51 protein-coding genes and 2 pseudogenes (1 of these 53 only partly in view) are annotated in these 55,638 nt (G+C 71.4%); 23 read left to right on the top strand and 30 right to left on the bottom strand.

All coding sequences use genetic code 11. The features are described from left to right. Window positions 1-1,200, top strand: partial view of a KGGVGR-motif variant AAA ATPase gene (locus ACIQZO_RS35410; protein ID WP_403634680.1) — the 3' portion only. 471 nt of this gene lie to the left of the window's left edge; only the last 1,200 of its 1,671 coding nucleotides appear in the window; its start codon lies off the left edge, out of view; its stop codon occupies window positions 1,198-1,200. A 167-nt stretch (window positions 1,201-1,367) separates the two neighbouring features. Here the strand turns inward: ACIQZO_RS35410 and ACIQZO_RS35405 are convergent, their stop codons facing one another. Further along, window positions 1,368-1,577, bottom strand: coding sequence for a hypothetical protein (locus ACIQZO_RS35405; protein ID WP_403634574.1), 210 nt, complete (start codon window positions 1,575-1,577; stop codon window positions 1,368-1,370). Window positions 1,578-1,774: 197 nt separating this feature from the next. On the opposite strand from ACIQZO_RS35405, the gene ACIQZO_RS35400 reads away from it, so the two are divergent. Further along, a complete protein-coding gene (locus tag ACIQZO_RS35400; RefSeq protein WP_403634571.1) occupies window positions 1,775-2,902 on the top strand; it encodes a DUF5937 family protein in 1,128 nt (375 codons plus the stop codon). A gap of 242 nt (window positions 2,903-3,144) precedes the next feature. Next, window positions 3,145-4,695, top strand: a complete 1,551-nt coding sequence (locus ACIQZO_RS35395; RefSeq protein ID WP_403634568.1) for a M28 family metallopeptidase — start codon at window positions 3,145-3,147, stop codon at window positions 4,693-4,695. A 68-nt stretch (window positions 4,696-4,763) separates the two neighbouring features. Here ACIQZO_RS35395 and ACIQZO_RS35390 read toward each other — a convergent pair whose 3' ends face one another. Beyond that, window positions 4,764-5,708 (bottom strand): SAM-dependent methyltransferase, encoded by a 945-nt coding sequence (locus ACIQZO_RS35390; protein ID WP_403634677.1) that lies wholly within the window; start codon window positions 5,706-5,708, stop codon window positions 4,764-4,766. Between the two features lie 154 nt (window positions 5,709-5,862). On the opposite strand from ACIQZO_RS35390, the gene ACIQZO_RS35385 reads away from it, so the two are divergent. Together ACIQZO_RS35385 and ACIQZO_RS35380 are read left to right on the top strand one after the other, a co-directional pair. Next, window positions 5,863-7,065, top strand: coding sequence for a sensor histidine kinase (locus ACIQZO_RS35385; RefSeq protein ID WP_403634566.1), 1,203 nt, complete (start codon window positions 5,863-5,865; stop codon window positions 7,063-7,065). Between the two features lie 17 nt (window positions 7,066-7,082). Next, window positions 7,083-7,757: a response regulator gene (locus ACIQZO_RS35380; RefSeq protein ID WP_403634563.1), complete on the top strand. Its 675-nt coding sequence runs from the start codon at window positions 7,083-7,085 to the stop codon at window positions 7,755-7,757. On the opposite strand, the gene ACIQZO_RS35375 is transcribed toward ACIQZO_RS35380, so the two are convergent. Both ACIQZO_RS35375 and ACIQZO_RS35370 read right to left on the bottom strand, forming a co-directional pair. Further along, window positions 7,754-9,157 (bottom strand): PH domain-containing protein, encoded by a 1,404-nt coding sequence (locus tag ACIQZO_RS35375; RefSeq protein WP_403634560.1) that lies wholly within the window; start codon window positions 9,155-9,157, stop codon window positions 7,754-7,756. The genes ACIQZO_RS35380 and ACIQZO_RS35375 overlap by 4 nt on opposite strands. Beyond that, window positions 9,154-9,645, bottom strand: coding sequence for a PH domain-containing protein (locus ACIQZO_RS35370; protein ID WP_403634558.1), 492 nt, complete (start codon window positions 9,643-9,645; stop codon window positions 9,154-9,156). The genes ACIQZO_RS35375 and ACIQZO_RS35370 overlap by 4 nt, the downstream gene beginning before the upstream one ends. A 31-nt stretch (window positions 9,646-9,676) precedes the next feature. Between ACIQZO_RS35370 and ACIQZO_RS35365 the strand changes: the two genes are divergently transcribed. The 4 genes from ACIQZO_RS35365 (at window position 9,677) to ACIQZO_RS35350 (ending at window position 12,689) form a co-directional block, all read left to right on the top strand. Further along, window positions 9,677-10,819: an NADH-quinone oxidoreductase subunit D gene (locus ACIQZO_RS35365; RefSeq protein ID WP_403634556.1), complete on the top strand. Its 1,143-nt coding sequence runs from the start codon at window positions 9,677-9,679 to the stop codon at window positions 10,817-10,819. Between the two features lie 25 nt (window positions 10,820-10,844). Continuing rightward, a complete protein-coding gene (locus ACIQZO_RS35360) occupies window positions 10,845-11,015 on the top strand; it encodes a hypothetical protein (protein ID WP_403634553.1) in 171 nt (56 codons plus the stop codon). A 106-nt stretch (window positions 11,016-11,121) separates the two neighbouring features. Continuing rightward, entirely contained in the window at window positions 11,122-11,337 is a 216-nt protein-coding gene (locus tag ACIQZO_RS35355; protein ID WP_403634550.1) for a hypothetical protein, read from the top strand. A gap of 89 nt (window positions 11,338-11,426) precedes the next feature. Beyond that, window positions 11,427-12,689, top strand: coding sequence for an alpha/beta hydrolase family protein (locus ACIQZO_RS35350; RefSeq protein WP_403634547.1), 1,263 nt, complete (start codon window positions 11,427-11,429; stop codon window positions 12,687-12,689). 25 nt (window positions 12,690-12,714) lie between these two features. Here ACIQZO_RS35350 and ACIQZO_RS35345 read toward each other — a convergent pair whose 3' ends face one another. The 4 genes from ACIQZO_RS35345 to ACIQZO_RS35330 form a co-directional block, all read right to left on the bottom strand. Beyond that, window positions 12,715-13,737 (bottom strand): hypothetical protein, encoded by a 1,023-nt coding sequence (locus tag ACIQZO_RS35345; protein ID WP_403634544.1) that lies wholly within the window; start codon window positions 13,735-13,737, stop codon window positions 12,715-12,717. 98 nt (window positions 13,738-13,835) lie between these two features. Next, window positions 13,836-14,828, bottom strand: a complete 993-nt coding sequence (locus tag ACIQZO_RS35340) for an ABC transporter substrate-binding protein (protein ID WP_403634541.1) — start codon at window positions 14,826-14,828, stop codon at window positions 13,836-13,838. A gap of 32 nt (window positions 14,829-14,860) precedes the next feature. After that, window positions 14,861-15,532, bottom strand: a complete 672-nt coding sequence (locus ACIQZO_RS35335) for an ABC transporter permease (RefSeq protein ID WP_403634539.1) — start codon at window positions 15,530-15,532, stop codon at window positions 14,861-14,863. Between the two features lie 4 nt (window positions 15,533-15,536). Further along, the gene (locus ACIQZO_RS35330; protein ID WP_403634536.1) at window positions 15,537-16,259 is read right to left on the bottom strand and encodes an ABC transporter permease; all 723 of its coding nucleotides are present in this window, start codon (window positions 16,257-16,259) and stop codon (window positions 15,537-15,539) included. Between the two features lie 149 nt (window positions 16,260-16,408). Between ACIQZO_RS35330 and ACIQZO_RS35325 the strand changes: the two genes are divergently transcribed. Continuing rightward, complete coding sequence (locus ACIQZO_RS35325) at window positions 16,409-17,371, top strand: ABC transporter ATP-binding protein (RefSeq protein ID WP_403634534.1); 963 nt, start codon at window positions 16,409-16,411, stop codon at window positions 17,369-17,371. A 62-nt stretch (window positions 17,372-17,433) separates the two neighbouring features. Here the strand turns inward: ACIQZO_RS35325 and ACIQZO_RS35320 are convergent, their stop codons facing one another. Continuing rightward, window positions 17,434-18,543: an alpha/beta hydrolase gene (locus ACIQZO_RS35320; RefSeq protein ID WP_403634532.1), complete on the bottom strand. Its 1,110-nt coding sequence runs from the start codon at window positions 18,541-18,543 to the stop codon at window positions 17,434-17,436. A gap of 152 nt (window positions 18,544-18,695) precedes the next feature. On the opposite strand from ACIQZO_RS35320, the gene ACIQZO_RS35315 reads away from it, so the two are divergent. The 6 genes from ACIQZO_RS35315 to ACIQZO_RS35290 all read left to right on the top strand — a co-directional run bounded on the left by ACIQZO_RS35315 (window position 18,696) and on the right by ACIQZO_RS35290 (window position 23,615). Then, complete coding sequence (locus tag ACIQZO_RS35315; protein ID WP_403634531.1) at window positions 18,696-20,543, top strand: phosphatidylglycerol lysyltransferase domain-containing protein; 1,848 nt, start codon at window positions 18,696-18,698, stop codon at window positions 20,541-20,543. Window positions 20,544-20,649: 106 nt separating this feature from the next. Next, window positions 20,650-21,513: a dihydropteroate synthase gene (gene folP, locus ACIQZO_RS35310; protein WP_403634674.1), complete on the top strand. Its 864-nt coding sequence runs from the start codon at window positions 20,650-20,652 to the stop codon at window positions 21,511-21,513. A 25-nt stretch (window positions 21,514-21,538) separates the two neighbouring features. Next, on the top strand, window positions 21,539-21,982 hold the full coding sequence (locus ACIQZO_RS35305) for a nuclear transport factor 2 family protein (protein WP_403634529.1): 444 nt from the start codon (window positions 21,539-21,541) through the stop codon (window positions 21,980-21,982). 131 nt (window positions 21,983-22,113) lie between these two features. Then, window positions 22,114-22,473, top strand: a complete 360-nt coding sequence (folB, locus tag ACIQZO_RS35300; RefSeq protein ID WP_403634527.1) for a dihydroneopterin aldolase — start codon at window positions 22,114-22,116, stop codon at window positions 22,471-22,473. Further along, entirely contained in the window at window positions 22,470-23,078 is a 609-nt protein-coding gene (gene folK / locus ACIQZO_RS35295) for a 2-amino-4-hydroxy-6-hydroxymethyldihydropteridine diphosphokinase (RefSeq protein ID WP_403634524.1), read from the top strand. Before folB ends, folK begins: the two co-directional genes overlap by 4 nt. 48 nt (window positions 23,079-23,126) lie before the next feature. After that, window positions 23,127-23,615 (top strand): DUF3180 domain-containing protein, encoded by a 489-nt coding sequence (locus ACIQZO_RS35290; RefSeq protein ID WP_403634522.1) that lies wholly within the window; start codon window positions 23,127-23,129, stop codon window positions 23,613-23,615. A 147-nt stretch (window positions 23,616-23,762) separates the two neighbouring features. On the opposite strand, the gene folE is transcribed toward ACIQZO_RS35290, so the two are convergent. From folE to dacB, 6 genes are all read right to left on the bottom strand, one after another. Continuing rightward, complete coding sequence (gene folE, locus ACIQZO_RS35285; RefSeq protein ID WP_403634520.1) at window positions 23,763-24,371, bottom strand: GTP cyclohydrolase I FolE; 609 nt, start codon at window positions 24,369-24,371, stop codon at window positions 23,763-23,765. Between the two features lie 123 nt (window positions 24,372-24,494). Then, a complete protein-coding gene (gene ftsH / locus ACIQZO_RS35280) occupies window positions 24,495-26,510 on the bottom strand; it encodes an ATP-dependent zinc metalloprotease FtsH (RefSeq protein WP_403634518.1) in 2,016 nt (671 codons plus the stop codon). A gap of 204 nt (window positions 26,511-26,714) precedes the next feature. Further along, window positions 26,715-27,275: a hypoxanthine phosphoribosyltransferase gene (gene hpt / locus ACIQZO_RS35275; RefSeq protein ID WP_030228417.1), complete on the bottom strand. Its 561-nt coding sequence runs from the start codon at window positions 27,273-27,275 to the stop codon at window positions 26,715-26,717. A 66-nt stretch (window positions 27,276-27,341) separates the two neighbouring features. Then, complete coding sequence (gene tilS / locus ACIQZO_RS35270) at window positions 27,342-28,394, bottom strand: tRNA lysidine(34) synthetase TilS (RefSeq protein WP_403634515.1); 1,053 nt, start codon at window positions 28,392-28,394, stop codon at window positions 27,342-27,344. Window positions 28,395-28,615: 221 nt separating this feature from the next. Continuing rightward, the gene (locus tag ACIQZO_RS35265; RefSeq protein WP_403634512.1) at window positions 28,616-29,758 is read right to left on the bottom strand and encodes a zinc-dependent metalloprotease; all 1,143 of its coding nucleotides are present in this window, start codon (window positions 29,756-29,758) and stop codon (window positions 28,616-28,618) included. A 38-nt stretch (window positions 29,759-29,796) separates the two neighbouring features. Next, window positions 29,797-31,275 carry a D-alanyl-D-alanine carboxypeptidase/D-alanyl-D-alanine-endopeptidase gene (gene dacB / locus ACIQZO_RS35260; protein ID WP_403634509.1) on the bottom strand — a complete coding sequence of 493 codons (1,479 nt, stop codon included), beginning with the start codon at window positions 31,273-31,275 and terminating at the stop codon, window positions 29,797-29,799. A 135-nt stretch (window positions 31,276-31,410) separates the two neighbouring features. On the opposite strand from dacB, the gene ACIQZO_RS35255 reads away from it, so the two are divergent. Both ACIQZO_RS35255 and ACIQZO_RS35250 read left to right on the top strand, forming a co-directional pair. Then, window positions 31,411-31,905 carry an inorganic diphosphatase gene (locus ACIQZO_RS35255; protein WP_214947725.1) on the top strand — a complete coding sequence of 165 codons (495 nt, stop codon included), beginning with the start codon at window positions 31,411-31,413 and terminating at the stop codon, window positions 31,903-31,905. Window positions 31,906-32,090: 185 nt separating this feature from the next. Beyond that, window positions 32,091-33,731: a threonine/serine exporter ThrE family protein gene (locus ACIQZO_RS35250; protein ID WP_403634506.1), complete on the top strand. Its 1,641-nt coding sequence runs from the start codon at window positions 32,091-32,093 to the stop codon at window positions 33,729-33,731. A 139-nt stretch (window positions 33,732-33,870) separates the two neighbouring features. Here ACIQZO_RS35250 and ACIQZO_RS35245 read toward each other — a convergent pair. The 9 genes and pseudogenes from ACIQZO_RS35245 to ACIQZO_RS35205 form a co-directional block, all read right to left on the bottom strand. Beyond that, window positions 33,871-34,551: pseudogene (locus ACIQZO_RS35245) on the bottom strand (DedA family protein); the annotation flags it as partial. A gap of 120 nt (window positions 34,552-34,671) precedes the next feature. Further along, window positions 34,672-35,430 carry a MerR family transcriptional regulator gene (locus tag ACIQZO_RS35240; RefSeq protein WP_403634503.1) on the bottom strand — a complete coding sequence of 253 codons (759 nt, stop codon included), beginning with the start codon at window positions 35,428-35,430 and terminating at the stop codon, window positions 34,672-34,674. A 111-nt stretch (window positions 35,431-35,541) separates the two neighbouring features. After that, window positions 35,542-36,387 carry an ABC transporter permease gene (locus ACIQZO_RS35235; protein WP_403634500.1) on the bottom strand — a complete coding sequence of 282 codons (846 nt, stop codon included), beginning with the start codon at window positions 36,385-36,387 and terminating at the stop codon, window positions 35,542-35,544. Then, on the bottom strand, window positions 36,384-37,319 hold the full coding sequence (locus ACIQZO_RS35230; RefSeq protein WP_403634497.1) for an ATP-binding cassette domain-containing protein: 936 nt from the start codon (window positions 37,317-37,319) through the stop codon (window positions 36,384-36,386). The genes ACIQZO_RS35235 and ACIQZO_RS35230 overlap by 4 nt, the downstream gene beginning before the upstream one ends. Before the next feature lie 77 nt (window positions 37,320-37,396). Next, window positions 37,397-38,026, bottom strand: a complete 630-nt coding sequence (locus tag ACIQZO_RS35225) for a PadR family transcriptional regulator (RefSeq protein ID WP_403634495.1) — start codon at window positions 38,024-38,026, stop codon at window positions 37,397-37,399. Window positions 38,027-38,049: 23 nt separating this feature from the next. Further along, window positions 38,050-38,589, bottom strand: a complete 540-nt coding sequence (locus ACIQZO_RS35220) for a DinB family protein (protein WP_403634492.1) — start codon at window positions 38,587-38,589, stop codon at window positions 38,050-38,052. Between the two features lie 121 nt (window positions 38,590-38,710). Next, window positions 38,711-40,789: pseudogene (gene mrdA, locus ACIQZO_RS35215) on the bottom strand (penicillin-binding protein 2); the annotation flags it as partial. Window positions 40,790-40,850: 61 nt separating this feature from the next. After that, complete coding sequence (locus ACIQZO_RS35210) at window positions 40,851-42,308, bottom strand: aldehyde dehydrogenase family protein (RefSeq protein WP_403634489.1); 1,458 nt, start codon at window positions 42,306-42,308, stop codon at window positions 40,851-40,853. An 89-nt stretch (window positions 42,309-42,397) separates the two neighbouring features. Continuing rightward, window positions 42,398-43,276, bottom strand: coding sequence for a helix-turn-helix domain-containing protein (locus ACIQZO_RS35205; protein ID WP_403634486.1), 879 nt, complete (start codon window positions 43,274-43,276; stop codon window positions 42,398-42,400). Between the two features lie 341 nt (window positions 43,277-43,617). On the opposite strand from ACIQZO_RS35205, the gene ACIQZO_RS35200 reads away from it, so the two are divergent. Beyond that, a complete protein-coding gene (locus ACIQZO_RS35200) occupies window positions 43,618-44,127 on the top strand; it encodes an ATP-binding protein (RefSeq protein ID WP_403634483.1) in 510 nt (169 codons plus the stop codon). 110 nt (window positions 44,128-44,237) lie between these two features. On the opposite strand, the gene ACIQZO_RS35195 is transcribed toward ACIQZO_RS35200, so the two are convergent. Together ACIQZO_RS35195 and ACIQZO_RS35190 are read right to left on the bottom strand one after the other, a co-directional pair. Further along, window positions 44,238-44,483, bottom strand: coding sequence for a DUF397 domain-containing protein (locus ACIQZO_RS35195; protein ID WP_403634481.1), 246 nt, complete (start codon window positions 44,481-44,483; stop codon window positions 44,238-44,240). 217 nt (window positions 44,484-44,700) lie between these two features. Further along, window positions 44,701-45,879: a DUF2786 domain-containing protein gene (locus ACIQZO_RS35190; RefSeq protein ID WP_403634478.1), complete on the bottom strand. Its 1,179-nt coding sequence runs from the start codon at window positions 45,877-45,879 to the stop codon at window positions 44,701-44,703. Between the two features lie 261 nt (window positions 45,880-46,140). On the opposite strand from ACIQZO_RS35190, the gene ACIQZO_RS35185 reads away from it, so the two are divergent. Then, window positions 46,141-47,856 (top strand): bifunctional 3'-5' exonuclease/DNA polymerase, encoded by a 1,716-nt coding sequence (locus tag ACIQZO_RS35185; RefSeq protein ID WP_403634476.1) that lies wholly within the window; start codon window positions 46,141-46,143, stop codon window positions 47,854-47,856. 22 nt (window positions 47,857-47,878) lie between these two features. Here ACIQZO_RS35185 and ACIQZO_RS35180 read toward each other — a convergent pair whose 3' ends face one another. The 4 genes from ACIQZO_RS35180 to ACIQZO_RS35165 form a co-directional block, all read right to left on the bottom strand. After that, a complete protein-coding gene (locus ACIQZO_RS35180) occupies window positions 47,879-49,129 on the bottom strand; it encodes a hypothetical protein (protein WP_403634473.1) in 1,251 nt (416 codons plus the stop codon). A gap of 67 nt (window positions 49,130-49,196) precedes the next feature. Then, a complete protein-coding gene (locus tag ACIQZO_RS35175; protein ID WP_403634470.1) occupies window positions 49,197-49,712 on the bottom strand; it encodes a SigE family RNA polymerase sigma factor in 516 nt (171 codons plus the stop codon). A 124-nt stretch (window positions 49,713-49,836) separates the two neighbouring features. Beyond that, window positions 49,837-50,400 (bottom strand): GNAT family N-acetyltransferase, encoded by a 564-nt coding sequence (locus ACIQZO_RS35170; RefSeq protein ID WP_403634467.1) that lies wholly within the window; start codon window positions 50,398-50,400, stop codon window positions 49,837-49,839. 196 nt (window positions 50,401-50,596) lie between these two features. Beyond that, the gene (locus ACIQZO_RS35165) at window positions 50,597-51,844 is read right to left on the bottom strand and encodes a serine hydrolase domain-containing protein (protein ID WP_403634465.1); all 1,248 of its coding nucleotides are present in this window, start codon (window positions 51,842-51,844) and stop codon (window positions 50,597-50,599) included. Between the two features lie 165 nt (window positions 51,845-52,009). On the opposite strand from ACIQZO_RS35165, the gene ACIQZO_RS35160 reads away from it, so the two are divergent. The 3 genes from ACIQZO_RS35160 (at window position 52,010) to ACIQZO_RS35150 (ending at window position 55,505) form a co-directional block, all read left to right on the top strand. After that, window positions 52,010-53,680, top strand: coding sequence for a PQQ-binding-like beta-propeller repeat protein (locus ACIQZO_RS35160; protein ID WP_403634462.1), 1,671 nt, complete (start codon window positions 52,010-52,012; stop codon window positions 53,678-53,680). Window positions 53,681-53,706: 26 nt separating this feature from the next. Next, window positions 53,707-54,582, top strand: a complete 876-nt coding sequence (locus ACIQZO_RS35155; RefSeq protein ID WP_403634460.1) for a hypothetical protein — start codon at window positions 53,707-53,709, stop codon at window positions 54,580-54,582. A gap of 560 nt (window positions 54,583-55,142) precedes the next feature. Then, window positions 55,143-55,505: a hypothetical protein gene (locus ACIQZO_RS35150; RefSeq protein WP_403634457.1), complete on the top strand. Its 363-nt coding sequence runs from the start codon at window positions 55,143-55,145 to the stop codon at window positions 55,503-55,505. Window positions 55,506-55,638 lie beyond the last annotated feature (133 nt).

Raw genomic sequence — 55,638 nt, 5'->3', positions numbered from 1 at the left:
TCCCAAGGTCAGCACGTCCTCCTCGTCGACGCCGACCTGGAGGCGCCCGGCATCACCTGGATGTATCAGGCACAAGGCGGGCGCTGCGACATCGCCTACGAGGACCTCCTCGCGCTCCTGCACGCTTCGAAGCAGGGCGATCCCGCACCGGCGGTGGAGATCGCCGCCGCCTACCTTCCCAACCAGCGGGTGTCCCGGTACCCAGGGACGGGCCGCGTGACGGTCCTTCCGGCCAGCCGGCGCATGCGGCTCGGGCCGCCCCGGATCGGGCCCGCCGACCTGCTGACCGAGGACCGCTCGCCGTACTTCCTCAGCGAGTCCCTGGCGGCTCTCGCCGTGGCCGCCGAGGCCGACACCGTCGTACTGGACCTCCGGGCCGGCGCTTCGGAGCTGGCGGCGCCCATCCTGTTGGACCCTCGGGTGATGCGGGTATTCGTCACCACGATCAGCAGCCAGTCCCTCCAAGGCACCGAGACCATGATCGAGCAGCTGGGGGCGCAGTCCCCCGCGGTGGCAGGGGTGGATCCCACTCCCGGCGCGATCGTGACGCAGTACAGGCTCGACACCCATGACGCCCACGCCGAGGATGCGCGCAGAGGGCTCTCGGCAGCACTGTCGTCCATGATCGCCTTGTCGGGAACGACCGCTGCCGAGTACACACTGGACGATCTGGCAGTGGACGAGCAGGTCCTGACCGAACCCGTGCTGAGTCAGTTCCGCGAGGAGTTGTTGGCGCTTCCACGAAGCTGGGACGCAGTGGTGGACGTCATCCGCCGTTGTGGTCTCCCCGGCCTGCTCGTCGAATTCGCCCCAAGCGTGCCACCGATCGTCCCGACACGCCCCGAGGAGTCGGCGACTCTGGACGGCCGTCGCCGGGCCCTGGAGAGCACCGCACGCCGACTGATCTTCGCTGAGCAGCGCGGTATGGACTCCGGTCACGGGTTCCTCACCACCGAGCCGGTGCGCCGACTGATCGCGGATCACAGCACCGACCTTCCCGTGGCGGTCGTCGTCGGGGCGAAGGGCGCAGGTAAGACGTTCACCTTCGCCAGAATGTGCGCCTCAAGGTCCTGGGAATCGTTCGCCCGGGAGAACGGTCAGAGCGTCGAGCGGCACGCGATGGTGGTCCCGGTCCTGGACCCGGCCAACATCGCAGAGCCGCGAGCGGGCGTGATGTCGCCTCAGGAACTCAGAGACTGACGGCCGACGATGTCGAAGCCCTGGAGCAGTGGGGCGCACTGGCCCGAGACACCGACGGGCGCTACCGCATGCCCGAGATCTACCGCCACGCGCTCGGCTTCCGCACGCAAGGCAGGGCTCGGGTGGTCCGGAGTCTTTGACGAAGCGGGAGAACGCCGCAGGAGGGCTCAGCACGCCCGCGGGCGGGCCAGTATCCGGCGCAGGGCCGCGCGCCAGGGGTGGCGGGCCGAGGCCCCGTCCATGACGGCGCGGGCCTGCTCGTAGGAGCGGAGCGAGCGGACGACGGCGACGTCGTCGCGGCCGGGCGGCGGGGGCATCGGAACGCCCTGCTGGGACGCTCTCCAGGTGTCGATGAGGTACTGCTCGATCGCGGTCATGCATCAAGCCTCACCCCGTCGGCGGCATCCCGCACGACAGTTGACGTTCCGCGTCAATCCACGGCGTGAAAGCGCCCCGCAGTGGCGGATGATCACTCGTCCGGCCGCCGCGGCGGGCCACCGGCGATCACTCGTCCGGCGGCCCCGAGCGGACCGCCCCGACGGCCCCGACCTGCGCGGACCGACAGAATGGCCCGATGAGCGTCACCATCGACATCGCCGGCCTGCCCACCGAGCGGATCACTTTCGCGCCCTCCCCGCTCGCGGAGCTCTGCATGTCCCTGCACGCGCTCTCGCAGCCCGCGCACCACCCCGGGCTGGCCTCCTGGACCACCGCCACCGCCGCCTCGCTCGATCCGTGCCTCGCGGACCGGCTGCTGGAGGCCGACTTCATGTGGCGCAGCTCCTTCTCCGACATCTTCATGGCCTTCGCCGGGATCACCGGCGGCACCGGGCGGCCGGCCGCGACGCTGGCCGAGGAGCTGGACGTACTCGACCGGCTGGACGACGAGCGGTTCGTGCGGGCCGCCATGGAGCACTGCTGGCTGGCGCTCTACAACGACGGCGGCCCGGCCGCCTCCCCGCTGGCGAACCCGGCGGCGCGGGCCAGGGCGCTGGAGACGGCGGCCGCCCGCGGCCCGCGCCAGCTGGACTTCTCCGTGCGGCTGCTCGACGACACGGCCGCCGTACGCGTGTGGATGCGGCGCCTGCTGGAGGACTGCGACGAGGCCTTCTTCGCCGAGACGTGGAAGCGCATCGAGCCCGGTCAGAGCGCCGACGCCCGGCACAAGACCGAGGTGCTGCGGCGCAAGGGGCTGCCGACCGCGCTGAAGGAGGTCTCGGCGGCCCTGAGCATCGACGAGCGCGGCACGACGATCACCGCCGACAAGATGGTCCACGGGTCGACCACCGCCACCGACGACCGAATAGGCGCCGGCCTGGTCCTCGTACCGACCAACTTCGGCTGGCCGCATCTGCTGGTGCTGCACGCCCCGGGCTGGCGCCTGGTGGTCCACTATCCGCTCGGCTCCCCCGAACTGGCCTCCGCGCCGGGCTCGGTGGAACTGCTCCAGCTGCGGATGGAGGCGCTGGCGCACCCCATGCGGATGCTGCTGTGCCGGAGCCTGGCCCGGGCCCCGTACACGACGAGCGAACTGGCGACCGTGTACGGGATCACCGCGCCGGAGGTGTCGCGGCACCTGGCCGTCCTGAAGAGGGCCGGTCTGATGCACACGCGGCGTCAGGGACGGTACGTCCAGCACCAGTTGGACCTGACGGCGGTCGCCCGTATCGGATCGGACTTCATCGAGGGCATCCTGCGCTAGGTCCGGACGGCGGACGGTTGGCCGGAATCAGGCGGCCCGTATTCACCGATATGCGGAATTCATAAACCGGAATCAGCGAAAACTCTGGCGAGAGTGGCCACTTGCTGTCTAACGTGCGTCCACCGATCCCCCACGTAACGCGCACCACCTCTGCCCACAGGCACCACCACGCCCCACCACGCTCCGCCTTGCTGTGCCCTGCTCCGCCATGCCCTGCTCGTCTTTGTCGTGGAAGGACCTTCATGCCCTCACGCCGTATAGCCGCAGCAACCGCCGCCCTGGCAGCCGCGGCCCTCGTCTCGCCTCTGCTGCTGGCCGGGCCGGCCGGTGCCACCGGAAGCCCGCAGAGCGACGTCGCCCGGGGTGACGCGCTCGCCAAGAAGCTGGTCAAGGAAGCGACCGGAAAGGGCGCCTACAACCACCTCAAGGTGCTCCAGTCGCTCGCCGACTACAACAACGGCAACCGCGCGGCCGGTTCCAAGGGCCACGAGCAGTCGGCCAAGTACATCGAGGCCGTGCTGAAGGCGGCCGGATACACGGTCACCCGCAACGAGTTCGACTTCGTGTTCGTCGAGACCATCGAGGAAAAGCTGACGGTGGGGGGCGCCGATGGGCGCGACGTCCCGATCCACCTGATGACCTACACGGCGAACTCCCCCGAGGGCGGTGTGACGGCCCCGGTCGCCGTCGCCCCGGTCGACGCGGACGGGACGAACGGCTGCGAGCCCGGCGACTTCGCCTCCGGGACCTTCACCGGCAAGATCGCCCTGGTCAAGCGCGGCGGCTGCACCTTCGCGGTGAAGCAGCAGAACGCGGCGGACGCCGGCGCGGTCGGCGCGATCATCTACAACAACACCGCGGGCGCCCTGAACGGCACCCTCGGCGACCCGACCCTCGGCAAGGTCCCGACGGGCGGCATCACGCAGGAGGACGGCGAGAAGCTGGCCGCCGAGGCCGCCGCCGGCCCCGTCGAGGCCACCCTCGACATCCGCGAGCTGCGCGAGAACCGCAAGACGTTCAACGTCATCGCCGAGACCAAGGGCGGCGACGAGAACAACACCGTCTTCCTCGGCGCGCACCTCGACTCGGTGGCGGCGGGCCCCGGCATCAACGACAACGGCTCCGGCTCGGCGGGCATCCTCCAGGTCGCCCAGCGCCTCGCGAGCGAGCAGAAGAAGGTCAAGAACAAGGTCAAGTTCGCCTGGTGGTCGGCGGAGGAGTTCGGCCTGCTCGGTTCCGAGGCGTACGTCGCCGGACTGTCGGACGCCCAGAAGAAGCAGATCAAGCTCTACCTGAACTTCGACATGATCGCCTCGCCGAACGCCGCGTACTTCGTCTACGACGGCGACGACTCGGACGCGACCGGCGCGGGCCCCGGCCCGGCGGGCTCCGCCCAGCTGGAGAAGGGGATCACCGACTTCCTCGACTCGAAGAAGATCCCCCACGAGGGCACGGACTTCTCGGGACGCTCGGACTACGGCCCGTTCATCGAGGTGGGCATCCCCTCCGGCGGCACCTTCACCGGCGCCGAGGGCATCAAGACCCCGGAGCAGGCCGCGAAGTTCGGCGGCCAGGCCGGCGTCGCCTACGACGTGAACTACCACGGCAAGGGTGACGACATCACCAACATCGACCAGAAGGCGCTCGACATCAACGTCGACGTCATCGCGGACGCGGTCGGCCACTACGCGCACGACCTGGCCCCGCTGTCGAAGCCGGTCGTCTCGCAGCCCACGGGCGGCTCGGGCAGCGGCGGCGGCCTGCACCAGGGCCACGACGAGGTCACGCAGTAGGCACTGAGCAGCTGAGGCAGAGGGCCGGGATCCGCCACAGGATCCCGGCCCTCTCCGCTGTCCGCGGGTCAGTGCGCCGGAGAACCGCCCGGCCGGACGGGGGCCCGGACACCCACCGGCTGCACCAGCCAGCCGAAGGCACCCAGTCCGGCGCGGTCCGTCAGCTCCGCCGCCTCGCCGGCCGCGGACAGGGCCCGTACGTAGGCCACCGGGTCGGTGGAGGCCAGGGCCAGCGGGGGCCGGGCGCCCGAGACACCGAGGGCGGCCAGCGCCTCGCGCTGGGTCAGCAGGACCGAACCCGGCCCCGCGCAGGAGTCCAGGGCCACGTGGGCGGTGACATCGCAGGTGCCGTCCGGAACGGGCGGGACCTCCCGCCCGCCGCGAAAGCCCGTCAGGGTGCCGTACGGGGGCCGCGCGTCCCGGGTGTGGACGTAGTCCACCGCCACCGCCAGGCCCCGCTCCAGGGTGCCCACGGCGGCCGCCCAGGCCTCGTCGCGGGCCCGCCCGATCTCCGCGCGGCCGCCGCCCGGCCACCACCGCTCCAGCCAGGCCCGGTCCGCGCCGTCGAGCGGGCCGCCCGGGCTCTGCGTACCGTCCGGGGCGACCAGGACGTAGCGCCCGTCCTCGGCGACCTCCAGGGGCACGTTGTCCAGCCACTCGTTGGCGAAGAGCAGCCCCGTCGCCCCCTGGGGCGGGACCGGGACCCAGCGGATCCGCGGGTCGAGCCCGCCCGGCCGCTCCGCCCGCTCCACGGCGTACGGGCGCACCCGCGCGGCCGTCCCCGGCTCCAGCGCGGCGAGCACCCCGGCCAGCAGCTCCCCCCGCCCCGCCCCCATGTCGACCAGGTCCAGCTCCGCCGGGTGCCCGAGCTCGGCGTCCACCCACCGCAGGAGCCGGGCCACGGCCCCCGCGTACAGCGGCGAGGCGTGCACGGAGGTCCGGAAGTGCCCGGCGGGCCCCGGCCCGCCCGACCGCACGTAGAAGCCCTCGGGCCCGTACAGCGCGGCGTCCATCGCCGTACGCCACCGGACCGGACCCACACCTTCACCCTGAGCGCTCACCGGACAAAGGCTAAGCTTCCGTCCACCTTGGGGAGTACTCGCCCGGGGTCAGGTTCGGACCTCTGGTTGACTCCAGCACCTATCCGCGTTCCCTACTCTGGGTTACGTGCAGCGCCTCTACGACTTCCTCCGCAGACACCCGACGGGCGTCGACAGCTTCTGGGCTGTCCTCCTCTTCGGGGTCGGAATGCTGCAAGTCGCCGACGACAGTTTCAGCAGCACCACCGCACGGCTGCTCGCCGTCCCCGCGGTGGTCGCGATGAGCGTCGTGGTGGCCCTGCGCCGCAAGTGGACGCAAGGCATGTTCTGGCTGGCCGTCGGCACCGGCGTCTACAAGCTGATCACCCACACCGAGGTGAACAACGCCGACCTCGCGATGCTGATCATCCTGTACACGGTCGCCGCCTCCTCCGAGATCTCGCGCCGGATGTCCCGTACCGCGCTCGCCATCGGATTCCTCGCCTCCCCCCTGTACGCCCTGCGCTTCCAGGTGGACAAGGGCGACGCCCGCGACGACATCCTCTTCATGCTCTTCGCCATCGTCCCCTTCGCCCTCGCCTGGGTGCTGGGCGACTCCCTGCGCACCCGCCGGGCCTACTACGCCCAGCTCGTCGAGCGGAACCAGCGCCTGGAGAACCAGCGCGAGGCCCAGGCCAAGGTGGCCGTCGCCGCCGAGCGCGCCCGGATCGCCCGCGAGCTGCACGACGTCGTCGCGCACAACGTCTCGGTGATGGTGGTCCAGGCGGACGGGGCGGCGTACGTCATGGACGTGGCCCCCGAGCAGGCCAAGGAAGCCCTCCAGACCATCTCCGGCACCGGCCGCCAGGCGCTGGCCGAGATGCGGCGGCTGCTGGGCGTCCTGCGCACCGGCGAACCGCAGGAGTCCGAGGACTACGTGCCGCAGCCCGACGTCGAGCAGATCGAGGTCCTGGTCGAGCAGGTACGGGCGGCGGGGCTCGCGGTGGACTTCGAGGTCGAGGGCGCCCCGCGCCGGCTGCCCAGCGGGGTCGAGCTGACGGCGTACCGGATCGTGCAGGAGGCGCTGACCAACACCCGCAAGCACGGCGGCCCGGACGCGAAGGCCAGCGTCCGGCTGGTCTACTTCGACGACGGGCTCGGCCTGCTGATCGAGGACGACGGCCGCGGCGCGGCCCACGAGCTGTACGAGGACGGCGGCGCCGACGGCGCCGGGCACGGGCTGATCGGCATGCGCGAGCGGATCGGTATGGTCGGCGGAACCCTGGACGCGGGGCCGCGGGCCGGTGGCGGCTTCCGGATCAGCGCACTGCTTCCCCTGAAGAAGAGATGACGAGGACGAGGTAACTGATGTCCATCCGCGTGATGCTGGTCGACGACCAGGTGCTGCTGCGCACCGGTTTCCGTATGGTGCTCGCCGCCCAGCCCGACATGGAGGTGGTCGCCGAAGCGGGCGACGGCCTGGAGGCTCTGGAGGTGCTGCGGGCCACGAAGGTGGACGTGGTGCTGATGGACGTCCGCATGCCCCGGCTGGACGGGGTGGAGGCGACGCGGCGGATCTGCGAGCCGGCGGAGCACCCGAAGGTGATCATCCTGACCACCTTCGACCTGGACGAGTACGCCTTCTCGGGCCTGAAGGCGGGCGCGAGCGGGTTCATGCTGAAGGACGTCCCGCCGGGCGAGCTCCTCGCGGCCATCCGCTCGGTGCACAGCGGGGACGCGGTGGTGGCCCCGTCCACGACGCGTCGGCTGCTGGACCGCTTCGCGCCGATGCTGCCGACGACCACCGAGGAGCCGCGGAACAAGGAGATCGAGCGGCTGACGGAGCGCGAGCGCGAGGTCATGCTGCTGGTGGCGCAGGGCCTGTCGAACGGCGAGATCGCGGCCCGGCTGGTCCTCTCCGAGGCGACGGTGAAGACCCACGTGGGCCGCATCCTGACCAAGCTGGGGCTGCGCGACCGGGTCCAGGTGGTGGTCCTGGCCTACGAGACGGGCCAGGTCCGCGCGGGCGGCGGGGCCGGCTAGGGGGTATCGCCCCCCGCCCGCGGGGCCGACGGCCGCGCCGTCATCCAGCGGTCCGGGGCGGCCGAGGCCCGCGAGGTGCGGGAGCGGGCGGCCTGGGCGTGCAGCAGGGCCGCGGCCTCCGGCTCCGGGCGGAGCCGGGCCGTGACCGTGCAGTTCGCGCCGCTGTCCACATGGACGTCGGCGACGCCGCGGCTGCGGGCCCACGGGCCCTGCGTGAAGCGGACACTCTGCACCTTGGCGTGCGGGACGATGTCCGTACGCCGGCACAGGCGGCCGTGCCGGCTTGCGAACACCTCCGGGGAGACGGCCAGGGCGTAGCCCTTCCACCACACCGGGACCACCCAGCGGGACCCGGTCCGCGGGGATCCGGAGAAGGACAGGGCCGCCGGGTCCACCCCGGGCAGCACCCGGGCGACCACGGCGAAGGCGGCGTCCTTCGAGGCCACGGGGACCAGGACGGTGTTGTTGGAGCCCGCGACCTTCAGCTCGACGCGGACCAGGCCGCGCCGCCGCCACAGCAGCGGCTGCACGAGCCGTACGTTCTGCACGCGCCCCGGCGGCACGGTCTCATGCGCCCGGTCCAGCAGGCCGTGGTCCAGGCGCAGCCCGTCCGGGGACTCGGCGACCCGCCAGTCGTACTCGGTGAGGAAGCGGCCGACGGTACCGGCCCAGACCGCGCCGAGCATCGGGAGCACCGCGACGAGGGCCGCCCACGGGCTGGAGCTGACCCACCACACGACGGCCGGCACGGTCAGCCCGGGGACCAGCAGGACCCAGACGCCGAGGTTGAGCAGCAGCGATACGACGAGCTCGCGCGGGGTCACCCGCAGCAGTTCGCGCTCGGGCGCCTCGCCCAGGCGTACGGCCTCCTCGGGAGCGAAACCCGCCGCGCGGGCGAGGAGCTCGGCGCGCAGGGCGACGGCCTCCTTCTCGCTGAGGAAGGACAGCTGGTCCTTCTCCTCGGTGCCGATGACGTCGAGCCGCAGGCTGGCGACGCCGGTGAGCCGGGCCAGGAGCGGGCGGGTGACGTCCACGGCCTGGAGCCGGTCCAGGCGGATGTGCGCGGTGCGCCGGAAGAGGAGTCCACTGCGGATGCGCAGCTCGGTGTCGGTGATGGCGTAGTGGGTGAACCACCAGCTGAGGAAGCCGTACGCGCCGAACACCATGATGAGGCCGGCCAGCGCGGCCGCCCGCAGGAGGGCGGACAGGTCGGCCACCCACCTCCCGGCCTGGTCGCCCTGCTGGGCGATCACGCCGACGGTCGCGGCGATCGGCACCCAGGCACGGCGCAGCGGGGTGAAGGGGTGCAGCCGGCGCTCCACGCCGGGGCCGCTCGCGGGATCGTGCGCGGCGCTCCCGTCGGCGCCGTCGTGGGCGCCGTCGACCGGTGCGGGGCTCACAGGCCCGCCGACCTTGCCTCGCCGAGGGCGGTGAGCCGGTCGCGCAGCCGCTCCGCCTCGGCCGGCACCAGCCCGGGGATCTTGGCGTCGCTGGCGGCCGCCGCCGTGTGCAGCTGTACGGAGGCCAGGCCGAAGCGCCGTTCCAGCGGGCCCGAGGTGACCTCGACCAGCTGCATCCGCCCGTACGGGACCACGGTCTCCTCCCGCCAGAGCACTCCGCGGCTGATCAGCAGGTCGTCCGCGCGCTCCGCGTACCGCCAGGAGCGCCAGTTCCGGCCGAGGAGCACCCAGCCCCAGACCAGGACCAGCAGCCAGAACGCCCCGAGGACCGCCCACACCGGGCCGAGCGTCAGCCCCAGTACGACGGCCGTCACGACGGCGAGCAGCACCGTCCATATCACCAACAGCGTCCGCCGCAGCGTGAGCAGCCCGCCCGGCAGCCCGACCCATGCGGGTCCGCCCGTCTCGCCCATCGTCCCCGTTTCCATGCGTCCACACTAGGGCTGAGACAATGCCGGTATGACGCAGACCACGGTCGGTATCGGCGGAGCGGCGGAAAGCACCGACATGGTGCTCAACATCGGCCCCCAGCACCCCTCCACGCACGGCGTCCTGCGCCTGCGCCTCGTCCTGGACGGCGAGCGGATCGTCAGCGCCGAGCCGGTGGTCGGCTACATGCACCGCGGCGCCGAGAAGCTCTTCGAGGCCCGCGACTACCGGCAGATCGTGATGCTGGCGAACCGCCACGACTGGCTGTCCGCGTTCTCGAACGAGCTGGGCGTGGTGATGGCGGTCGAGCGGATGCTCGGCATGGAGGTCCCCGAGCGGGCCGTCTGGATGCGCACCCTGCTGGCCGAGCTGAACCGGGTGCTGAATCACCTGATGTTCCTCGGCTCGTACCCGCTCGAACTGGGCGGAATCACCCCGATCTTCCACGCGTTCCGCGAGCGCGAGGAGCTCCAGGCCGTCATGGAGGAGATCTCCGGCGGCCGTATGCACTACATGTTCAACCGGGTCGGCGGCCTCAAGGAGGACCTCCCGGCCGGCTGGCTCGGCCGGGCCCGCGCGGCGATCGCCGACGTACGGACCCGGATGGACGTCTACGACAAGCTGGTCCGCGGGAACGAGATCTTCCGGGCCCGTACGCGCGGTGTCGGCGTCCTGTCCGCCGAGGCGGTGCACGCGTACGGGGTCTCCGGCCCGATCGCCCGGGCCTCCGGCGTCGACTTCGACCTGCGCCGCGACGAGCCGTACCTGGCCTACGGCGAGCTCCAGGACGTCCTGAAGGTGATCACCCGCACCGAGGGCGACTGCCTGGCCCGCTTCGAGTGCCTGCTCGACCAGACCCACAACGCGCTCGACCTGGCCGTGGCCTGCCTGGACCGGATGGACGACCTCCCGCCGGGCCCGGTCAACCAGCGACTGCCCAAGGTCCTGAAGGCGCCGGAGGGGCACACGTACGCCTGGACCGAGAACCCGCTCGGGATCAACGGCTACTACCTCGTCTCCAAGGGCGAGAAGACCCCGTACCGGCTGAAGCTGCGCAGCGCCTCGTACAACAACATCCAGGCGCTGGCGGTGCTGCTGCCGGGGCAGTTGGTCGCGGACATGGTGGCGATCCTGGGCTCGCTCTTCTTCGTGGTCGGCGACATCGACAAATAGCCCGTCCCCGGGACATGTCCGGATCGTGGAAGGGCTGGTCGCGGGCCTGCGGGGCAGCGGGGTCATGTACCGGCTGCACGGCAAGGTGCTGCTGGGCATCGGCCCGAAGGCCGGGCGCGACCAGGGGGAACCGGCCTCGCCGGACGAGCTCTTCGAGGCCATGGCCACGCTCTCGGGCGCGAGCCCGACGGCCTGACGGCGGCGGACCGGGCCACGCTGTGGGCCCGGACCGAGCGGGCGCACGAGGCGCGGCTCGGCTCCCAGCAGGGCTGATGCCGGTGCGGCAGGGCAGACTGGGCGCCATGTCCCACTCTCCCCGCCGGGCCTGCCCCGCCTGCGGTCGCGACTGCGCGGTCACCGCCGGACGGATCGCCCGCCACGACCCGCCCGTCGGGCGCGACCGCGGCGACCTGGTGTCCTGCCCCGGCTCCCGGGCGCCAGTTGTGCTCGGCGCCTCCGCGCCGACTCTCGACGGCTTCGTCCTCTCCGAAATCCCCGGACAGCTGCCGCTGTTCTGAGGCCCTCCTCCCGTGCGGGGGATTTCCCCCTCAACCCGGGGGTGCTGTCCGGATGTTGGGGTGCGGCGGCCGTCCGTAGCGTCTCGGTCATGACGATCACGCAGCAGCACAGGCAGCACAGCGGGCGGCAGCGCGGACAGGGGCTGCGGCGCGGCGCCGCCGCCGTGGCCCTCGCCGTCGTACTCGGCGGGATCGCCGCCCCGGTGGCGCTGGCGGCCCCGGCCGCGCCGGCCACCGCGTCCGCCTCCGCCCGCGGCTCCCTCCTCTCCGTCACCCCGCTGGACCTCCTCGACCGCGACCAGGTCGTCGCCGAACTCGGCACCCTCGGCATCGACCCCGGGACCGTCCGGTACGGCGTGAGCGCCCACCGGCTGACCTACGCCACCGTGGATCCGCAGGGCAGGCCCACCACCGCGACCGGGCTGCTGGTCCTCCCGCGCGGCGGCCCGCACCGGCTCGACCTGGTCTCCGACACCCACGGCACGGTCGCCACCCGCGACGACGCCCCGTCCGGGGGCGCCGGCTCCAACCGGCTCACCCCGTACCTGCACGCCTCCGCCGGGCGGGCCGTGGCCGCACCGGACTACCTGGGACTGGGCGGCGGCCCCGGCAGCCACCCGTACATGGACACCCGGTCCTCCGTCACGGCCTCCGTGGACATGCTGAAGGCGGCCCGCACCGCCGCGGACCGGCTGGGGCGCCCGGTCACCCGGGACGTGTACGCCACCGGCTTCTCGCAGGGCGGCCAGGTGGCGATGGCCCTGGGCCGCGAGCTCTCGCGCGGCCGCGACGGGCTGCGCCTGCGGGCGCTGGCCCCGATGGCCGGGCCGCACGACCTGCTCGGCACCGAGTTCCCGGGGATCACCGACGGCCGGATCGATCCCCGCGTCGCCGTCTTCTACCTCTCCTACTTCCTCACGGCGCAGAACCGGCTCCACCCGCTCTACAAGGACCCCGCCGAGGTGTTCCGCGCACCCTATGCACAGGTTGTGGAAGGCCTGTTCGACGGGAGCCACCTGCCGCAGGACATCGTGGCCGCGCTCCCGGCAACGCCTCAGGAGCTGCTGACCCCGCAGTGGGCCGAGAGCGTCCGCAGCCCGCGCGGGGCCCTGCTGGCGGCCGTGAAGGCCAACGACGGGGTCTGCGACTGGAAGCCCACCGCGCCCGTACGCCTGTACGCGGGCGGGGCCGACACCGACGTGCCGATCGCCAACTCCCGGGCCTGCGCCGCCGATCTGGCCCGCCACGGGGTCCGCGCGAAGGTCGTCGACCAGGGGCCGGACGCCGACCACACCGCCACCGCGGTCCGCTCGGCGCCGCAGGTGGTCCGCTGGTTCGACTCGATCCGCTAGAGCCGGCCGGCCGGGGGGACCGGCGCTAGGAGATCGCGGTGCGCAGCCGCACCACGTCGATCGGCTCGGTCTCGTCGTGGGCCGTCAGGTCGATGACCTGGCCCACTGCACGGGTCTCGTCGGTCGGCGGCTTGAACTCCGGCTCCGCGACGGCCTGGGCGGACTCCGCCTTGTGCACGGCGAGGACCTCGGCGCCGACCACGTCGGCCAGGTCCTCGTTCTGGACCGCCTCGATCGCCGCGCGGGCCTGCGCCGCGTTCTTGGTGCCGAAGAAGTCGAAGCCGCCCTCGACGCGGGAGGCCGTACGACGCTGGGCCGCGTACGGGGCCACCGCGGCCGCCGGACGCCGCGCGGGCAGCGAGGACGAAGCAGCGGGGGCGTGGGCGTGGCCACGGCCGGGACCCGGATCGGGATCGGGCTCCGGGGACGAGGGCGCGGACGGCGCCGCCGGCAGCTCCCGCGTCTTCCGCTTGCGGGCCAGCGCCCTCAGGGCCGCGTGGGCCCGGGCGTAGCCGACCGTGGTGGGCGCGCCCGCCGAGGTGCGCTCCTCGGTGACGGCCGGAAGTTCCTTGGGAGCCTGGGCCGGAGCGGCGGAGGCCTCGATGGCCAGCAGCCGGCGGCCTTCCAGGGCGCTGGCCCGCTCGGTCTCGGCGGTCGCGTACCGGCGCAGCAGCGCCGCGTGCTCGCCGCGCAGGCCCGCCAGTTCGACCCGCTTGGCCCGCAGCTTGGCGTCGAGCCCGGCCCGCAGCATGCGGGCCTCTTCGAGGTCGGATTCGAGCTCGGCTATGCGTTCGTCCGTCCGCCACTCGTCCTTGACCCGCTCGCGCGCGAGCTCCGCGACGTGGCGGCCCGCCGAGCGGTCCCAGGCGCGCATGACGACGGCACCGGCGACCCCGGCGGCCGCCGTGACGGCCACGAGCAGCCGCAGCGCCATCGGTTCCGCCAGCAACCAGGCCGCGCCCGCACTGGCGACGGACACGCCGGCCACGGTCGTCGGCGTGAGCAGCCGGTGCAGGGGTTCGGGATTGCGGTGGCGTCCACGGGGCATGGCCCGAAATTTACAGTGCATGGGGGGAGAGTGGGATACCCGCCCGGCAAACTCTTCCCGGGCAGTTACCCCACATTTCTCCATCAACCCCGTGCGCGCTACTTCTTCAGCAGGCCCTTGGACTCCAGGTAGGCCTTCGCGACGTCGGCCGGCTTGGCGCGCTCGGCGTCCACCTTCCGGTTCAGGTCGACGAGATCGGCCGTCGTGAGCACCTTGGTCAGCTTGTCGAGCGCGGCCGCGACCTCCGGGGTTCCGGCGTCCTTGGCATTGACCACCGGCAGGACGTTGTCGGCGTTCTGGAGCTTCTTGTCGTCGTCCAGCAGGACCAGGCCGAAGCTGTCGAGGGTGGCGTCGGTGGTCGTGGTGAGCACGAGCTGGTCGGCGCCGTCCTTGACCGCCTGCTTGGCCTGCGGGGTGCCGACGCCCTTCGGGTCGATTCCGGAGACTTGAATTCCGTACGTCTTGGTCAACCCGGGTGCGCAGAAGGGCCGGACGCTGCATTCGTCGCCCGCCGCGATCTTCACCTTGAGTCCGGACTTACCAAGATCGGAAAGCGTCTTCAGGTTGTTCTTCTCGGCGAATTCCTTGGTCACGGCGAATGCGTTCTGGTCGACCGCCTCACCCGCGGCCAGCGCCTTCAGGCCGAGGGGGGCCGCGAGCTTCTCCAGGCCCGCCACCGTGGCCGCGACGTCGCTGGAGGCGACCGGCTTCTCCTCGGGCGCCTTCGGACCGTTCACCTTGGCGTTGAGGAACTCCGCGAGCGTGGCCGCGTACTCGGGGACGACGTCGATCTCGCCCTTCTCCAGCGACGGCTCGTACAGCTCGCGGTTGTTGACCGTCTTGACCGAGGTGCTGTAGCCCGCGTCCTTCAGGACCTGCGCGTACAGCTCGGCAAGCACGTTCGACTCGGTGAACCCGGCCGCGCCGATCACCAGACTGCCCTTGCCGCCGCCCGCGGACGAGGAGGAGTCGGCGGAGGCCGCGCCGCCGTCGTTGCTCTTCTCCAGGCTGTCGCCGCCGCACGCGGCCAGCGACACCGTCAGCGCCAGGGCGCCCAGGGACGCGCCGAGGACGCGCGTGGTCTTGGTCATGGAGGTACTCCGTTCGAGGCGATGGACAGGAATCAGCGGGAGGCCGCGGTGCGGCGCAGCAGCCGGTCGGCCGCCACCAGCGCGCCCTCCACGAGCAGCGCGAGCGCGGCCACCAGCAGGGCGCCCGCGACGACCTGCGGGGTGTTGTACGTGTTGAAGCCGGCCGTGATGATCCGGCCCAGGCCGCCCTGGCCGACCATGGCGGCGATCGTGGCCGTGGCGATGACCTGCACGGCGCCCGAGCGCAGCCCTGTCATGACCAGACCGCGCGCGAGCGGCAGTTCGACGCGCAGGAAGAGCTGGGTCCCGGACATGCCCATGCCGCGGGCAGCCTCCACGACCGCGCGGTCCACCTCGCGCATGCCGACGTACGCGTTGGTCAGCAGCGGCGGGACGGCGAACAGGACGAGCGCGGCGATGGTGGGCAGGTAGCCCGCGTTGCGCAGCGGGGAGACCATGAAGAGCGCCAGCACCGCGAAGACGGGGACGGCGCGGCCGATGTTGGAGATGTTGATCGCGAGGGCGCCGCCCTTGCCGAGGTGGCCGAGGAACAGGCCGATCGGCAGCGCCACCGCGCAGGCGATCGCCAGCGCGACCGCGCTCACGTAGACGTGCTCGCCGAGCCGGTGCCAGACACCGCTCTCGCCGGCCCAGTTGGCGCCGGTCGCCAGCCAGTCCCAGGCCCCTCCGATGACGCCCCCCACGACTTCAGGCCCCCTTCGCCGAAGCCGAGGCCGAAGCCCGGGCCGCGGGCCGGCCACCGGTACCGGCCCGGGTCCACGGAGTGAGCAGGCGCTGTACGCCGAGCAGCAGCAGATCGGCCACGAGCGCGAGCAGCACGCACAGCACGGAGGCGGTGAGCACCTGGGCCTTGAAGGAGCTGTTCACGGCCGGCGCGATGAGATTGCCGAGGCCGCCCTTGCCGACGATGGAGCCGACGGTGGTGAGCGCGACCGTCGAGACGGTGGCGATCCGCACACCGGCGAGCAGCGCGGGCAGCGCGAGCGGCAGTTCGACCTGCCACAGCAGGCGCCCGGGGCCGTATCCCATGCCGCGCGCGGCTTCCCGTACGTCCTCGGGGACGGACTCCAGTCCGGCCAGCACATTGCGGACCAGGATCGTCAGCGAGTAGAGGACCAGCCCGGTCACCACCAGCGACGCCGAGAGTCCGAAGACCGGCAGCAGCAGGGAGAACATGGCCAGCGAGGGGACGGTGTAGAGCAGGGTGGTCAGGCCCAGGACGGGCGCCGCCCAGCGGCGGCCGCGGCGGGCCAGCAGCGCGAGCGGCACGGACACGGCGATGCCGATGAGGACGGACACGCCCGTGATCCAGATGTGTTCGAGGGTGGCGTCGGTGAGTTCCTGGGAGCGGGAGGTGACGTAGTCCCAGCAGATCCAGTCGTTCGCCACCAGGCAGTTCTGCTCGGCCATGCCCCCCACCCCCCACCATTCGAACGCACGTCTTGACCGTCACCCGTCACAACGACCCTAACCCCCACCACCCACAATGGCCGGAATCCTTCGCACGTGAGCAACACGCCCTTCACATATCAGCGGCGCGCGTGCGGAAAGATGAGCTTGTGATCCGATTCGAGCATGTGACCAAGCGCTACCCCGACGGAACGACAGCTGTCGAGGACCTGTCCTTCGAGGTGGCGGAGGGTGAGCTGGTCACGCTCGTGGGACCGTCCGGCTGCGGCAAGACCACCACGATGAAGATGGTCAACCGGCTGCTCGACCCGACCGCCGGCCGGATCCTGCTGAACGGCGAGGACATCGCGGACGCCGATCCGGTCGAGCTGCGCCGCCGGATCGGGTACGTCATCCAGCAGGTCGGCCTGTTCCCCCACAAGACGGTGCTGGAGAACACGGCGACCGTGCCCCAGCTGATCGGCACCCCCAAGGCACAGGCCCGCGCCCGGGCGGCCGAACTGCTGGAGCTGGTGGGCCTGGACCCGGCCGTCTACGGCGGCAGGTATCCGGAGCAGCTGTCGGGCGGGCAGCGCCAGCGCGTCGGCGTGGCCCGCGCGCTCGCGGCCGATCCGCCGGTGCTGCTGATGGACGAGCCGTTCGGCGCGGTGGACCCGGTGGTGCGCGAGCGGCTGCAGAACGAGTTCCTGACGCTCCAGCGGACGGTGCGCAAGACGATCCTGCTGGTCACCCACGACCTGGAGGAGGCGATCCGGCTCGGCGACCGCATCGCGGTCTACGGAACGGGCACCATCGAGCAGTTCGCCCGCCCGGCGGCGGTGCTCGGAGCGCCGGCCACCGCGTACGTGGCCTCCTTCGTCGGCTCCGACCGGGGGCTCAAGCGGCTCGCGGTGACGGCGGTCGAGGCGGCCGACCTGGCGGCGGCGGAGGGGAAGGCCCCGGCAGCGTCGGTGGCGCTGGGGGCGACGCTGCGCGAGGCGCTCGCGGCCCTGCTCCAGGAGGACTCGGGGCGTCTCGGGGTCACGGACCCGCGAACCGGCGCGCTGGTCGGCGTACTGACCCCGCAGGAGGTCCACCGGGCACTGCGCCGGGCCCAGTTCCAGGAGGTCTGACCCCGCAGACGACTGTGACCGGCCTCGGAAGGCCGGTCACAGAAGCGTCGACGCGGGGCGGGTCAGGCCTCGATGCGGCCGCTCATCCAGGTGAGCATCGGCGGGATCTCCCGTCGCCACGTGTTGAAGTTGTGGCCACCGCTGTCGAGGATGATGGAGGAAACCCGGTCCGGGCTCTGCACCTTCTTGATGAACTTCTTGGTGTCGCCGAGGTTCGGCTCGCCCTTCTCGCTGCTGGTGACGAGGAAGGACGTACCGGACGGCTTCTTGTGCTCGATGCTGTGCAGCACGTCCGCGCGCTTCTTCAGCTTCTCGTCCCCGCGGAACAGGTCACCGGTCGTCGGGTCGTCCGGAGCCTCGTAGTACGCGGACAGACCCGCGGCGGCACCGAAGGTCTGCGGGTAGTGCGCGGCGATCTTCAGGGCGCAGTAACCACCCGTGGAATTGCCGATGAAGCCCATGTTCTGGGGCTTCTTGCCGACCCGGAAGGTGTCCGTGATGGCCTGCGGGAGGTCCTCGCCGAAGAAGGTCTCGGTCTGCGGCCCGCCCGGTATGTCCACGCATTCGGTGTCACGCGGCGGCGCGATCGTCGGCCGCAGCATGACCAGGATCATCGGCTTCATCTTGCCCGCCTTGGACAGGCTGAAGGCCTTCATCGGGTAGTCGAGCCCTTTGATCAGGTTCTCGGCGGTGCCCGGGTACCCCGTCAGGACGATGGACGCGGGGAAGTTCTGGTCCTTGTGCTGCGGCTGGAAGTACTCCGGCGGGAGCCAGACGTAGCCGGGGCTCGTTATCTTCGACTTCTGCCCGGTTATGGCAACCTTCAGGATCTGACCACCGACCTGGGGCTTGGCGCCGCCGGGTACGTCCAGCTTCTGCTTGTCGACGACCTTGATGTCCTTGCTGCTCATCGAGTGGTCGACGACCTTGCCCATGGACGTCTCCTGACCGAGCAGGTCGGCCCAGGAACCGTAGAAGAGGAACGACTTGTTAGCCGCGAGCCCCACCGCCGAGAACAGCGCCAGCTGGGTCGCCAGCAGCAGCCCGATGCGTCCGGCGAACGCGCGCCCGGTGCGGCCCGAGAGCTTCGGCCAGAACCAGACCGTGGCTGCGAAGAGCAGCACACCGGCGAGGATGGCCAACGCCAGAACCGTATTACTGGTGAGACCCATGAGCAGTCAGTCGACTTTCTGGTGGCAGGACTGTTTTTTTCCGACGAAAGAGTGAACCCGCTCCTCGTCGATGTCGTCCTAAGGGACGCACCACACACCGGAGGCTGTCGCGGCCTTCGGCCACATGATCTCTCGCGGAGCAACGGGAAGCGATGTCTAGCAGGATAGATGGCGATAAGTCGGGACAGGTTCCGAGCGGGGTCCGTCGAATCCTCCGAGGCCCACAGCCGGAGTCGGTGCCCGGCCTGGTAGGTACGGCCGTCATGATCGTCGGCCTTCTGGACATCGCGGCAGGGGTGTTCCCGCGGTTCCGGCACAGCCGGATCCACGCGCTGGCGGAGGTGCTGCCGGTTTTCGGCCCCTTTGCGGCGGCCCTCGCCATCAGCGCGGGCGTACTGCTCCTGCTGCTGGCGCACGGCCTCAAGCGCCGCAAGCGCCGTGCCTGGCGGGCGGCGATGGTCCTGCTGCCGGCCGGTGCCGTGGCGCAGTTCCTCTACCGGCACTCGATCCCCGGGGTGGTGATCGCGGCGGTGCTCTTCGCGCTGCTGCTGCGCCACCAGGGTGAATTCAAGGCGCTGCCGGACCCGCGCAGCCGCTGGAAGGCGCTCGCGATCTTCGTACTGATGAGCGCCGGCTCCATCGGGCTCGGCCTGCTCATCGTCAACGTCCACCCGAACAAGGTGGTCGGCAACCCGGGCCTGTACGAGCAGATCACGCACGTCGTCTACGGCCTCTTCGGCTTCGAGGGCCCCGTCGATTACGCCGGCCAGGTCTCCTGGACCGTCGGCTACTCCCTCGGCGCGCTCGGCATGCTGACCGCCCTCACCACCATGTACCTGGCCTTCCGCCCCGAGCACCCCGCCGCCCGGCTCACCGCCGACGACGAGGGCAAGCTGCGCGAGCTGCTCACCAAGCACGGCGGCCGCGACTCGCTCGGCCACTTCGCGCTCCGCCGCGACAAGGCCGTCGTCTTCTCCCCCAGCGGCAAGGCCGCCGTCACCTACCGCGTCGTCTCCGGTGTGATGCTCGCCTCCGGCGACCCCATCGGCGACGTCGAGGCCTGGCCCGGCGCGATCGAGCGGTTCATGGAGGAGGCCAAGGCCCACTCCTGGACCCCCGCCGTCATGGGCTGCAGCGAGACCGGCGGCGAGGTCTGGACCCGTGAGACCGGGCTCGACGCCCTGGAGCTGGGTGACGAGGCGATTGTCGATGTCAAAGACTTCTCCCTCTCGGGCCGCGCCATGCGCAATGTCCGCCAGATGGTGAAGCGCATCGAGCGCAACGGCTACACCACCAAGGTCCGCCGGGTCAGCGAGCTCACCGAGACCGAGCTGGAGCAGGTGCGCGGCGCCGCCGAGGCCTGGCGCGGCACGGACACCGAGCGCGGCTTCTCCATGGCGCTGGGACGGGTCGGCGACCCGGGCGACGGAGACTGCTTCATCGCCACCGCCCACCGCGTCGAGGAGGGCGACACCAGCCCCTTCGGCGACCTGAAGGCCGTCCTGCACTTCGTCCCGTGGGGCACCGACGGCATGTCGCTGGAGCTGATGCGCCGCGACCGCGCCGCCGACCCCGGCATGAACGAGCTGCTGATCGTCGCCTCCCTGGAGGCCGCCCCCGGCCTGAAGATCGAGAAGGTCTCGCTGAACTTCGCGATGTTCCGCTCGGCCCTCGCCCGCGGCGAGAAGATCGGCGCCGGCCCGGTCCTGCGGATGTGGCGGGGCCTGCTGGTCTTCCTGTCCCGCTGGTTCCAGATCGAGTCGCTCTACAAGTTCAACGCGAAGTTCCGACCCCGCTGGGAGCCCCGCTTCGTGGTCTTCCGCACCACCCGCGACCTGCCCCGCATCGGCTTCGCCGCGATGCAGGCCGAGGGCTTCGTGACGCTGGCCCTGCCCCGGCTGTTCGCCAGCCGCCGGCGCCCCAAGCCGGTGCGCGCCTGCACCCACACCCACATGGCGACGGTGCCCAAGCAGGCGGAACGCGAGGTCCAGGCTGCGTAACCCCTGGCCGCACGGGTACGAGACCCGTCAGCCGGGCCCCGGCCGCCGCGAGGCGCCGGGGCCCTGGTGTATCCAGGTCAGCCCTACCCTTGGACCTATGAACACGATGCGCGGAGCCACCGGCAGGGGCCGGGTCGCAGGTCTGCCGGACTGGGACCGCTGCGGGGTCATGGGCGTGGTCAACGTCACCCCCGATTCCTTCTCCGACGGCGGTCGCTGGTTCGACACCACCGCCGCGATCAAGCGCGGCCTGGACCTCGTCGAGCACGGCGCCGACCTCGTCGACGTCGGCGGCGAGTCCACCCGCCCCGGAGCCTCCCGCGTCGACGCGGAGGAGGAACTGCGCCGGGTCGTCCCCGTGGTGCGCGGCCTGGCCTCCGAAGGCGTCACCGTCTCCGTCGACACCATGCGCGCGACCGTCGCCGCCCGGGCCGTCGAGGCCGGCGCGATGCTGGTCAACGACGTCAGCGGCGGGCTGGCCGACCCCGGGATGATCCCGGCCGTCGCCGCCGCCGAGGTGCCCTTCGTGGTGATGCACTGGCGCGGCTTCAGCGACGGCATGAACAGCCTGGCCGTCTACGAGGACGTGGTGGCCGAGGTCACCGCCGAGCTGCGGACCCGGATCGACGCGGTCGTGACCGGCGGGATCGCCCCCGAGCGGCTCCTGGTCGACCCCGGTCTAGGCTTCGCCAAGAACGCCGAGCACGACCTGTCCCTGGTCGCCCACCTGCCCGAACTGCGGGCGCTGGGCTTCCCGCTGCTGGTCGCCGCGTCGAGGAAGCGTTTCCTCGGCCGGGTGCTGGCCGGCGCGGCCGACGCCGCCCCGCCGCCCGCCCGCGAGCGGGACGCCGCCACGGCCGCGGTCTCCGCGATCGCCGCCCACCAGGGCGCCTGGGCCGTACGCGTCCACGAGGTACGGGCGACCGCGGACGCCGTCCGGGTTGCCCGAGCCGTCGAAGGGGCACTCTGATCGTCACCCACCGACAAGGAGCACCGTGAGCAGAACCGACATCGAGGCGGTCGAAGAGGTCAACACGGCCTTCTACGAGGCAATGGAGCAGGGGGACTTCGACTCACTGTCGGCGCTCTGGCTGGAGGACGAGATCTCCTGCGTCCACCCCGGCTGGCCGGTGCTCGCGGGCCGCGGCGAGGTCCTGCGCTCGTACGCGCTCATCATGTCGCACACCGACTACATCCAGTTCTTCCTCACCGACACCAAAGTGGCGGTAATAGGCGATACCGCCCTGGTCACCTGTACGGAGAACATCCTCAGCGGCGGCCCCGCCGAGGACGGCGGGGAACTCGGCCCGCTCGTCGGTCAGCTGGTCGTCGCCACGAATGTGTTCCGACGCACATCCGAGGGCTGGCGACTGTGGTCCCACCACGGTTCTCCCGTCCTCACGGAGTCCGACGACGACGAGGACGAGGACGCCTCCTGACCCCTCCGTCGGGATCCGGAGTATTTCGCAGGTAAATTCGAAGACGGACGACGCCGACCGCACTCGGCGCAGGCCCATGGCCCCGGGGAGCCCCGGGACCGGAAGCACCTACGAAAGCAGGAGTGATTCGCGTGGATCGTGTCGCGCTGCGCGGCCTCAAGGCTCGCGGTCATCACGGCGTCTTCCCCCGGGAGCGCGAGGAAGGCCAGACCTTCATCGTCGACCTCGTGCTGCACCTCGACACCCGCCCCGCTGCGGCCGGAGACGACCTGGCGAAGACCGTGCACTACGGGGTCGTCGCCGAAGAGGTCGTCGACGTGGTCAAGGGTGAGCCCGTCGACCTGATCGAAACCCTGGCCGAGCGGATCGCCCAGCAGTGCCTCAAGCACGAAGCGGTGGCGCAGGTGGAGGTCGTCGTCCACAAGCCGGACGCGCCCATCACCGTCCCCTTCGACGACGTGACCATCACGATCACCCGGAGCCGCGCATGAACAACCGATTGAACGCTCAGAGCGACCCCACCGTCCAGCCGGTACCCGCCTCCGTCGTGGAAGCGGTCGACGCGGCGGACGTCACCCTGTCCAACCCCAAATGGGCCGTCATCGCGTTCGGCGCGAACCTCGGCAACCGGCTGGAGACCCTGCAGGGCGCCATCGACGCCCTCGGCGACACCCCGGGTATGCGGGTCAAGGCCGTCTCCCCCGTCTACGAGACCGAGCCGTGGGGCGTCGAGCCCGGCTCGCAGCCCTCGTACCTCAACGCGGTCGTCGCCGTGAAGACCACCCTGCCGCCGTCCTCGCTCCTGGAGCGCGCGCACGCCGTCGAGGAGGCCTTCGACCGCGTCCGCGAGGAGCGCTGGGGCCCGCGCACGATCGACGTGGACATCGTCGCGTACGCCGACCGGGTCTCCGACGACCCGGTCCTCACCCTCCCGCACCCGCGCGCCCACGAGCGCGCCTTCGTGCTGGCACCCTGGCACGACATCGACCCGGAGGCCCGGATCCCCGGTCGCGGAGCGGTCGCCGCGCTGCTGGCCGAAATCGGTCTGGTCGGCGTGACGCCGCGTCCCGACCTGGAACTCCACCTCCCCGAGTAGTCGTTAGTAGCCTGTTCACGGCTACTCGCTGAAATGGGGAACGGGCAAGTGAAGCAACTGAGGCCGGCGGTCCTGGCGGGCATCTTCCTGGTCGCCGGGGTCCTGTCCTGGGCCGGCGCGCGCCTGTGGAACGCCTACGGCATGCTGCCGGGCGTTCCACTGGCCGCGCCGATCGTCCTGGGCGTCATCGCGGTGGTGCTGCTGGCCACCGCCCTGTCGCTGAGGTCCCGCCTCAAGGCCCAGCGCGAGCGCCGACCGGGTGCCAAGGGCGTGGAGCCGCTGATGGCGGCCCGCGCGGTGGTCTTCGGCCAGGCCAGTGCCCTGGTGGCGGCACTGGTGGCGGGCATGTACGGCGGTGTGGGCGTCTTCCTGCTGACCGACGCCCTCGACGTCCCGGCCCGCCGCGACCAGGCCTGGTACGCGGGATTCTCGGTCCTGGCGGGCGTGGCGGTCATCGCCGCGGCCCTCTTCCTGGAACACGTCCTCAAGCTCCCGGAGGACGACGAAACACCGGAGGCCCCGGCCGCCCGCGCCTGACGACGCCGCTCCGGGGCCCCACGGACCTGCACGGGGTGGAACCTCTGGCGTCCGGCGCCCCGGGCCCGCAGCGGCAACGGCAGCGGTTCGAGCGCGCGCCGTACGCCCTCGCTCAGGGGCTCCCGGCCGTCCGGCCCGGGCACCGGTTCAGCGGGCCATGATCAGGCTCATCGCCTCGTTGCGGGTGGCGGGGTCGCGCAGCTGCCCGCGGACCGCCGAGGTGATGGTCTTCGCGCCGGGCTTGCGGACCCCGCGCATGGTCATGCACATGTGCTCGCACTCGATGACCACGATGACCCCGCGCGGGTCCAGGATCTCCATCAGGGAGTCGGCTATCTGCGTGGTGAGCCGCTCCTGCACCTGCGGGCGGCGGGCGAACACGTCCACGAGGCGGGCCAGCTTCGACAGGCCGGTGATCTTGCCGTCGGTGGACGGGATGTAGCCGACGTGGGCCACGCCGTGGAAGGGGACCAGGTGGTGCTCGCAGTTCGACATGACCTCGATGTCCTTCACCAGGACCATCTCGTCGTGACCGAGGTCGAACGTCGTGGTCAGGACCTCTTCGGGCTTCTGGTAGAGGCCGGCGAATATCTCCTTGTACGCCCGCGCCACGCGCCCCGGGGTCTCCAGCAGGCCCTCGCGGTCCGGATCCTCGCCGACCGCGATCAGCAGCTCACGGACCGCCGCCTCGGCGCGCTTCTCGTCGAACACGCCGATCGTGCCCTCGTCGCCGGTCAGGGTCACTGGGTCCGTCATTGCATCCTCGTTCCTGTGTGCCTGTGCACTCGCACTCGCGGGCACGTGAAAATGAAAGTGCCGCGCCCCCCAGGCTAGAACCTGGGGGGCGCGGCTTCCATTCCGGGTGGACGGGCTCGCGGACTAGTCCGTGAGCTCCTCCGGCGATGCCTCGGGGGCCTTCTCCACCGACACGGTCGACGTGCCGTTCGCCGAGTTCGTCAGCTGGAGCTCCTTGGGAGAGAGCACCGGCGGACGGGTGGAGGGGGTGCGGCGGGAGGAGCCGGTCCACGCGGGACGGGCCGGACGCTTCACGATCGTGGAGAAGATCTCGGCGATCTGCTCCTTGTTCAGCGTCTCCTTCTCCAGCAGCGCGAGAACCAGGTTGTCGAGGACGTCACGGTTCTCGACGAGGATCTCCCAGGCCTCGTTGTGCGCGGTCTCGATGAGCTTCTTGACCTCTTCGTCGACCAGCGCCGCGACCTCTTCCGAGTAGTCCCGCGGGTGCGACATGTCGCGGCCCAGGAACGGCTCGGTGTTGTCGCCGCCGAACTTGATCGCACCGAGACGCTCGGTCATGCCGTACTGCGTGACCATGGCCCGTGCCGTGGCCGTGGCCTTCTCGATGTCGTTCGCCGCGCCCGTGGTCGGGTCGTGGAAGACCAGCTCCTCGGCCGCGCGCCCGCCCAGCATGTACGCCAGCTGGTCGAGCATCTCGTTGCGCGTGGTCGAGTACCTGTCCTCGTCGGGCAGGACCATGGTGTAACCCAGGGCCCGGCCGCGGGACAGGATCGTGATCTTGTGGACCGGGTCGGAGTTCGGGGAAGCCGCCGCGACGAGGGCGTGGCCGCCCTCGTGGTACGCGGTGATCTTCTTTTCCCGGTCCGACATGATCCGGGTCCGCTTCTGCGGACCCGCCACGACACGATCGATCGCCTCGTCCAGCGCGTGGTTGTCGATCAGCTTCTTGTCCGTACGGGCGGTCAGCAGGGCCGCTTCGTTCAGGACGTTGGCGAGATCGGCGCCGGTGAAGCCGGGCGTGCGCCGGGCAACCGCGCCCAGGTCGACGTCCGGAGTGACCGGCTTGCCCTTTCCGTGGACCTTGAGGATCTCCAGACGGCCCTGCATGTCCGGACGGTCGACCGCGATCTGGCGGTCGAAGCGGCCGGGGCGCAGGAGCGCCGGGTCGAGGATGTCCGGACGGTTCGTGGCGGCGATCAGGATGACGCCGCCCTTCACGTCGAAGCCGTCCATCTCGACGAGCAGCTGGTTGAGGGTCTGCTCGCGCTCGTCGTGACCGCCGCCGAGACCCGCACCGCGGTGCCGGCCCACAGCGTCGATCTCATCGACGAAGACGATCGCCGGCGCGTTGGCCTTGGCCTGCTCGAACAGGTCGCGGACACGCGAGGCACCGACACCGACGAACATCTCGACGAAGTCGGAACCGGAGATCGAGTAGAAGGGGACACCCGCCTCGCCCGCGACGGCACGCGCGAGCAGGGTCTTACCGGTGCCGGGCGGGCCGTAGAGCAGCACACCCTTGGGGATCTTGGCGCCGACGGCCTGGAACTTCGCCGGCTCCTGGAGGAACTCCTTGATCTCGTGGAGTTCCTCGACGGCCTCGTCCGAACCCGCGACATCGGCGAACGTCGTCTTCGGGGTGTCCTTGGTGATGAGCTTGGCCTTGGACTTCCCGAAGTTCATGACCCGGGAGCCGCCGCCCTGCATCTGGTTCATCAGGAACAGGAAGACAACGACGATGAGGACGAAGGGCAGGAGCGAGAGCAGCACGCTCAGGAACGGGCTGGTCTTGTCCGGCGCGACCTTGTAGCCGTCGGGGATCTGGCCGGCTTCGTACTTCTTCTGGAGATTGTCCGCGAGCTGAACGCCCTGGTCTCCGATGTAGTTGGCCTGGAACTTGCTGCCGGAGTTGTCGCCGAGCTTCTGGTCCTTCTTCAGCTCGACCTTGATCATCTGGCTGTCGCCGGTGGTGAGCTCGGCGCTCTGCACCTGGCCGCTGTTGATCGCCTTGATGACCTCGCTGGTGTCCACCGTCTTGTAGCCGCCGCCGGAGCCGACGACATTCATCAACACGACCACGGCGAGGACGGCCAGCACGATCCACATGACCGGCCCACGGAAGTATCGCTTCACGTCCATCCATACGGGGCGCCAGGCGCCCCGTCCCTCCTGCCCGTAGGTAAATGCTGCTGTGAGTAAAGACTGTTCTTCGGAATGTACCCCTGTATTGTCACCCGCGGCCTCATGCGACGGCTGACAGACCCGCCTTCCCCTGCTTCAACGGCGGGAATCGCCCCCAGGTTCCCCGCGGGCCTGCCGGGGTTCCCGGGAACGTGAGCGGGATCAGCCGCCGTAGACGTGCGGGGCGAGCGTGCCGACGAACGGCAGGTTGCGGTACTTCTCCGCGTAGTCGAGGCCGTAGCCCACGACGAACTCGTTCGGAATGTCGAAGCCGACCCACTTCACGTCGATCGCGACCTTCGCCGCCTCGGGCTTGCGCAGCAGCGTGACGACCTCCAGGGAGGCCGGCTGGCGCGAGCCCAGGTTCGACAGCAGCCAGGACAGCGTCAGACCCGAGTCGATGATGTCCTCGACGATCAGGACGTGCTTGTCCTTGATGTCGGTGTCCAGGTCCTTGAGGATCCGCACCACGCCGGAGGACTGGGTCCCGGCGCCGTACGAGGACACCGCCATCCAGTCCATGGTGAGCGGGGTGGACAAGGCACGCGCCAGGTCCGCCATCACCATCACGGCGCCCTTGAGCACACCGACGATGAGCAGGTCCTTGCCCGCGTACTCCGCGTCGATCTTCGCGGCCAGCTCGGCCAGCTTCGCGTCGATCTCTTCTTTGGTGATGAGCACCGACTGGAGGTCGCTGCCCATGTCCTTCTCGTCCACCCGCATCACTTTCGTTGTCGGCCGGGGCTCCGGGGGGCGCCCCCGGAGGACTCAGCCGTGTTTCAGCACCAATCAGCCCTGCCGGATGACCAGTCTGCCACCCTGCCGCTGGGCCTCGACCCGGCCGGGCAGGTTGATGGCGCCCTGACCGCGCCATCCGGTGATGAGGCGGTCGACTTCTTCGATGTGGCGGGCGAAGAGGGAGCCCGCGGGGGACCCGGCCGCGACCACGGCCCTGCGCAGCACACGGCGACGGACGGCCGGGGGCAGGGCGTACAGCTTGGCGCACTCCAGTCGCCCGTCCGCGTCGCGCACACCGGTCTCCGCCTCCGCGGCCCAGGCGTCCAGGGCGTCGGCGTCGTCCCGGGAGAGCTGTGCGGTGCGGGCGAGTGCCTCGACGACTCCCTTGCCGAGCGCCTTCTCGAGGGCGGGCAGTCCCTCGTGGCGCAGCCGGGAGCGGGTGTAGGCGGGGTCGATGTTGTGCGGGTCGTCCCAGACGGGGAGGGACTGGACCATGCAGGCCTTGCGGGCGGTCTGCCGGTCCACCTGGAGGAAGGGGCGGCGGTAGCGGTTCGTGCGACCGGCGGTGCCGGGACCGCCGGAGACCTCGGGCATCCCGGACAGCGAGCGGATGCCGGAGCCGCGGGCCAGGCCCAGCAGGACGGTTTCGGCTTGATCGTCACGGGTGTGGCCGAGCAGCACGGCGGCGACGCCGAGCCGTTCCGCGGCCTCGTCCAGGGCGCCGTAGCGGGCGTCGCGGGCGGCGGCCTCGGGTCCGCCGTCACGGCCGACGCGCACGGCGACGGACTCCACCGGGTCGAGGCGGAGTGCGGTCATGCGGCTGACGACCTCGGCGGCGCGCAGGTCGGAGCCGGGCTGGAGGCCGTGATCGACGGTGATGCCGCCGGCCCGGATGCCGAGTTTGGGGGCCTCGAAGGCGAGGGCCGAGGCGAGCGCCATGGAGTCGGCGCCGCCGGAGCAGGCGACGAGGACGAGCGGCAGGGAGCCCCCGGCGCTGCGGGGGGTGGCGGGACTGCCTTGGTGATCGGTGAGGTCGGTGAGGACGTCGTGGAGTACGCGGCGGACCGCCAGGCGTATCGCCGCGACCGCAGGATGGGGACCCATGTCCGGTGCCCTTCGATGGAGTTCGGATGCCTCGGAGGCGTTGGGGTGGTGTGCTGGGGTGCTTCCCGGCCGCCCCCGCGGAACGGGAGGATGTCACTCAGAGTGCGTCGATGGTGACAGAACCGAGGCGTTCCCCGAGCATCGCACGCCCTTCCACGCCCCACGGTCCCTCGGACGGGTGACGCTGCTTCCCCCAGTGAGACATGTTTACGCCCCCCGTGTCACTCCGCTTCGCTCTGTTCGCTCCCCTTGCTGTGCACCCGCGCCACCCAGTCGGCGGGCCTGGCGATCTCGGCCTTGGTCGGCAGTGTGTTCGGGGAGGTCCACACCCGGTTGAAGCCGTCCATGCCGACCTGGCCGACGACGGCGCGCACGAACCGCTCGCCGTCGCGGTACTGGCGCAGCTTGGCGTCGAGGCCCAGCAGCTTGCGCAGCGCGGCGTCGAGCCGGCCGGCGCCGCTGGCCCTGCGCTGCTGGAACTTCTCGCGGATCTCGGCGACCGAGGGCACCACCTGGGGGCCGACGCCGTCCATGACGAAGTCGGCGTGGCCCTCCAGCAGGGACATGACGGCGGTGAGCCGGGCCAGGATCTCGCGCTGCTCCGGGGTCTGCACGAGCTCCACGAGGGAGCGCCCCTCGTCGCCGCTCTCGGCGTCCGGGCGGGCGCCGGCGAAGGACTGGGCGGCCTCGCGGATGCGCTCCAGGACGGTGCTCGGGTCCACTTCGGTGGCGCCCAGGAACGTCTGGATTTCGCCTTCGAGGTGGGCGCGCAGCCACGGGACGGCCGTGAACTGTGTACGGTGCGTCTCCTCGTGCAGGCAGACCCACAGCCGGAAGTCGTGCGGGTGCACCTCCAGCTCGCGCTCGACGTGCACGATGTTCGGCGCGACGAGCAGCAGCCGCCCGCCCGCTGCGGAGGCCGGCAGGTCCCGGGAGACCGGCGCGAAGGTCTCGTACTGGCCCAGGACCCGGGAGGCCAGGAAGCTCAGCAGCATGCCCAGCTCGACGCCGGTGATCTTGCCGCCGACCGCGCCGAGGACGGCTCCGCCGGGGGCGCCCGCCCGTCGGTCCTGCATCTTGCCCAGGAGCGGCTGGAGCAGCTCGCGGAAGCCCGCGACGTTGGCCTTGACCCAGCCGGCCCGGTCGACGACCAGGACGGGCGTGTCGGGGACGGCCGCCCCCGCCGGGATCATCCGGGTGAACTCGCGCACGTGCTGCTCCGAGGTCCTGGCGTGCCGCCGCAGCTCCGCCACGACGGCCCTCGCCTCGTCCCGGGTCACCTCCGGGCCGGGTCGTACCAGTCGGATCGCGGTCGCCACCGCGAGGTTCCAGTCGACCATCTCCGCACCACTGATGCTCGTCATGCGTCAACCGTACGTGGACCGGCCCTTCTGCGGACCCCCTACGAAGCGCTCGCGACGGCGGCGGCCAGCTTGTCGAGGGCCTTCTCGGCGCCCTCGGGGCCGGGGCTGTTCGCCGTCAGGAAGGCGAAGGCGAGCAGTCTGCCGGAGGGGTCGACGACGGTTCCGGAGAGGGAGTTGACTCCGGTGAGGGTGCCGGTCTTGGCCCGGAGCAGGCCGGCGGCCGGGGAGCCGCCGGCGTTGCGCGCCTTCAGGGTTCCGGTGAATCCGGCGACGGGCAGTCCGGTGAGCACCGGCCGCAGCTCCGGGCGCTGCGGGTCGGCGGCCTTGGCGAGGAGTCCGGTGAGCAGGCCCGCGCTGAGCCTGTCGGCGCGGTTCAGGCCGCTGCCGTCGGCGAAGCGGGAGCCGGTCGTGTCGACGCCGAGGGAGGTGAGCCGGTCGGTGACGGCCTTCTCCGCGCCGTCGAAGCTCGCGGGGCGGCCGGAGGCGAGGGCGGTCTGCCGGGCGAGGGCCTCGGCGATGTCGTTGTCGCTGTTGGTCAGCATCCGCTCGACCAGCCCGGCGATCGGGGTGGAGAGGGTGACGGCCAGCGGCTGGACGCCGGCGGCGGCCTTGGCCCGGGCGGGTTCGCCGGTGACTTTGATGCCGCGTTCGGCCAGCAGGGTGCGGAAGGCGCGGGCGGCGTCCTCGGAGGGGCCCTCGCTCCGTTGCACGGGCCCGGAGGTGGATTCGTCGGGGCGGCCCTCGTCGGCCGTCAGGGCGGTCACCGGAGCGATGTTCGGGTTGACGCCGATCGGGTGGCGGGCGGGGCCCGCGTAGAGGCTGTCGTCGTACGCCAGGGTCACGGTGTCGGTGCCGGCGGCCTTGAGGGCTTGCGCGGTGTCAGCGGCGAGGGCGACGAGGCTGCCGCCGGATCCGGCGGGGCTCTTCTTCTTCGCGGTGAGCGAGGGGTCGCCGCCACCGACCAGGACGATCTGTCCGGGGGCGGCGCCGGGCGCGACCGTGGTCCTGATCCGGTGCTCGGGCCCGAGGGCGGCCAGCACGGCCGCGGCGGTGGCGATCTTGACGGTGGAGGCGGGGGTCATGACGTCCCGCGCCCCGGACTCGTAGAGGACCTGCCCGGTGGCGGTGTCGACCACGGACGCGGTACGGACGGTGCCGAGCGCGGGGTCGGCGAGCAGCGGCTTCAGCGCGGCGGCCAGCCCCCCGGCGGAGGCGGGCGCGGCGGGCGCCGACTGCGCACGCGGGACTCCGGGGCCGATGCCGCCGAGCACCCCGGGAGCGCTGGGCGCGGCCTGCGGCAGGTCCCCGGAACGGGTCCCGCCACCGTGATCTGCGCCACCCGTACGGCCCCAGGAGGCGGCGCTGTCCCGCTCGGCCTTACGCTGGCCGGAGTCCCAAGGACCGGCGGCGGCCACCGCTGCCACCGACAGGGCCAGGCCGGCGACGGCCGAACCCGCGATGAGCTGCCACGTCTTGTCCAATGGCACCTCGGACCAGCCCCTTTCGCGATCACACATATGCGTGAGGGACACTTAACCACTGCGTCTTGCCGCGAGCATGGCACCCCACCCGGCAGGGCTGGGCCGGACGCGCACGCAGTTTTGAATCGACGCAGTCCCGAAGCAATGCAGCTGATCATGGAGGAGCAGGACGTGGAGTTCGACGTCACCATCGAGATCCCCAAGGGTTCGCGGAACAAGTACGAGGTGGACCACGAGACCGGCCGGATCCGCCTGGACCGTCGCCTCTTCACCTCGACCAGCTACCCGGCCGACTACGGCTTCGTCGAGAACACCCTCGGCGAGGACGGCGACCCGCTGGACGCGCTGGTCATCCTGGACGAGCCCACCTTCCCGGGCTGCCTGATCAAGTGCCGCGCCATCGGCATGTTCAACATGACGGACGAGGCGGGCGGCGACGCCAAGCTGCTGTGCGTGCCGGCCTCGGACCCGCGTGTCGAGCACCTGCGCGACATCCACCACGTCTCCGAGTTCGACCGCCTGGAGATCCAGCACTTCTTCGAGGTCTACAAGGACCTGGAGCCGGGCAAGTCCGTCGAGGGCGCGAACTGGGTCGGCCGCACCGAGGCCGAGGCCGAGATCGAGGCCTCGTACAAGCGCCTGGAGGCGCAGGGCGGCCACCACTGAGCTCGCGCTCAGCGGTAACGGGCCGGGGTAGTCCCCCGCGCCCCTTGTGACATGGCGGGCGGTATCCCCCCGGGGGATACCGCCCGCTGTCGCGTTCGCGGGCCCCTGTGGCGGGCAGCAGGGTATGCGGTGGGAGGAATCGATTCCGCATACTGATACCCGGGTGATCACGGACAGGAGGACGCGTGGCGGAGGCCGACGAGGCAGAGGACAGGAAGCCCCAGTCCGACGAGGCGCGCAGCGCCTTCACGCCGCCGCCCGGTATGGAACCGGAGGCTCCCGAGGAGGATCAGCCCACCTCGGAATTCGCCCTTCCGGCGGGCGCCGGTCCGGTGCAGCCCGAGCCCGAGGGGTCGGCCTTCGCCGCCCCGGCCACCTACCGGGCCGCGAACTCCCCGGCCGCCTACACCCCCGGCCAGGGCTTCCCCGTCGCGCAGATGAAGGAATCGCCCTGGCAGGACCGGATGCGCACGATGCTGCGCATGCCGGTCGACGTCCGGCCCGTACCGGATCTGGTCCAGAGGCAGAGCGAGACGGGCCCTGCCGTGGGCCGCGTGCTCGACCTGACCCTGCGCATCGGCGAGCTGCTGCTCGCGGGCGGTGAGGGCGCCGAGGACGTGGAGGCCGCGATGTTCGCGGTGGCCCGCTCCTACGGGCTGGACCGCTGCGAGCCGACCGTCACCTTCACCATGCTGTCGATCACCCACCATCCCTCGCTGGTGGGCGACCCCGTCTCGGCCAGCCGGACCGTGCGCCGCCGCGGCACCGACTACAACCGGCTCGCGGCCGTCTTCCGGCTCGTGGACGACATCAGCGCCCACGAGATCGACGTGTCGTTGGAGGAGGCCTACCGGCGCCTCGCCGAGATCCGCCGCAACCGGCACCCCTACCCCGGCTGGATGCTCACGGCCTCCGCCGGACTGCTCGCCGGCGCTGCCTCCACCCTGGTCGGCGGCGGGGTCCTCGTGTTCTTCGCCGCAGTGATCGGCGCCATCCTCGGCGACCGCCTGGCCTGGCTCTGCGCCGGGCGCGGGCTGCCCGAGTTCTACCAGTTCGTGGTCGCCGCGATGCCGCCCGCGGCCATCGGGGTGGCGCTGAACATGACCGGGATCGACGTCAAGGCCTCCGCCGTGATCACCGGTGGGCTGTTCGCGCTGCTGCCGGGACGGGCCCTGGTCGCGGCCGTGCAGGACGGTCTGACCGGCTACTACATCACCGCGTCGGCCCGGCTGCTGGAGGTCATGTACCTGTTCATCGGCATCATCATGGGCGTCCTGGTGATGCTCTACGTCGGGCTGCAGTTCGACGCCTCGCCGCGGCCGGAGGAGGTCCTCCAGATCCAGCAGCGGCCGCTGATCCAGATCGCCGCCTCGATGGTGCTGGTGTTCACCTTCGCGATCCTGCTCCAGCAGGAGCGCTCCACCGTGCTGATCGTGACGCTGAACGGCGCGGTCGCCTGGGTCACCTTCGGGGCCCTGCACTACGCCGGGGGCATTCCGCCCGTACCGTCCACGGCCATCGCGGCCGGGCTGGTGGGCCTCTTCGGGCAGCTCTTCTCCCGCTACCGCTTCGCGTCCGCCCTGCCGTACGTGACGGCCGCCATCGGCCCGCTGCTGCCCGGCTCGGCCACCTACTACGGGCTGCTGCTGATCGCCGAGAACCGGCTGAACGAGGGCCTGGGCTCGCTGGTGAACGCCGCGGCCATCGCGTTGGCCATCGCGATCGGCGTCAACCTCGGGTCGGAGGCCTCACGGCTGTTCATGCGCATCCCGGGGGCCGCGAGCGCCGCCAAGCGCCGCGCGGCGAAGCGGACCCGAGGCTTCTGAGCGGGACCCGTCAGGGGCCCGTACGCGGCCCCGTGCGGGCACACGTACGCCCCGGGGCCTCTTGCGGGCCTCCGGGGCGTACGGCCGTACGGGGTGCTGCCGGTGCGGCTCAGCGCTTGGCGTGCCGGCCGCGCGCGCCCGGGGCCTGCGGGCCGGAGCCGTCGGCGGCGGGCACCGCGGCCGACTCGGCGGCACCGTTCGCCTTGCTCCCCTTGCGGGCCTTGAGGATCTCGAAGACCACCGGGATGACCGAGATCAGGACGATGCCCACCAGGATCGATTCGACGTGCTCCTTGATGAACTCGATCTGACCGAGCCAGTAGCCGGCGATGGTGATGCCCGCTCCCCAGCCGATGCCGCCGATGATGTTGTAGGTGAGGAAGGTGCGGTACTTCATCGTGCCGGCGCCGGCGACCATCGGGGCGAAGGTGCGGATGATCGGCACGAAGCGGGCGAGCACGATGGCCTTGGGGCCGTGCTTGTCCATGAACTCGTGGGCCTTGTCCAGGTTCTCCCGCTTGAAGAGCTTGGACTTCGGCCGGTTGAAGAGCTTCGGCCCGAAGAACTTGCCGATCATGTATCCGACCTGGTCGCCGATGATCGCGGCGGCCACGATCAGGGTGCAGACCAGCCACAGCGGCTGCTTGATGTACTGCCCGTCCGCGACCAGCAGGCCCGCCGTGAAGAGCAGCGAGTCGCCGGGGAGGAACGCGAAGAGTCCCGACTCGGCGAAGACGATGACCAGGATGCCGACCAGACCGAAGTGCGAGATCAGATAGTCCGGGGACAGCCACTCAGGGCCGAGCGCAAGCGTATACACGGTTTCCGGGCTCTCCTGGATCGGGGGGCGTATTGCGGAAGGGGCGGTTTCAATTATCAACGCACACGACCCCCGCCCGGTTCCAGGGACCGGAGGGGGTCGGATGCGTGACATCTGCGGCTACACCTTGCGCACCGCGTTGGCCATGATCGCGTCCCGCAGGAACACCGCCAGCCCCGCCCGGACCGCTTCGTAGGTGGCTGTGAACCGCTCGTCCGCCACGTACATCTCACCCAGGTCGGTGTGCATTTCGTACGAGCAGGTGTAGCAGTTCCCGTCGATCCAGCCGCGGTGCTCCTCGGCCAGGTCCATGGCCTCCTCGGACTCCGCCGACGCCCCCGAGTCCATCAGCGCGGCCAGACGCCGGTTGATGTCGTCGGCATCGGCGAGGATCCTCTGCCAGTCCTCCTTGGTGCAGGCCGCGGCCCGGCGCTGCGACTCGGCGTAGGCACCGGTGCCGCCCCAGCGCTGCTCGGCCTCCGCGGCGTACTGGTCGGGATCGAAGTCCCCGAAGACCTCGAACTTCTCCTCGGGCGTGAGGTTGATGCCCATCTTCTTCGCCTCCATGGCGTGCTCAACGGCCTTGGCCATCTGCTGGAGCCGGTCGATCCGGTCGGTCAGCAGGGCATGCTGCCGGCGCAGATGCTCCCGCGGATCGGTGTCCGGATCGTCCAGCAGGACCGCGACCTCGTCGAGGGGGAAGCCGAGCTCCCGGTAGAACAGGATCCGCTGCAACCGGTCCAGGTCGGCGTCGTCGTACCGCCGGTGTCCCGCGTTGCTGCGCCCGCTCGGGGAGAGCAGACCGATCTCGTCGTAGTGGTGCAGGGTGCGCACCGTGACTCCGGCGAATCCGGCGACCTGGCCCACGGAATGGCTCATCTCTTCCGCCCTCTGGTCGGGTACGCCCTTCACTGTGGTCCCTCACGCGACGTGAGGTGCAAGTCCCCTCACCGGTCCGTCTGCGGCCCGCCGCGGCGGGCCGCAGGGCCGCTATGTGCTCAAGCCGCGGAACCTGGCCACCGCCAGCGGGAAGAAGACCGCCAGCAGCAGCACCGGCCAGCCGACGGCCAGCAGCGCCGCGTGGTCACCGGCCCACGACTCGCCGGCCGCGGCCGGGTTGTCGAACAGGTCGCGGACCGACGTCGCCGTCGCCGACATCGGGTTCCATTCCACCACCGTCCCCAGCCAGCCCGGCATCGCCTCCGGCGTGGCGAACGCGTTGGAGAGGAAGCCCACCGGCCACACCAGGATCTGCACCGCCTGCACCATTTCCGGGCGGCCGGCGACCATGCCCAGGAAGATGCCGATCCACAGCATCGCGAACCGCAGCAGCAGGAGCAGCGCGAAGGCCAGCAGGGCGGCCGCCGGCGAGCCGTGCCAGCGCCAGCCCAGCAGCAGGCCGACCCCCGCGAGGACGGCCAGGCCCACCGCCGACTGGAGCATGTCCGCCGCGCTGCGGCCGACCAGGACCGCCGCCGAGGACATCGGCATGGCCCGGAACCGGTCGATCACCCCCTTGCCCAGGTCCTGGGTGACCGCGGTCATGGTCGACTCCAGCCCGAAGGCCATGGTCAGCGCGAGCATCCCGGGCACCAGGAACTCGACGTACTCGCCGTCGATCCCCCGCCCGCCGCCGACCAGGAAGCCGAACATCAGCAGCAGCATCACCGGGAAGACCAGGCCGACGACCATCTGGACCGGCTGGCGTGCCCAGTGCGCGAGCTCTCGCCGGGTCATCGTCCAGGAGTCCACGAGCACCCAGGGCACGCCCGGGCCGGCCGGGCCGGCCGAAGGCCCCGTACCCGCGGTCGTACGCGTACGCGTGCTCACGCTCATGCGGCCACCTCCGCGGCATCCGTACGGTCGGTCATGTGCAGGAAGACCTCGTCGAGCGTGGGGCGGCGGACCGCGAGGTCCACCGCCTCGATGCCCGCCTCCTCCAGCACGCGCAGGGTCAGGGCCAGGCCCGCCATCCGGTCCTCCACCGGGAAGCTCAGGGTCGCGGAGTCCGGGTCCACGGCCGGGTCCGGCAGCAGCCGCGCCGCCTGCGCGAGCCGCGCCGCGTCCCGCAGGACGACGACGATCCGGTCGGCTCCGACCAGGGACTTCAGCTCGTCGGCCGTGCCCTCGGCCGCCACCCGCCCCGCGTCGATCAACGTGATGCGGTCGGCCAGCTGGTCGGCCTCCTCCAGGTACTGGGTGGTCAGCAGGACGGTCGTGCCGCCGCCCACCAGGGAGCGGACCGCGCTCCACACCTCGGCGCGGCCGCGCGGGTCGAGCCCGGTGGTGGGCTCGTCGAGGAAGAGCACCTCCGGCTCGGTGATCAGCGACGCCGCGAGGTCGAGCCGGCGCCGCATGCCGCCGCTGTACTGCTTCACCGGCTTGCGGCCGGTGTCCGCGAGGCCGAAGCGGTCCAGCAGTTCGTCGGCCCGCAGCCCGGCCCGTCGCGCGCCGAGGTGGTTCAGGCGGCCGAACATCTCCAGGTTCTGCCGCCCGCCCAGCCCCTCGTCGAGCGCCGCGTTCTGGCCGAGCAGCCCGATCCGGGCGCGGACGGCCGCCGCCTGGGTGCGCACGTCGTGGCCCGCGACCCGGACCACGCCCTCGTCGCAGCGCAGCAGGGTGCTCATGACGCGCACGGCCGTGGTCTTCCCGGCGCCGTTGGGGCCGAGCACGGCGTGCACCGTCCCGGGCTTCACCTCCAGGTCGAGCCCCGCGAGCGCGGGCTTGTCGCCGTACCGCTTGTGGACGCCTTCGACGAAGATCGCCAAAACCGCTCCTCCGTTAGTCAAATTTGAGTAGCTGGGTCGCCCAAAATAATGCCCGTCATCCGGCTAGTCAAACTTGATTACGCATCCTGTCGCGCGGCGTACGGATTCTCCTGGCCGTCCGCGAGGACCCCCACGAACGGATCGCCGCCCTCACCCGCGAAGGAGTACGCGCCCCCCTCGATCCGGGCGATCAGCCCCGCGGTCCACTGCGCCTCGGCGTCCGCGGAGTGGACCCACCTGTGCATGATCTCGCCGATGTGGCCCAGCGACTGCGGGCCCTCCTGCGGCGTGTAGTAGTCCGTGACCGACGACCGCCAGAGCGCCAGCTTCGCCAGCCGCTCCCCGAGCAGCGCGAGCACCTCCGCCCGCGGCAGGTCGACCATGAAGCCGATCGCCGCCGACAGCACGTCCGTCTTCTGGTCTGACGCCGCGAGGGCCTCGCGCAGCAGCCGGAAGTACTCCTCGCGGCCGGCGTCCGTCACCTCGTACTCGGTGCGCGGCGGCCCGCCCGCCGCGCTCGGCGCCACCTCGTGCGCGTGCAGGACGCCCTGCTTCGCCATCTGCTTGAGCGCGTGGTAGATCGATCCGGGCTTGGTGTTCGACCACTCGTGGGCGCCCCAGTACTCCAGGTCGTTGCGTACCTGGTACCCGTGGGCCCGCCCGTGCTGGCGGACCGCACCGAGGACAAGAAGCCGGATCGCTGACATGGGGCCAGGCTACTCACCCCCGCTCACCCCATGGCGCGGGTCCCGTCCAGGGACTCCCGGACGATGTCCGCGTGGCCCGCGTGCCGGGCGAACTCCTCCACCAGGTGCAGGAGCATCCAGCGCATCGAGACCTTGACGTCCTTGGGGAACCAGGGCGCCGGCGGCAGCGGGAAGGTGTCGTCCAGGCTCGGGACGCCGGCGACGAAGGCCGCCGTCTGCTCCGCGACCCCGTCCCAGAAGGCCAGCACCGACGGCACGGACTCCCCGTCGACCAGCCGGAAGCCCTCGCCCCAGGTCTCCGCCGTGCGCTCCTTGCCTCCCCCAGGCTCCGCCTGGGAGGTGCCCCCCGGCGCCTGCTGGGCGAGCCGCAGCCAGTTCAGCTCGACCTCGGCCACGTGCTTGAGCAGCCCGGACAGGGTGAGCTCGCTCACGCTGGGGCGGCTCGCGGCCTGCTCCTCGCTGAGCCCGAGGAGCGATTCGCGGATCGCCGTGCGCTGGGCCTCGACGAAAGCGAGGAGCGTGCCGCGCTCGTCGCCGAGAACTTCGGTGGACATCTGGGCCATGACCGACCGCCTTCTGCGTGGGTGTGAGGGAGGTGTCCCGCCGGGGGCTTCCCTCCCCCGACACCTCATACGCTACGGAGCCTTGCGGTCAGGCTCTGTCCTCAATTCCCGCTCAGTTGCCCTCGATCTCCCCGTCCGGGCGAATCGCCGGCAGCGCGGTGGCGGGCTGCGGCAGCAGCGCCTTGGTCAGGTCCTGCTTGCCCGTCGGGTCGAGCCCGTACATCGCCTCGTAGATCTTGCGGACCGCCGGTCCCGACGCACCCGAGCCGGTGCCGCCCTGCGAGATCGTCATCACGATCGCGTAGTCGTCGGTGTAGGAGGCGAACCACGAGGTGGTCTGCTTGCCCTGGACCTCGGCCGTGCCCGTCTTGGCGTGCATCGGGATCTGCTTCTGCGGCCAGCCGCCGAAGCGCCAGGCGGCGCTGCCGTTCGTGGCCACACCGGCGAGCGCCTCGTCGATGTTGTCGCGGGTCTTCGCGTCCATCGGGAGCCTGCCCTGCTCCTTCGGCGCGATCTCCTGGACCGACTTCCCGTCGGCGCTGACGATCGCCTTGCCGATGCCGGGCTGGTGGAGCGTGCCGCCGTTGGCGATGGCCGAGTAGACGGAGGCCATCTGGATCGGGGTGACGAGCGTGTCGCCCTGCCCGATCGAGTAGTTGATGGCGTCGCCCTCACGCAGCTGGTTGCCCTGGCGGCAGTTCTCGTAGGCGATCTTCTCGGCGAAGGAGCCGTTCTTCTTGCCGTCCCGGCACCAGGCGTCCTTGTTCGCCTCGAAGAAGTCCTGCTTCCACTTCCGGTCGGGGACCCGGCCGGGGACCTCGTTGGGCAGGTCGACGCCGGTGCGCTTGCCCAGCCCGAACTCGTGGGCGGTCTTGAGGAACCAGTCGTTCGGGTTCTTCTTCGGGTTGATGCCGCCGTCCTTCTTCCACTCCCGGTCCGCGAGGGCGTAGTAGACGGTGTCGCAGGAGACCTCCAGGGCCCGGCCGATGGTGATGTCGCCGTGGCCCTGCGACTCGAAGTTCGTGAAGGTCTGGCTGCCCACCGAGTACGAGCTGGGGCAGGGGTAGCGGCCGTTGAACGGGTACCCGGCATTGACCGCGGCGGTGGAGGTGACCACCTTGAAGATGGAGCCCGGCGCCGCCTGCGCCTGGATCGCCCGGTTCAGCAGCGGGTAGTTCGACCCCTTGTCGGTGAGGCCGGCGTAGTCCTTGGCGGAGATGCCGCCCACCCAGGCGTTGGGGTCGTAGGTCGGGTTCGAGGCCATCGCCACGACCCGGCCGGTCTTGGTCTCCATCACCACGACGGAGCCCGAGTCGGCCTCGTAGTTGCGGCGGGTGTTCTTGTCGTAGACCTTGCGGGCGTCGATCATCGCGTTGTTCAGCTCGCGCTCGGCGACCGCCTGCACCCGGGAGTCGATCGAGGTCACGACATTCGAGCCGGGCCGCGCCGGGTCGGTCTCGCCCTGCCCGATGACCCGGCCGAGGTTGTCCACCTCGTAGCGGGTGATGCCCGCCTTGCCGCGCAACTCCTTGTCGTAGGTGCGCTCCAGGCCGGAGCGGCCGACCTGGTCGGAGCGCAGGTACGGCGAGTCCGACTTCTTCGCCTTGGCGATCTCCTCGTCGGTCACCGGCGAGAGGTAGCCGAGCACCTGGGAGGTATTGGCCTCGTCCGGGGCGGCGTAGCGGCGCAGGGCGGTCGCCTCGGCCGTGATGCCGGGGAAGTCCTCGGGGTGCTCGCGGATCTGCAGGGCCTGCTCGGTGGTGGCCTCGGCGCTGACCGGGATCGGCTGGTAGGGGGAGCCGTTCCAGCAGGGCTGCTTGGTCTTGGCGTCGCAGAGCCGGACCGTGTCGATGACCTCCTGGGCGTCCATGCCCAGCACCCCGGCGAGCCGGGTCAGCACGGACTTGCCCCTGTCCTTCATCGTCAGCAGCTCGGTGCGGCTGGCGGAGACCACGAGGTGGGTCGCGTTGTCAGCGAGCGGAACCCCGCGCGAGTCCAGGATCGAGCCGCGCACGGCGGGCTGGACCACCTGCTGGACGTGGTTGTTCTTCGCCTCGTCCGTGTACTCCGAGCCATTGCGGATCTGGAGGTACCAGAGACGTCCGCCCAGGGTGAGCAACAGCGAGAAGACCACGATCTGGATGACGACGAGCCGGTTCTGGACCCGAAGGGTCCGGCCGGTCTCCGGTATGTTGCTCAACTCGATCTCCCCCGGGCGGCTGCCTACGCCCGGCCGAGTCTAGGGGTGCGGCCTGTGAGACCTAGAACGGGAAGGTCGTCCGACCGTGCTGTACGGAGATCCACTTCTGCGTGGTGAAGGCCTCGATCGTGGCCTCGCCGTTCAGCCGGCCCAGACCCGAGGCCTTCTCGCCACCGAACGCGGCCAGCGGCTCGTCCCCGATCGTGGAGTCGTTGACGTGGATCATGCCCGTCTCGATCCGCTGCGCGAAGCGGACGCCCCGCTCCACGTCTCGTGTGTGCACGGCGCCGCTCAACCCGTACGGCGTCGCGTTGGTCAGCCGGACGGCCTCGTCCTCGCCGTCGAAGACCACCAGCAGGGCCACCGGGCCGAAGATCTCCTGGCTCAGCAGCGGAGAGTCCTCGGGGATCCCGGCGAGCACCGTGGGTTCGACCAGGTTGCCGCGCGTAGACCCCCGTACGAGCGCCAGCGCGCCGGATTCCACGGCCTGGTCCACGAGCGCGGTCAGGGCGTCGGCCTGGAAGGAGTTGATCAGCGGGCCGATGTGGGTGTCGGCCTCGTGCGGGTCGCCCGTCTTCAGCGCGCGCACGCGCACGGTGAACTTCTCCGTGAACTCCTCCGCGACGGAGGCGTCGACGAGGATCCGGTTGGCGGCCATGCAGACCTGGCCCTGGTAGACGAAGCGGCTGAAGACGGCCGCGTCCACCGCGTAGTCGAGGTCGGCGTCGTCGAGGACGACGAGCGCGCTGTTGCCGCTGAGCTCCAGCACCGTGCGCTTGAAGTGGCGGGCGGCGACCGCCCCGACGTGCCGGCCGACCCGGTCCGATCCGGCGAACGAGATGACCTTGGGCACGGGGTGGGTCAGGAGAGCGTCGCCTATTTCGGCGATGTCGGTGACCAGGACGTTCAGCAGGCCGGCGGGCAGCCCGGCGTCCTCGAAGATCTTGGCGATCACGCCGCCGCCGACGACCGGAGCGTTCTGGTTGGGCTTGATGACGACCGCGTTGCCCAGCGCCAGGGCCGGGGCCACCGACTTGAGGGTCACCAGGAAGGGGAAGTTGAAGGGGCTGATCACGGTGACGACGCCCACGGGCAGCCGCTGGACCCGGTTCTCCTTGCCCTCGACCGGCGAGGGGAGGATCCGGCCCTCGGGGCGGACGGCCAGCTGGAGCGACTCGCGGATGAACTCCATCGCGAGGTGGACCTCGTACTCGGCCTTGGGACGGGTCCCGCCGAGCTCGTCGATCATCGCCTCGACGATCTCCTTCTCGCGCTCCTCGGTGATCCGCAGGGCGCGCTCCAGGACCGCGCGTCTGATGTACGGGCTGGTGGCGGCCCACTCCCGCTGGGCACGCTCGGCGCCTCGGTAGGCCTGGTCCACCTGCTCGACGGTGGCCACGGTGATGGCCGCGAGCTTCTCCCCGTTGTACGGGTTGACGTCGATGATGTCCCACGAACCGGTACCGGCCAGCCATTCGCCGTCGATGTACTGGTGAGCCAGATCGCTGAATATGGACATGCCATCCCTTACTGCGAGCGCGCACCCGTGCGCTGCACCGGAGACCGATCGGTCATCATGCACTGATCAGACGTCATAGTACGTGCGAATCAAGACAGTTGGAGCAGACCGCGGAGAAGATCCCGGGTCCGGTCGGCATCGGGGCAGTCGGCCTGGAGCCGCTCCATCGCCCGCCCGTACTGACCCACTTCCTCGTCCTTGTCCAGGTAGAGGGCGCTGGTCAGCTGTTCCAGATAGACGATGTCCTGGAGGTCGGACTCGGGGAAGCGCAGCAGGGTGAAGGCTCCGCTCTCGCCCGCGTGGCCGCCGAAGGAGAAGGGCATCACCTGGAGCTGCACGTTCGGGCGCTGCGAGACCTCGATGAGGTGCTCCAGCTGGCCGCGCATGACCTCGCGGTCGCCGTACGGGCGGCGCAGCGCGGCCTCGTCGAGCACGGCATGGAAGACCGGGGCGTTCTCGGAGACGAGGACCTTCTGCCGCTCGAGGCGCAGGGCGACGCGGCGGTCGATCTCGGCGCCGGTGGCACCGGGCATACCGCGGCTGACGACGGCGTGGGCGTAGGCCTCGGTCTGCAACAGGCCGTGGACGAACTGCACTTCATAGATACGAATGAGGGAGGCGGCACCCTCCAGACCGACATACGTCTGGAACCAGCCGGGCAGCACGTCGCCGTAACTGTGCCACCAGCCTGTCGCGTTGGCCTCGCGGACCAGTCCGAGCAGCGACTCGCGCTCGGTGCTGTCCGTGACTCCGTAGAGCGTGAGGAGGTCCTCGACGTCTCTGGCCTTGAAGCTCACCCTTCCCAACTCCAAGCGGCTGATCTTCGATTCGGATGCGCGGATCGAGTAGCCGGCCGCCTCACGGGTGATGCCGCGGGATTCTCGGAGTCGCCTGAGCTGGGAGCCCAGGAGGATGCGGCGCACCACAGAACCGCTTGCTTCTGCGGTCACTAGTACTGCCCTCCCCATCGCATTGGCGTGCGCGTGGTGTGCGCGAGCGTCTCGGGGCCCCCGCACCCCAAGGGCCGCAGTCTGCCACCAAAACGCATCGGCCCGTACTCGTTCTGTAACGGAATCCCGTCCCCGGGAAAAGAAGTCCGTAAGTATGCGTAGGAAGAAATGAGTCAGAACCGTCACGGGAGCGGACAGGTCCGGCGCGTGCACGTGCATCTGCCCTTGCATCCGGCCCGAGCATTCGGAACGATGGTCCCCGCGCACCTGCGTGCTGTTCGCGCCGGCGCCGGACCCACCCCGCAGTTCTTTCTGGACGGAGTTGACCGCTCCGCCCGCGAATCCCGGGAGTGCCTCGCATGGGGACGAATGGATCGACCATGCTCGAGCCGTTACGGCAGGGGCTTCCCCCGGTCGACCCCACGGCTGTCTCCGGGTCCGCGTCCTGCGCCCTCCCCGCACGGTTCGACGCGGTGCGGGGTGCCCGCACCTTCACCCGGTCGACCCTGTCCCAGTGGGGCCTCGACGACCGCTTCGACGACGTGTCCCTGGTCGTCTCCGAACTCGTCACGAACGCGCTGCGCCATGCCCTGCCCGAGGACAAGCGGGGTCCGGACGCCGAGCCGGAGCCTCCCGTACGCCTGCACCTGATGCGGTGGAGCACACGGCTGGTGTGCGCGGTACGGGACCCCAGCGAGGACCGTCCCGGCGGGGCGTTCTCCCCGGAGCGGACCTCGGAGAACTGCGACCTGGAGTCCGGGCGCGGGCTGTTCCTGGTGGACGCGTACAGCGACAGCTGGGGCTGGCACCCGCTCGCGGGACGGCTGACCGGCAAGGTGGTCTGGGCGCTGTTCCTGCTCCACGACTGAGCGGACGGCAGCCGCCGATCAAGGGCGCAGACAGGACAACTGGCCGGGATTGATCATTGCGATCAGTCCCGGCCAGTGCACGTGCATGGCTTGATGGGTGCGCTGTTCCGTCAGCTGATCAGATGGTCGAACTCGCCGTCCTTGACGCCCAGCAGCAGGGCCTCTATCTCCGCAGGCGTGTAGACGAGAGCCGGTCCGTCGGGAAAGCGCGAATTGCGCATGGCGACATCGCCTCCCGGCAGCCGTGCGAACTCCACGCAGGAACCCTGCGAGTTGCTGTGTCTGCTCTTCTGCCACGTCAGCTCAAACAAGGAAGCGAGTGCTGCAGCTGCCATCCCGTTGTACGCGTGGTCCACAGGAAGCCCCCGATAGTGCAGATGTCAACTCCTCCGGATCATAGCTGTGTTCACGAGCTGCTGCATGGGCAGATGCACGTGCACGCGGGGTGGTCCATTGATCACACACAGGTCCGTAATCAGGGAGGGCGACATGGCTGTTCCATGGGCCGGTCGATCCGCTCCTGAAGTCGGAGGCACGCGCCCTGCGCGCCGACGACCCGGGTACGCCCGAGCGCTAGCGGGGCAGCGGCCTGCGCCGGCCGCCCATGTGGGCGCGGTCGGCGGCGGCCGTGCCGTCCTCCCAGCCCGCGTGGTCGGTGGCGCCGCGCAGCCGGGTCGTCGTGGTCCGCGGGAACATCTCGTCGGCGCGCGAGGTGACCGCCACGTCGCGGGCCACCAGGGCCGGCAGGTTGTCGGGGGCCTCGGTCACCGCGTGCTCGGCGGTCTCGGCCAGCCGGTGGCCGATCCGGCTGGCGTAGGCGAGCAGGAAGGACTGCCTGAAGGCCTTCGTCCGCTTGCGCCCGCCGGAGCGCTGCGCGGCCTCCGCACGGGTCATCGCCGCCGTGCCCTGCACGAGCAGCGAGGTGTGGAGCAGCTCCACCGCCTCCAGGTCGCTCTCGAAGCCGACGACCGTGGAGAACTCGAAGCCGCTGTTCCACACCGCCCGGCAGCGGTTGGCGGTGGCCACCGCGTCGAGCAGCACCGCCTTCGCCTCCTCGTACGGCGGCTCCACACCGATCCGGCAGGCCCCCGGTACCTGCGCCGGGCCGCCGCCGCGGGCGGCCAGCAGCGCCTCGTCCACGGTGTGCCGGGCCATCAACTCCTGGGCCTTGGCACTGAGCGCCTCCGCCTCCTCCGGGAAGGTGGTCGCCTCGGCCTTGGCGAGCAGCGCCCGGATCCGGCCCAGCATGCGCGGTTCTATGTGGGCGTGCTCGGCGAGGGCGTCGGCCGGGTCGCCGGGCAGCGGACCCACCGGCTCGATCGAGGGCAGCCGGATCAGCAGCCGCAGCACCTCGAGGAGGGCGGTGGCCAGCGTGAACCGGTCGGCCCGTTCCCGCTGCGCGAGCCGGTCGGCGTACTCCTCGTCGCCCGCCCACCACACCTCGCCGGCATCCCAGCGCGCCGGCAGCCGGGCGTAGCGGCGCGCCTCGGCGGCGATCAGGTCCCCGATGATCCGCAGATGCCGCTCGTCGAGGTCCCGCCGGACCAGCCGCAGCACGTCCGCCGGCTGCCAGCCGCGCTCCCAGGCCTGCCGCACGTACGCCTCCCCGCGCGCGAGCAGCTCCCGGCCGACCCCGGCCCAGCCGCCCTGATCGGCGACGAGCACCGAGGCCCCGGTGTCCAGCCCGGCATCGTCCTGGGCGTAGAGGGCGGCGGCGAACGCCCGATCGACAATCTCGGCAAGGTCTCTCACCCCACCAGTCTCCCAGCCCACCCACCCCACCCAGCCGAACCCACCCAGCCCCGCCGCACCCCCCCTCAGCCCCGCCGGCGTTTGAGGCGCCCCCTCAGCCCCGCCGGCGTTTGAGGCGCGGGCGCCCGGGGGCAGCGCCCCCGCAACGCTGCCGCACCCGGCCCGGCCCGGCCCGACACAGCACCGGCACCGGCACCGGCACCGGCACCGCACGGCCCGGCGTCGCAGCCCCTGTCAGACCCCGGTGGGACACTCGCACCCATGAGCGACCGCACCGCCCGCTGGGCCCTCGCCGAGGACGCCGACGGCTGGTGGCACGCCACCCCCGTACCCCCCGCGGACAGGCCCCGGCTCCGCGTCCGCGACCCCGCCGACGCGATCCGCTCCGCCCCGCCCGGTACCCGCTGGGTCTGGCGGTCCACCGCCGCCGTCTACCCCCGCCTGCTCGCCGCCGGCGCCCGCGTCGAGCGGTGTCACGACATCGAGGCCACCGAGCTGCTGCTCCTCGGCCACGAGGGCCGCTTCGGCGAGCCCCGCTCCGCGGCCGCCGCCTGGGCCCGGCTCAACGGCGCCCCCGTACCGCCCGATCCGCGCCCCCGCGCCGCCGAGCCCCGCGCGCAGGATTCCCTCTTCGACCCGCAGCCCACCCCCGTCCCCCTGGACGCCCTGCTCGCCGTCCACGCCGACCAGGCGAAACGGCTGGACGCCACCGCCCACCCCGACCGGATGCGGCTGCTCACCGCCGCCGAGTCGGCGGCTTTCCTCGTCGCCGCCGAGATGAACCGCGCCGGCCTGCCCTGGCGGGCCGACGTGCACCGCGCCCTGCTGACCGAGCTGCTCGGCGAGCGGTACGCGGGCGGTGGGGAGCCCCGGCGCCTCGCCGAGCTGGCCGACCGCGTGTCCGCGGCCTTCGGCAGACGCGTACGGCCCGATCTGCCCGCCGACGTCATCAAGGCTTTCGCAGGGGCCGGGATCAAGCTCAAGTCCACCCGCCGCTGGGAGATCCAGGAGCTGGACCATCCCGCCGTCGAGCCGCTGATCGAGTACAAGAAGCTGTACCGGATCTACACCGCCCACGGCTGGTCCTGGCTCGCGGACTGGGTCCGCGACGGCCGCTTCCGCCCGGAGTTCATCCCCGGCGGCACCCTGACCGGCCGCTGGGTCACCAACGGCGGCGGGGCCCTGCAGATCCCCAAGGTCATCCGCCGGGCGGTGGTCGCCGACCCGGGCTGGCGGCTCGTCGTCGCCGACGCCGACCAGATGGAACCGCGCGTACTCGCCGCCATCTCCCGCGACCGCGCCTTCATGGAGGTCGCCGGGGAGGCCTCGGACCTGTACACCGCCGTCTCCCGCCAGGGTTTCTCCGGCGACCGGGACAAGGCCAAGCTGGCCGTGCTCGGCGCCGTCTACGGGCAGACCTCCGGGGACGGCCTGAAGAACCTGGCCGCGCTCCGCCGCCGCTTCCCCCGGGCCGTCGCGTACGTGGACGACGCGGCGAAGGCCGGCGAGGAGGGCCGGCTCGTACGGACCTGGCTGGGCCGCACCTGCCCGCCGCCCGCCGGCTCCGGCGAGGGCGACGAGGCCGGCGACGGCGGCGTCGACCCTGGCGAGGCGTACGGCGAGGGCGGGGCCCAGGCCGCGCAGGACCGGGACGACGGCTGGACCCCGAGCTACGCCTCCACCAACACCCGGGCCCGCGGCCGGTTCACCCGTAACTTCGTGGTCCAGGGCAGCGCGGCCGACTGGGCCCTGCTGCTGCTCGCGGCCCTGCGGCAGGCGACCGCCGGTATGCGGGCCGAGCTGGTGTTCTTCCAGCACGACGAGGTGATCGTGCACTGCCCCGCCGAGGAGGCCGAGGCCGTGGTGGAGGCGATCCGCGCCGCCGGCGACCTGGCCGGCCGGATCGCCTTCGGCGACACCCCCGTCCGGTTCCCCTTCACGGCGGCGGTGGTGGAGTGCTACGCGGACGCCAAGTGAACCCGGGTGCGCACGCGGGCCTCTAGTCGTGCGTCCGGTTCCACCCCGGGGCGAGCACGATCCGGCGGAGCTGCTCCATCGTCAGCGCGGGCGAGTCGCGCGTGGGCGAACCGTTCGGATCGGCCCCGTTGAAGGAGGACACCACCACGCGCAGACCGTCCTTGCGCAGGGTGTCCACGCTCCACTGCATGACGTCCTTGCCCTTCGTGGCGCGTCCCACCATGGCCCTCAACTTCGTCCCGTCCGGCTGCGTGGTGACATCGGCGTCGGTGAAACCCGTGGGGTTCTGGCCCTGCTGGACGTTGATCTGGACCAGGGACCGGCCGCTGCCGTCGTCGAGGACGACATAGCCGTAGTCGCCCTCCCCGCCCTTGGCGACGACCGGGGCGTTGACTCCGAGCCCGCGCAGCAGGTGCTCCAGGGCCGCCCCGGCGTTCTGGTCCCGCAGCGCCGCCCCCGACTGCTCCCGGGGGGCCTCCGGCTCGGCCGTCGGCACGTCGTTCAGCGCCGGGTACCAGGCCGTCGAGATGGCCAGGTACCTCAACTCCTCCGCGGAGAGCGGCGGATCGGTCCGGGAGACGGGCGCGCCCTTCTCGGCCGCGGCGTTCCACTCGGACACGCCGACCAGGAAGCCCTGCGGGGTCACGAGCGTGGCCGACCAGACCTTGGTGTCCACGCGGCGGTCCGGGTACTCGTACCCCTTGTGGATCATCAGCCTGGAACCGTCGGCCAGCTCCTCGGTCCGGCAGTCGTCGTAGGCCTGGAGGCTCTTGTCCCCGCACTCGGTCTGCTCTCGGGCCAGGTTGCCGTTCGGGTCCACCCGCTGGAGGCGCACGGAGACGGCGGCCTTGCCCCTCCCGTCGTCGTACACGCCGGAGACCCAGGGGCCCAGCTCGTCGCTCGTGCCGCGGGCCTCGGCCTTGGAGAGCTCCCCGCCGGGCAGGAGCGACTTCAGGTTCGCGATCATCTGCTCGGCGGTGACCACGCCCTGGCCGGTCCGCGGCTGCTTCCCGCTGCCGCCCGGCAGGGTCGGCGGCGCCGCGACGGCGACCGGGTCCGCGGCGTCCCGGCTGTCGAACAGGCCTCCTGTGTAGGCGCCCGCCGCGGCGATCAGGGTCAGGGCCAGGGCGGAGCCGCCGACCACGGCGGTGCGGCGGCGTGCCATCAGCTGTCGGCCGCGCTGCTCGCCCGCGTCGGCGAGGGCGTGCCGGTCGGTCGTGAAACCGTCCCCCACACGCCGGAGGGCTTCGCCGAGTTCGTCTTCGATGGGCATGGGGAACCAGACCTTCCGTTTCCAGGGTGGGGTGGGACGGGGAGCCCGACCGCGGCTCGCGCCGGTCTCAGAGCTCCGCGAAGGCGGAGAGGCTGCCGCCCAGCTGCTCGCGCAGCCGGGCAAGCGCCCGCGAGGTCCGCGTACGGACCGCCGCCGAGCTCGTGCTCATCGCGTCGGCGGTCTCCTCGACACTGCGGTCCTCCCAGAAGCGCAGCACCAGCACCGCCCGGTCCTTGGGCGACAGCCGGCCCAGCGCCTCCAGCAGCGTCAGCCGCAGCGCCGGATCCCCGCCGGCGGCCGCGGGCTCGCGCCGGTCGGGCAGCTCCCCGACGGGGCGCTCCCCCGCCGAGCGGCGGCGCTGGTGCGTGAGGAAGGACCGGACCAGCACCGTCTGCGCGTACGCCGCCGGATTGTCGATACGGGAGATCCGCCCCCAGCGCAGGTACATCCGCCCCAGGGTCTCCTGCACCAGGTCCTCCGCGAGGTGGGTGTCCCCGCTCGTCAGCAGGCAGGCCGACCGGTACAAATGCCCCGCCCGGCCTGCCGCGAACTCACGGAACCCGCCTCTGCGAGCCTCCCGCATCCACTCCCCCTCGCGTCCGTCTCACCCCACTGACGCGTCGGCGGTGCGGAAATGTTTCATCCCCGGCCGAGTGTCTTCCCCGAGTATTGACCGCAGTTGTGCCGGCGAACAGCCCGGGAGCCGGTCATCCCAGGTCGTGGAAGTACACGTGGAACTCCTCGCGGACAAAGCCCTCCGTCTCGTACAGCCCCTGCGCGACGGTGTTGTCGTAGGCCGTCTCCAGCTGCACCCCGGACACCCCGGCCTCGCGGGCCCGTCGCAGCACCTCGCGCAGCAGCGCCCGGCCGGCCCCGGTGCGGCGGCCTTCCGGGGCGACGTACAGGTCGTTGAGGACCCAGGCGGTCCGCAGGGAGAGGGAGGAGAACCCGCGGTAGACCTGCGCGAAGCCCACCGTGCCGGCCTCCGGGACATCGGCGAGCAGCACCAGGGACTCGTCCTTGGCGATCCGCTCCGCCAGGAAGGCCCGCGGGGCGTCCGGGTCCTCGATGTCCACCTCGTAGAAGTCGAGGTAGCCGCGGAACAGCACGGCCGCCGCCTCGACGTCCGCCTCGCCGGCGGCGCGGACCGAGACCGCGGGCGCGGGCGCGGGCGCGGCCGCGGCCGCAGGACACGGCGCCGGCGCCGGCGCCGTGTCCTGCGGCCGGGAGGGGAGGTCCTGCTGTGCCGCCGTCTGTGCCTGACCGTTCATGTGCGTCTCCCTCAGGGGTGTTTCGCGCGCCGCGGACCATGGTGGGTGGTGGACGAGGAGCCGCCCGGACCCTCGACGCCCTACGCTACGGCCGGAGTCGGCTCCCGCGAAGGACCGGCCGCGCACACGACGACGCGGGGCCCCGGAACCGAAGTCCCGTGGCCCCGCGCGTACATACGGTCGTCGGCGGCCCCGCTCACGACGCGGGCTGGGCGGGGAGCGAGTAGACATGGCCGGGGGTCACGATCTTGGTGATCGCCTCCCCGAAGAGGGTGCTGGGCTCCTGGTTCTCGTACCCGATGTCCGTGTTGAGCAGGACGACCAGCGTGGCCTGCGCCTGCGGCAGGTAGAGGACGAGGGAGCCGTAGCCCGGCAGTGAGCCGTTGTGGCCGATCCAGCCCTGCACGTTGAAGATGCCGAGGCCGTAACCCGTGCCCGGGAGGGCGTCGACCACGTCCAGCCGCTGGGCCTGGGTGGCGGGGGTCAGCAGGGTCCCGGTCGCCAGGGTCTTCGCCCAGCTGCGCAGGTCGGAGAGGTCGGAGATCATCGCGCCGGCCGCCCAGGCCCAGGAGGGGTCCCAGTCGGTGGATTCCTCGACCTTTCCGGAGGCGGTCTGGTTCGTATAGCCCTGGGCATGCGGGTTCGGGAACTCCGCGCCGGTGGGGAAGACCGTGTGCGTCAGCCCGGCCGGCTCCACGACCTCCCGGTCGATGAACCGGTCGAGGGGGATACCGCTGACCTTCTCCACCACCAGTCCGAGGAGGATCAGATTGGTGTTGCAGTAGTAAAATTTCGCGTTCGGCTCGAACAGCACCGGGTGCTCGAAGGAGTAGCCGAGCAGCTCCTGCGGGGTGAAGTGCCGGTCGGGATCGCTGGTCAGCGCCTTGTAGAAGTCCTCGTCGGCCGAGTAGTTGAAGAGGCCGCTGCGCATCCCGGCCAGCTCACGCAGGGTGATCCGGTCGCCGTTCGGCACCCCGTCGACGTACTTGCCGATCGGGTCGTCCAGCCCGACCTTCCCGTCGTCGACCAGTTCCAGGAGCGCGGTGACGGTGAAGGTCTTCGTCACGCTGCCGATGCGCATGTTCAGGTTCGGGGTCATCGGCGTGCCCTTGGCCTTGTCGGCGACGCCGAAGGACCGTACGTACTCACCCTTGCCGGGCGCCGACACGGACACGATCACGCCGGGGACCTTCGCCTCGGCCAGGACCTTCCGGACGGCGTCGTCCAACTGCCGGGCCACGGCAGGCGTCAGCTGCGGGAAGGCGTCGGAGGCGGGCGTGGTCGCGGGCTTCGGGGGCGGCGTCGGGGCCGGGGCCGTCGCGGTCGGCGCGTGCGCCGCCGCCGCGTCCCACGCGTACACCGCCCCTCCCCCCGCGCCCAGGGGGCCCACCACGAGTCCGACCGCCGCCGCACCCACGGCCGCACTGCGCCAACGTGTCGTCATGCCCGGCCTCCTCGCCCGCCAAGCCCAGGAACCACCACTCCAAGCTAGCCCTGCGTACCCGGGCGGGCGACCGGAGCCGAGAGGGCGCGGCGAGCGGTGCGGGGGGCGGCGAAGAAGTCTAAAAATCTATTCTAGAAATGCCGCCGTACCGGCCAGACTTCCCCCATGACCGGTCGCACCTCCGGCGCAGGGCCGGAACCCGACGAGCGGGAGCCCGGCGGCTTCGGACCGCCACCCGCTCCGTTCGGCCCGTCCGCCGCCTCGCCCGCTCCGCTCGGCCCGTCCGCGGTCCCGCCGGCGCCGTTCGACGCGTCCAGCGTCCCGCCCGCACCGTTCGGGCCGCCCACGGTCCCGCCCGCCGGTCCGCCCTCCGGTGTCCCACCGCACTCCGGCGTCACGCGGCGGTCCCGGCCCGCCGTCGCGGCCGCCGTCGCCGCGGTGGTCGCCGCCCTGCTCCTGATCGGCGGCGGCGCGTACCGGCTGACCGTCCACGGCGCCGAGGACCCGGCCCGGCCCCTGGCCGGGCCTTCCGGGTCCCCCACGGTCGACCAGGGCGACGGCAGGGGCCCGGGCGGCACCCCGGCCGCCTACGACCCCAACACCGGCATCGGCCCCGGTGAGGCCCGGGTCTGGCTGCGCGACAACCAGGCCGAGGTCGCCGGGGCGGGGACCTCGCAGTACGGCCCGTGGCGGGTGGGCGACACCGTGGTCGGCGCGATCTCAAGCGGCATCACGGCGTACGCGGCGACCGACGGCCAGGAGAAGTGGAAGCTCCCGCTCCAGACACCCCTGTGCGGGGTTCCGCCGGCCCCGTCCACGACCGGCGTGCTCATCGTGGCGGTGCGGGAGAGCACGTCGGAGACATCGCGGTGCACCCACCTCCAGCAGATCGACCTCGCCACGGGCAAGGCGGGCTGGAAGGTTCCGGTACCGCCCGAGAACGACCACGACAGCACGGTGCAGTTCGAGCTGGCGATCAGCGGTGACACCGTGGCCGTCGTCCGGCCGGCCGTCATGAGCGGCTTCTCGGTCACCGACGGCCGCAAGCTCTTCGGCACCTCGAAGACCAACGGCTGCTACCCGTCCGGGTTCGCCGGGGGCTCCCGGCTGATCGGCATCCGCCACTGTCCCGACCCGAACGGCGCCCTCGCCTCCGGTCGGGCGATGATCGAGGAGCTGGATCCGGCCACCGGCACCGCGCGCTGGACCTACACGTACGAGCCGGACTGGACGGTCGGCCGGGTGCTCTCCATCGACCCGCTGGTGATCGCCGCGCACCACAAGGACAAGAAGACCTGGAGCCTCACGGCCTTCGCCGCCGACGGCACGGTCCGCTCGCGGACCGACCCGGGCTTCGGGGTCAGCGGCCGCTGCAACGGCTTCGGCAACGCGAGCGGCTTCCAGGAGTGCTACGCCGCCGCGGCCGACGCCGACACCCTCTACCTCGGCGCGGGCAAGCCCGGCAGCAGCCTCGGCATCGACGACACCAACCAGGTCGTCGCCGTCGACCTGAACACCGGCAAGGAGCGGTGGCGCACCGCCGAGCAGCCCAAGGGGCGCACCATGTGGCCGCTCGCGTTCGAGGGCGGCCGGGTCGTCGTGTACCTCACTCCCGGCAGCGGCGAGCCGGGGGCGGTCGTCTCCCTCGCCCCGGCCGACGGGGCCGCGCAGCCCGTCCTGCGCAGCCCGGCCGCGGCCACCGGCGCCCAGGGCGTCTTCTACACCCACGGCCTGCGCACCGCATGGGCGGGCGGTCGGGTGTTCCTGCTCAACGGCAGGGTCTACAGCCCGGATCCCGGGAAGGCGAGCCGCGCGATCCTCTCGTTCGGCAAGTAGGGCCGCGAGGCACCAGGAGGGGAACCGTGCAGAACCCGTACCCACACCCGGATCACCAGCCGGACCGACAGCCTGACCACCAGCCGGACCGAACCGGCGGCCTGTACCGGCCACCGCCGTTCCGTCCACCGCAGGAGCCCGGCGCCACCGGGAGGAGCAGGAGCAGAAAGCAGGTCGTCGCCGGGGTCTGCGCCCTGACCGCCCTCGCGGTCATCGCCGCCGCGACCGGCGTCGCGCTCGGCGTCCGTGAGAACCGCGCACGGGCCCGCGCCCTCCCTCCGGCGTCCGCGGCCGACCCGACGAAGCCGCTCGTCGCGGGCTGGAAGACCGTGGTCAACCCCAAGCACGGCACCGCCTTCGACGTTCCGCCGCAGTGGGAGGTCCTCGAATCCTCCGTCTTCAGCGGCCATACGGACCGCAAGGACCCGGAGAAGATCCTCATCGGGCACACGGCCCCCGCGTTCTACAAGTCCAAGTGGTGCAGCATCGACGTGGACGGCGACGGCCAGGTCACGGACGTCCGGCTCGCCAACGTCGGCACCAAGGGCGCCGCAGGCGCGAAGGACCCCGCCGACATCGCCGGGAAGGAGGCGCCGACCTGGGTCTACGCCGCCTACACCCAGCCGGACAAGAGTGTGGTCAAGGCGGACAAGCCGGTGGAGTACACGACGAGGACCGGGGTCCGGGGGAGCTACGTCAAAGCCCGCTCGACGGGCGTTCCGCGGACCGACCACTGCGCGGGCGACGGCCAGGCGGTGGTCTTCGGCTTCAAGAACTCCCGGGGCGACCTGGTCTCCTGGGACTTCTACGGCCGCACGGGCGTGCCCGGCGCCGTCGACGACGCCCTGATCATGCGGGTCCTCAGTACGGTCCGTCTGGCGGGCGACCCGAAGGAGCCCTGAGCCGCCTGCCGCTCCTCTGCCTCAACCGCCTCTCGGACGTCTTCGACGACGAGATCGCCCGCCTCGCCGAGGGCCTGGGCGGGCCCCGCCACGTGGCGCTGGAGATCGCCGAGGCGGACCACGGCCTCCTGCGGTTCCACCTCCCGCCCGAGGCCCGCTGGAGCGCCATCAGCGGACGGACCTCCTACGACTGGCCCCTGGACGACAAGGACCTCGTCGCCCGTGAGCTGGACCCGACCGGCCGGGTCCAGCTCACGATGGATGGCGATGCACCACCTCGAACACGGCTGCAAGCGAGACCTGGATGGAGACCGTGCTGCGGGGAAGTCCCCGACTGCCGAGAACTCCTGAGTGTCAGCGAACGTCGGACATCGGGGTAGCACCTGAGAGTGGACTGGATAGCATCAGTAAGTACGCCGGCAGGAGCCATGGTTGGTGTAGGGGCCGCGTTGACTGCCGAGCGTCTCCGCTGACGCCGCGACAAGGAGCGGGAGGCAGCGCAGACCCGCAGAGCTGTCTACTCGGAGTTCCTGATGGCCCTCAGCCGCGGACACTCCGACATGCGAAGCATCGTTCTGCGGCCTGACCATCCGTCCGGCGACGCCCTGTTCGGCGAGCTTCATCAAGCCCTCGACGGCGCCGGCATCTGGCGCCTCAGACAGAGCCTGTCACTCACAGCACCGGCCGAGATCATTCATCTGGCTGAAGCTGCCTGTGACGCCTTGGCCGTGATGCGCGACGGGCTCATTGAGGAACCGCACCTTCGAGGCGACTCCTATCCGATCTGCCGCGCGGAGCTCTGGCGGGAGAATGCGCAACTACGAGAAGCCATGCGTAGAGACCTTGGAATGGATGGCCCCGCAGACCCGGAAGTGGGCCAGTATCGCCTCTCAGACAGAAGCAGATCCGCAACAGACAGTTGACCGCCATCGGGCTGCGCGGCGGTCGGCCCTCGCAGGAGGGTCATGTCCCTTGGAGTGGTGTAGCTGATCTTTGGGTGGTGTCGGGTAGCTGGGTTCCGGTGTCTGGATAGAGGCTGTCCATGCTTTCGATGGA

This window comes from Streptomyces sp. NPDC097617, assembly GCF_044761485.1.
In the GTDB taxonomy this organism is placed as follows: domain Bacteria; phylum Actinomycetota; class Actinomycetes; order Streptomycetales; family Streptomycetaceae; genus Streptomyces.
This window is presented reverse-complemented; position numbering and strand designations above follow the sequence as displayed.

Bases quoted from the DNA above. Each gene is read 5' to 3' on its own strand.
- ACIQZO_RS35370 (WP_403634558.1), bottom strand. From the start codon at position 9,645: ATGGAAACGGGGACGATGGGCGAGACGGGCGGACCCGCATGGGTCGGG.
- ACIQZO_RS35265 (WP_403634512.1), bottom strand. From the start codon at position 29,758: ATGACGAGCATCAGTGGTGCGGAGATGGTCGACTGGAACCTCGCGGTG.
- hpt (WP_030228417.1), bottom strand. From the start codon at position 27,275: ATGCGGGTGGACGAGAAGGACATGGGCAGCGACCTCCAGTCGGTGCTC.
- tilS (WP_403634515.1), bottom strand. From the start codon at position 28,394: ATGGGTCCCCATCCTGCGGTCGCGGCGATACGCCTGGCGGTCCGCCGC.
- dacB (WP_403634509.1), bottom strand. From the start codon at position 31,275: ATGTGTGATCGCGAAAGGGGCTGGTCCGAGGTGCCATTGGACAAGACG.
- folP (WP_403634674.1), top strand. From the start codon at position 20,650: ATGCGCGGAGCCACCGGCAGGGGCCGGGTCGCAGGTCTGCCGGACTGG.
- ACIQZO_RS35220 (WP_403634492.1), bottom strand. From the start codon at position 38,589: ATGGCCCAGATGTCCACCGAAGTTCTCGGCGACGAGCGCGGCACGCTC.
- ACIQZO_RS35170 (WP_403634467.1), bottom strand. From the start codon at position 50,400: ATGAACGGTCAGGCACAGACGGCGGCACAGCAGGACCTCCCCTCCCGG.
- ACIQZO_RS35235 (WP_403634500.1), bottom strand. From the start codon at position 36,387: ATGAGCGTGAGCACGCGTACGCGTACGACCGCGGGTACGGGGCCTTCG.
- ACIQZO_RS35225 (WP_403634495.1), bottom strand. From the start codon at position 38,026: ATGTCAGCGATCCGGCTTCTTGTCCTCGGTGCGGTCCGCCAGCACGGG.
- ACIQZO_RS35365 (WP_403634556.1), top strand. From the start codon at position 9,677: ATGACGCAGACCACGGTCGGTATCGGCGGAGCGGCGGAAAGCACCGAC.
- ACIQZO_RS35240 (WP_403634503.1), bottom strand. From the start codon at position 35,430: ATGAGCCATTCCGTGGGCCAGGTCGCCGGATTCGCCGGAGTCACGGTG.
- ACIQZO_RS35355 (WP_403634550.1), top strand. From the start codon at position 11,122: ATGTCCCACTCTCCCCGCCGGGCCTGCCCCGCCTGCGGTCGCGACTGC.
- folK (WP_403634524.1), top strand. From the start codon at position 22,470: ATGAACAACCGATTGAACGCTCAGAGCGACCCCACCGTCCAGCCGGTA.
- ACIQZO_RS35210 (WP_403634489.1), bottom strand. From the start codon at position 42,308: ATGTCCATATTCAGCGATCTGGCTCACCAGTACATCGACGGCGAATGG.
- ACIQZO_RS35405 (WP_403634574.1), bottom strand. From the start codon at position 1,577: ATGACCGCGATCGAGCAGTACCTCATCGACACCTGGAGAGCGTCCCAG.
- ACIQZO_RS35185 (WP_403634476.1), top strand. From the start codon at position 46,141: ATGAGCGACCGCACCGCCCGCTGGGCCCTCGCCGAGGACGCCGACGGC.
- ACIQZO_RS35330 (WP_403634536.1), bottom strand. From the start codon at position 16,259: ATGGCCGAGCAGAACTGCCTGGTGGCGAACGACTGGATCTGCTGGGAC.
- ACIQZO_RS35165 (WP_403634465.1), bottom strand. From the start codon at position 51,844: ATGACGACACGTTGGCGCAGTGCGGCCGTGGGTGCGGCGGCGGTCGGA.
- ACIQZO_RS35200 (WP_403634483.1), top strand. From the start codon at position 43,618: ATGGGGACGAATGGATCGACCATGCTCGAGCCGTTACGGCAGGGGCTT.
- ACIQZO_RS35180 (WP_403634473.1), bottom strand. From the start codon at position 49,129: ATGCCCATCGAAGACGAACTCGGCGAAGCCCTCCGGCGTGTGGGGGAC.
- ACIQZO_RS35320 (WP_403634532.1), bottom strand. From the start codon at position 18,543: ATGGGTCTCACCAGTAATACGGTTCTGGCGTTGGCCATCCTCGCCGGT.
- ACIQZO_RS35400 (WP_403634571.1), top strand. From the start codon at position 1,775: ATGAGCGTCACCATCGACATCGCCGGCCTGCCCACCGAGCGGATCACT.
- ACIQZO_RS35205 (WP_403634486.1), bottom strand. From the start codon at position 43,276: ATGGGGAGGGCAGTACTAGTGACCGCAGAAGCAAGCGGTTCTGTGGTG.
- ACIQZO_RS35160 (WP_403634462.1), top strand. From the start codon at position 52,010: ATGACCGGTCGCACCTCCGGCGCAGGGCCGGAACCCGACGAGCGGGAG.
- ftsH (WP_403634518.1), bottom strand. From the start codon at position 26,510: ATGGACGTGAAGCGATACTTCCGTGGGCCGGTCATGTGGATCGTGCTG.
- ACIQZO_RS35315 (WP_403634531.1), top strand. From the start codon at position 18,696: ATGTCTAGCAGGATAGATGGCGATAAGTCGGGACAGGTTCCGAGCGGG.
- ACIQZO_RS35390 (WP_403634677.1), bottom strand. From the start codon at position 5,708: ATGGACGCCGCGCTGTACGGGCCCGAGGGCTTCTACGTGCGGTCGGGC.
- folE (WP_403634520.1), bottom strand. From the start codon at position 24,371: ATGACGGACCCAGTGACCCTGACCGGCGACGAGGGCACGATCGGCGTG.
- ACIQZO_RS35345 (WP_403634544.1), bottom strand. From the start codon at position 13,737: ATGCCCCGTGGACGCCACCGCAATCCCGAACCCCTGCACCGGCTGCTC.
- ACIQZO_RS35395 (WP_403634568.1), top strand. From the start codon at position 3,145: ATGCCCTCACGCCGTATAGCCGCAGCAACCGCCGCCCTGGCAGCCGCG.
- ACIQZO_RS35340 (WP_403634541.1), bottom strand. From the start codon at position 14,828: ATGACCAAGACCACGCGCGTCCTCGGCGCGTCCCTGGGCGCCCTGGCG.
- ACIQZO_RS35175 (WP_403634470.1), bottom strand. From the start codon at position 49,712: ATGCGGGAGGCTCGCAGAGGCGGGTTCCGTGAGTTCGCGGCAGGCCGG.
- ACIQZO_RS35150 (WP_403634457.1), top strand. From the start codon at position 55,143: ATGCGAAGCATCGTTCTGCGGCCTGACCATCCGTCCGGCGACGCCCTG.
- ACIQZO_RS35350 (WP_403634547.1), top strand. From the start codon at position 11,427: ATGACGATCACGCAGCAGCACAGGCAGCACAGCGGGCGGCAGCGCGGA.
- ACIQZO_RS35380 (WP_403634563.1), top strand. From the start codon at position 7,083: ATGTCCATCCGCGTGATGCTGGTCGACGACCAGGTGCTGCTGCGCACC.